The sequence below is a fragment of the Pseudodonghicola sp. genome (assembly GCF_048268305.1).
In the GTDB taxonomy this organism is placed as follows: Bacteria; Pseudomonadota; Alphaproteobacteria; order Rhodobacterales; family Rhodobacteraceae; genus Pseudodonghicola.
Genome location: NZ_JBLWVT010000001.1, coordinates 275155 through 331328 on the forward strand (window position 1 = coordinate 275155; position 56174 = coordinate 331328).

Below are 56174 nucleotides of genomic sequence, written 5' to 3' on the forward strand. Positions count from 1 at the left end.
GGCTTGGCCAGCGCCAGTTTCTCGGCGTCGAGCCCGTAGCGGTGGTAATATTCGCGCTCCGAGGGGATGAAGCCGCCGTCCATCCGCTCCTTCTGCAGCCGCAGCATCATCACCACGTCGACATCCTGCAGCCCTTCGCGCATGTCGTCATAGACCTCGACCCCGAAGGCGTCGATGCCCGAGGGCATCAGGGTGGGCGGGCCGATCAGGCGAATGCGGTTTTCCATCTTGCCCAACAAGAGCAGGTTCGACCGCGCCACGCGGGAATGGGAGATATCGCCGCAGATGGCGATGTTCAGCCGGTGCAGCCGCCCCTTGGCGCGGCGGATCGTCAGCGCATCGAGCAGCGCCTGAGTCGGGTGTTCGTGCTTGCCGTCGCCGGCGTTCAGCACCGCGCAGTTGACCTTCTGCGCCAGCAGATCGACGGCGCCCGAATGCGGGTGGCGCACTACCAGCAGATCGGGGTGCATGGCGTTCAGCGTCATCGCGGTGTCGATCAGCGTCTCGCCCTTCTTGATCGAACTGGCCTGCATGGCCATGTTCATCACATCCGCCCCCAGCCGTTTGCCGGCCAGCTCGAAGCTCGCCTGGGTGCGGGTGGAGTTTTCGAAGAACATGTTGATCTGGGTGAGACCGGCCAGGACATCGGCATGTTTGGCCGGCTGGCGGTTCAGGTCCACATAGGTTTCGGCGAGATCGAGGATCGTCACGATGTCCTGCGGGCTCAGCGGTTCGATTCCCAGAAGGTGACGGTGGGCAAAGGACATGCGCGGACTCCGGCTGTGCTGCTGGGGCTGCTTATAGAAAGCCCGCGCGCGCGGGGCAACATCGTGTGGCGCTGTGTAACCCCGCATTGCGGTTTTAGAGGGCGGGTTTCCGCGATAGGGTCCGGGCATGGAATCGGGACTTGATCATCATACCGCACGGGCGCTGCTGGAATGGCAGGTGGAGCTGGGGGCGACGGATGCCATCGGTGATCAGCCGGTGAACCGATACGACTTGCCCGATCATGCCCGCCCGGCGGCGAAATCGGCCGCCGCGCCGGGGCAGGCGGCGCCTGTCGCAGCCAAACCCAAGGGCCCCGATCCGGTCGAGATCGCCCGCGCCGCCGCCGCCAGGGCCGGCGATCTGGACGCGCTGAAGGCGGCGATGGCGGAGTTCGATCTTTGCGAACTGAAGAAGGGCGCGCGTAATCTGGTCTTCGCCGATGGGGTGCGGGGCGCTCCGGTGATGATCATCGGCGAGGCGCCGGGCCGCGACGAGGATCGTGAGGGGCGCCCCTTTGTCGGCCGGGCCGGGCAGTTGCTGGACCGGATGCTTGCCGCCATCGGCCTGTCGCGGACGGAAAACGTCTATATCACCAATGTGCTGCCCTGGCGGCCGCCGCAGAACCGCGATCCCCGGCCTGACGAGATCGCGATGATGAAGCCCTTCCTCGAACGCCATGTGGCGCTGAGCGATCCCAGGCTGATCGTGCTGATGGGCAATATCTCCTGCCAGGCGGTGCTGGGCAAACGCGGCATCACCCGGCTGCACGGTCACTGGGATCAGGCGATGGGCAAGCCCGTCCTGCCGATGTTCCACCCGGCCTATCTGTTGCGCCAGCCCTCGGCCAAGCGGCTCGCCTGGGCCGATCTGCTGGAACTGCGCGCGCGTTTGAATGAAAGCTGAACGAGAGTTGAAAGACATGAAGATCCTTGCCTTTTCCGACCTGCACCTTGCCCGCCGCGCCGCCGCCGACCTGGTCGCGGCCAGCGCCGGCGCCGATCTGGTGATCGGCGCGGGGGATTTCTGCAACATGCGCGAAGGGTTGGATCAGGCGATGGAGCTGCTGTCGGGGATCGCCGCGCCGATGGTGCTGGTCCCCGGCAACAACGAAAGCGCCGAGGAGCTGCGCGCCGCCGTGCCGGCGGAGGTTCGCGTTCTGCATGGCGAGGGGCTTGAGATCGGCGGGCTGCGGCTGTTCGGTCTGGGCGGTGCGGTGCCGCCGGCGCCCTTTGGTGATTGGTCCTGGGACGTGACCGAGGAGGCCGCCGAGGCGCTGCTCGCCTCTTGTGATGCCGTTGACGTGCTGGTGGTCCATTCGCCGCCCAAGGGGGTGGCGGATCGCACCGCTTCGGGCCTTTCCGTCGGCTCCACCGCCGTGCGCGCGGCGATCGAACGGCTGCAGCCGCACCTGGCGCTCTGCGGGCATATCCACGATTGCTGGGGCGAACGCGGCCTGATCGGCCGGACCGAGGTGGTCAACCTCGGCCCCACCGGCACTTGGTTCGAGGTCGGGGAATGATCGACGCCGTCACCCTGCTGGCCTTCGTGCCGGCCGCCTTGGCGCTGAACGTCACCCCAGGTGCCGACATGATGTTCTGTCTGGGGCAGGGGCTGCGCTCGGGTCGTGGCGCGGCGGTGGCGGCGAGCGCGGGGATTTCCGTCGGCGGCATGGTGCATGTGGCGCTGGCGGGGCTGGGGCTCGGCGCGGTGGTGGCGGCGGTGCCGGCGCTGTTCGATGTGATCCGCTGGGTCGGGGTGGGCTATCTGCTCTATCTCGCCTGGGGGGCATTTCGTGGCGGTCATGCCGCCCGGTCGGACCGGCCGGCCTTTTCGCCGTTCAGGGCATTCCGCGCCGGGCTGCTGGTCAATCTCACCAATCCCAAGGTGATCCTCTTCGTGCTGGCCTTCGTGCCGCAATTCGTCCGCCCCGAGGCCGGATCGGTGCTGGGTCAGTTCCTGGCCTTCGGCGCGGTGCTGGGGCTGGGGGGCTTCATCGTCAATTCCGCCGTGGGTATCTTTGCCGGTGGCGCCGGCCGCTGGCTGGCCGGGTCCGCGGCCGCCGGCCGCTGGCTGGGCCGGATCAGCGGAACCATCTTCGCCGCGCTGGCGCTGCGGCTTGCCATTCTGGAAAGGGCCTGAGCCATGGTGGATCGCATCGACGAGAGCAAGGATTTCATTCCGGTCCGCATCGCGGTGCTGACCGTTTCCGATACCCGGACCTTTGCCGATGACAAATCGGGGCAGGTGCTGGTCGAGCGAATCGAACAGGCTGGCCACAAGCTGGCCGCGCGGCAGATCCTGCCGGACGAACGCGACCGGATCACCGATCAGCTTAGGGTCTGGATCGCCGATCCCGAGATCGACGTGGTGATCTCGACCGGCGGCACCGGGTTGACCGGGCGCGACGTGACGGTCGAGGCGCATCGCGATGTCTATGAGAAAGAGATCGACGCCTTCGGCACGGTTTTCACCATCGTCTCGATGCAGAAGATCGGCACCTCTGCCGTGCAGTCGCGGGCCACGGGGGGCGTCGCGGGGGGAACCTATCTTTTCGCGCTGCCGGGGAGCCCGGGCGCCTGCAAAGATGCCTGGGACGAGATTCTCTCCTATCAGCTCGATTATCGTCACCGCCCCTGTAACTTCGTCGAGATTTTTCCGCGCCTGACCGAAAATCAGCGAAGGAAATGATCATCCCGCGCGTATAACCCCGCAAGTTCCCCCTGCCGCTTGGCATTTGGCAGGGCGGGATTAGTTTGTGCGTCAGCCATGCTGCGCGGAAAGGGATAAGAATGCGGTTCTTGCGGCAAAGCCTTCTGGGATTGTTCCTGGCTTCGGTCGTCGTCGCCTTGCTGATCTATGCCGGACAACTGGTCATGGGCGCGATCGAGGCGCGGATGACCGACACGCCGCGCCCGCCGCAGCCGCGCGAAAGGGTCTTTGCCGTCAACCTTCGCCCGGCGCGGATGGAAACCGTCGCTCCGGTGCTGGAGGCCTATGGCCAGGTCGAAAGCCGCCGCACGCTGGAGCTGCGCGCGGCCGTTGGTGGCCGGGTGATCTGGCTGGCGGAGAATTTCGTCGAAGGCGGTGTGGTCTCCGAGGGGGACGATCTGATCTGGATCGACCCGGCCGATGCCGAATCCGCCCGTGACCGGGTGAAAAGCGACCTGCTGGACGCCGAGGCCGAACAACGCGATGCCGCGCGCGCTCTGGCGCTGGCAAAGGATGAACTTGAGGCGGCCCGGGCGCAGGAGGATCTGCGCCAGCGCGCCTTCGAACGCCAGAAGGGCCTGAAGGAACGCGGCGTCGGCTCTGCCGCGGCCGAGGAGGAGGCCGAGCTGGCGCTCGCCGCCGCGCGGCAGTCGGTGCTGTCGCTGCGTCTCGCCGTTGCTCAGGCCGAGGCGCGGGGGGATCAGGCGGTGACGCTGATCGCACGGTCCCGGCTGGCGCTGGAGGAGGCAGAGCGTGATCTGGCCGATACCACGCTGCGCGCCAGGTTTTCCGGCACGCTGTCCGGCGTCACCCTGGTCGAAGGGCGGCTGGTCGCGGCCAACGAGAAACTGGCCGAGCTGATCGACCCCAGATCGCTTGAGGTCGCCTTTCGCATCTCGACCGCGCAATATGCGCGACTGCTGAGCGATCAGGGTTCGCTGATCTCGGCGCCGGTGACGGTGACGCTGGATGTCAGCGGTGCCGCGCTCAGCGCCAAGGGGACGATCAGCCGCGACAGCGCCGCCTCGGGCGTGGGGGTCAGCGGCCGCCTGCTCTATGCCCGGCTTGACGCCGCGCCGGGGTTCAAGCCCGGTGATTTCGTCACCGTCGGAGTGCAGGAGCCGGCGATCGACAATGTCGCGCGGCTGCCGGCCTCGGCGCTTGATGCCGGCGGCACCGTGTTGGTGCTGGGCGAGGGCAACCGGCTCGAGGCGCTGCCGGTCGAACTGGTCCGCCGTCAGGGCGACGATGTGCTGCTGCGTGGCGAGGGGCTTGCTGGCCGCGAGGTGGTGATCGGCCGCACGCCGCTGTTGGGGCCGGGCATCCTGGTCCGGCCGCTGCGCGAGGATGCGAGCGCCGACGCCCGGCCAGAAGACGCGGCGCTGCTGGAACTGAGCGACGAGCGGCGGGCGAAGCTGCGCGCCTTCGTCGAGGCCAATACCGCCATGCCCGATCAGGTCCGCGAGCGGGTGCTGGCGCAACTTGGCGAGCCCAAGGTGCCGGCCCAACTGGTCGAGCGCATTGAATCCCGCATCGGAGGCTAAGCCATGATCCGCGATCTTTCCGACCGCGCCGGTGGCATCCTCAGCTATTTCACTCGTCACCGAACGGCGGCGAACCTGCTGCTGATGATCCTCCTGGTGCTGGGCGCGGCCGCGATCCCCAACATGCGGGCGCAGTTCTTTCCCGATGTGGTGGTCAATACCGTCACCGTGAAGGTGGTCTGGGACGGCGCCGGGCCGGAGGATGTGGACAGCGCCATCGTGCAGGTGCTGGAGCCCGCCGTGATGGTGGTCGACGGGGTGGAAAGCACCGCCTCTGTCTCCAGCGAGGGGAAGGCGACCATCACGCTTGAATTCGAGCCGGGCTGGGATATGGCCCGGGCCGAGGATGACGTGCAGGCGGCGGTCGATGCCGTCACCACCCTGCCCGAAGAGGCCGAGGACCCGCTGGTGCGCCGTGGCGTCTGGCGTGACCGGGTGACCGATGTGGTGATCGCCGGTCCGGTGGCGCCGGAGCAGCTTGGCCAATTCGCCGACGAACTGGTGACGCGGCTGTTCGAGGTCGGGGTGACCCGCACCACCATCCGCGGGGTGGCCGCTCCCGAGACGATCGTCGAGGTGCCATCGCGATCGCTGATCGAACATGACGTGACGATGGCGGAAATCGCCGCCGTGATCGCGGCCGAGGTCTCGACCAACCCGGCCGGCGATGTCACCGGCGCCAATGCCCGCGTGCGCACCGGCACCGAGAAGCGCAGCGCCGAGCAGTTGGCCAGTGTCGTGCTCAGGTCGAACGACGATGGCTCGAAGTTGACGATTGGCGATGTTGCCCAAATCCGGGTCCAGGGCACCGACCGCGCCCGCGCCTATTTCGTGGGGGATCATTCGGCGATGTCGATCCGGGTTGATCGCTCGGACGCCGGTGATGCCATCAAGATCCAGCATCAGGTCGAGGATGTGGTCGCCAAGATGCAGCTCAGCCTGCCCAAGGGGGTGAGCGCGCAGCTCATCCGCACCCGGGCCGAGGCGATCACCGACCGGCTGGATATCCTGGTCGACAACGGGCTGATGGGGCTGGTGCTGGTGGTGGTGCTGCTGTTCCTGTTCCTGAACGCGCGCACCGCCTTCTGGGTGGCCGCCGGCATCCCGGCGTCGATGTTCGCGGCGATCGCGCTGATGTACACCTTCGGCATCACCATCAACATGATCAGCCTGTTCGGCCTGATCATCACGCTCGGCATCGTGGTGGATGATGCCATCGTGGTGGGGGAACACGCCGATTTCCGCGCCCGCCATCTGAAGGAACATCCGGTGCAGGCGGCCGAGAATGCCGCGCGTCACATGGCGATGCCGGTCTTCGCCTCGACCGCGACGACGGTGATCGCCTTCTTCGGGTTGGAGGCGATCGGCGGCCGCTTCGGCGACATGATCAAGGACATCCCCTTTACCGTGATCGTGGTGCTGCTGGCCTCGCTGGTCGAATGCTTCCTGATCCTGCCCAATCACATGAGCCACGCGCTGGCGCATTCCGAGAAAGAACATTGGTATGACATCCCCAGTCGCGTGGTGAACCGCGGCTTTCGCTGGCTGCGCGATCACCTGTTCCGCCAGTTCATCGCGCTGGTGGTGCGCGGCCGCTATGTCGTGCTTGCCGGCGCCGTGCTGCTGCTGGCGAGCCAGGCGGCGCTGTTCCTGCGTGGCGAGGTCAAGTGGCGGTTTTTCAACGCGCCGGAACAGGGATCGGTCACCGGCAACTTCATCATGTCCGAAGGCGCCAGCCGGGCCGATACGCTGGCGATGATGCAGGAGCTGCAGCGCGCCACCGAAGCGGTCAGCAAGGACTATGAAGCGCGCTATGGTGTCAATCCGCTGAAGTTCGTCATGGCCGAGATCGGCGGCAGCGCCGGCCGGGCGCCCGAGGGGGCCGATACCAAGGACACCGATCTGCTGGGCGGCATCAGCATCGAACTGATCGACGCCGATCTGCGCCCCTATTCCAGCTTCGCCTTCGTCGCAGATCTGCAGGACGCGGTGCGCCGCCATCCGATGACCGAACTGCTCAGCTTCCGCGGCTGGCGGTCGGGGCCGGGGGGCGATGCGCTCGACGTGCAGTTCTATGGTGCCGATGTCGATACGCTGAAGGCGGCGAGCCAGGATCTGCAGGCCGCCGTGCTGCGCTATCCCGAGGTGTCGGCGGTCGAGGACAACCTTGCCTATGACAAGGAGGAGCTGGTTCTCGATCTCACCGCGCAGGGGCAGGCGCTGGGCTTCACCATGGAGGGGCTGAGCAGCGTCCTGCGCCACCGGCTGAACGGGATCGAGGCCGCGACCTATCCCGACGGGCCACGCAGTGCCACCATCCAGGTCGAACTGCCCGATGCCGAGCTGAGCGCCGATTTCCTGGACCGCATGCAGATGCGCACGCCGACGGGCGCCTATGTGCCGCTTTCCGACATCGTGACGGTCAAGCAGCGCACCGGCTTTTCCACCGTGCGGCGCGAGAACGGGCTCAGGGTGATCAGCGTGACCGGCGACATCTCGGAAGACGATCCGGCGCGGGCGGCCGAGATCCAGCGCGCCTTGCGCGACGAGATCCTGCCGAAGATCGCCGAAGAGCGGCAGGTGGAATGGCGGCTGTCCGGGCTGAGCGAGCAGGAGAACGAGTTTCTCAGCGATGCCGGCTCGGGGCTGATCCTCTGCCTGACGGGGATCTATCTGGTGCTGGCCTGGATCTTCGCAAGCTGGACGCGGCCGCTGGTGGTGATGGCGGTGATCCCCTTCGGCATGGTGGGGGCGATCTGGGGCCATTACCTTTGGGGTGTGCCGATGGCGATGTTCACGGTGGTCGGGCTGCTGGGCATGACCGGGATCATCATCAACGATTCCATCGTCCTGGTGTCGACCATCGACGAATATGCCCGTGACCGCGGGCTGATTCCCTCGATCATCGACGGCACTGCCGACCGGCTGCGGCCGGTACTGCTGACCACGCTGACCACGGTGCTGGGCATGGCGCCGCTGCTTTACGAATCCTCGCAGCAGGCGCAGTTTCTCAAGCCGACGGTGATCACCCTGGTCTACGGGCTGGGCTTCGGCATGGTGCTGGTGCTGCTGGTGGTGCCAGCGCTGATGGCGATCCAGCAGGATATCTCCCGTCCGCTGACGGCGCTGCGCCGTTCGGTCTTCAGCCCGAACCGGGCGGTGAAGGGGGCGGTGGCCGGCACCGCGGCGGCGATGGCGCTCTGGTTGGCGGCGACCATGGGCTGGGTGCTGGTCGAGGGGGCGCTGCCCGGGCCGCTGGCGCGCGCCCTGCCGCGGCTCGGGGCCGCGGATCCGATGCTGGGGGCGTTGCTGGTCTTCGTGGTTGGGGCGCTGGTGATTCTGGGGCTGGCCAATCTGGTGGCGGGGCTCGCCTATGGGCGCGCTGCGCGCCGGGCTCAGCCCTGACGGAGGATCGCCAGCTCCATCACCTCGGCGACCTGGGCGGACATCTCCAGTTCGCCGGCGCGCACCTGATCGCAGGGGAACCAGGCGGCTTCCGACACGTCGTCGGCAGCCTCTAGCTTGCCATCGGCCTCGACACAGAGGACGGCGGCCAGGAGGAAATGCACCAGCACGCGGCCCTCGGCATCCTTGCGGATCACGTCGATGCAGGTCAGATAATCGACCGCCCGCGCTGACAGGCCGGTTTCTTCCAGAAGCTCACGCCGTGCGGCCTCCAGCGCCGTTTCGCCCGCTTCGACATGGCCGCCGGGAAAGCCCCAGAGCCCGGCGTCGGGGGTTTTCTTGCGTCGGGCGAGCAGCACCTGGCCGTCGCGCACAACCACGGCGATGGCGCCAAGCTTGGGGGTTGCCTGCATCGCCTCAGCCCGCGTCACAGCCGCGGATGTCGACCGAATGCTTGGCCCCGAGCACGGTGATCCGCAGCGTCGAGCGGTTCAGCGCGAAGGCGCCGCCGCTGTCGCTCATCAATTCACTCGAGGCGATCAGCGTATCGCCCTGGCGGTGGGTCTCGGTCTCGGTCGCCCAGATGCCGGGGGCGCCGGATTCGATCACCGCGATCTCGGTTCCGCCGGCCGAGGGCATGGTGATCCGCGCCTCGACCTTCAGCCCGTCGCTGCCGGGCGACAACCGGCAGGTGGCGGCCTGAACCCCCGCCTCCCGGGCGGAATAGGGCCGTGCGGCCAGCGCCGCGGCGATCGCCGGGTTGCGGCCCGCCTTGGCGTCGATCTGATGGTCGAAGTCCAGCGCCCCGGGGATGCAGACATCGCTGCACAGGCCGAATTCCATGGTGCCTTTCAACCGCACCGGCTGGTCGGGTTTCGCCGGGGTCACCTCGACCGGCAAGACGAGCTGATGCGTGTAGCCAATGGTTCTGAGCCCGTTGGCCTCGAAGACCTCCGGTGCCGGCCAGGTGATCTCGACATCGCCCAGGTTGCGCGACCCCTTCCAGTCGAAGCTGGGCGGAATGCCTGCCTCGCCGGGGGCGCGCCAATAGGTCTTCCAGCCATCCGACAGCGTTAGCCGCAGCGCCGCCAGATAGGTGCCGCGTTTGGTCGGCCCGCCGTCAAGAACCTCGATCCGGACCAGATCGTTCAACGAGGCGGCCTCGGCCGCCGCCGCCGGAGGGGTGACGCTGGCGAGCAGAGCGACAAGACAGGCGGTACAGGCCGCCGGCAGAAGGAGTGCACGTTGGAACATACCTGCTAAATGGCCTGCGCCGCCGCGAATTCCAAGCCGGGCCGGCTCACTATCTTGCGATTCCCGCGGCGTTTTCGCCCTGGTCACGAAGCTGTGACGCAGTGGACTTGCGCCGGCCCGGTCGGCGCGCCATGTTATTGTGGCAAGGATTTGATCATCTATGGATCGCACCGCGATGAACCTGACCGGTAAACTTCTGATCGCCATGCCCGGAATGGGCGACCCGCGATTTGATCGGTCCGTGGTCTTTATGTGCAGCCACGGCGAAGAGGGGGCGATGGGGCTGATCATCAACAAGCTCGCTCCCGACCTCATGCTGGCCGACCTGCTGGAGCAGCTCAAGATCACCGCCGAGACGCCGGGGTGTGGCCGGATGCCGGTGCATTTCGGCGGCCCGGTGGAAACCGCGCGTGGCTTTGTGCTGCATTCGTCCGATTATCAATCCAACCTGCATTCGATGAAGATCTCGGATGATTTCCGGATGACCGCGACGATGGACGTGCTTGAGGATATCGCGGGTGGAGAGGGACCGCGCCGGGCGCTTTTGATGTTGGGCTATGCCGGCTGGGGGGCCGGTCAGTTGGAAAATGAGATCGCGCTGAACGCCTGGTTGACGACCGAGGCCGATCCGGCGCTGGTTTTCGATCTGGCCGATGCTGCCAAATGGGGCGGTGCTCTGCGCACGCTGGGGGTCGATCCACTGACGCTGTCGGCCAGTGCCGGTCGGGCCTGATCCCGCGGCGGCCTGCCTCAGTTGATTCGTTCTGGCCAGGGCAGATGCGCCAGGGCCAGGGCGCCATCGCGTGCCGTCTGCAGGATCGCGTTCGAGGTGGCCGGATCGGGTTCGGTCCGGGACAGTTGCATGCTGCCCATCATCATCGCGAAGATCGCCCGGCCGCGCGCCAGCCGGTCGCACTCGCCTCCGCCGGGGGGCAGGTGGTCCGAGATCAGACGCGCCGTGGCGCTGACGGCTGCAGCAAAGCGGCTCTGGGTCGTCGGGGCTTCGCGGGCGATCTCGGGGGCGAGGCTCGCCGCGGCACAGCCAAGCCCCGGATGATCGCGCAGATGCGGATCGAGATAGGCGCGGATCAGCCCGGTCAGCCCGCCCTCCGTGGCGGCGCGGCTGAGCAGGCCGGATATTTCATCCAGCGCGGTGTCCAGGGCCTCGATGACCAGCGCGTCGCGGGCGGGGAAATGGGCGTAAAAGCCGCCGTGAGTCAGCCCGGCATCGGTCATCAGCGATCGCAACCCGACAGCGGCCAGCCCGTCTTGTCGAAATCGCCGCGCCGCATGGATCAGGATGTTCCGTTTGGTTTCCTCTTTGTGGCTCTTGCTGTAGCGCGCCATCGCGCTCGCCCCCCTCTCGTTCCAGCTGTTGTCACGGTGCCGCCGTCTCTTCCGTTCGGGACCGGGGCGCTGCGCCCGGCGCGCCTGGAAACCGACTCTGTGTGACATGAAGGCTCAGGTCCAGCCCGTGATCCGGCTCGAGGTCTGGAAATATGCGATTTTCTTGATCTGACCCCGGGGCAGCGTCCATCTCGCGGCAGCTTGCCCCGGAACGGGTCACTCAGGACTCGCGCGGCGCGGCGGCGCGACGCAGCCGGTCATTGATTGCGGCGCCGAGTCCCCGGTCCGGCACCGGCGCCACCGCGATCGGGGCGCCACGGGCATCGAGCGCGTGCAAATAGCCGAAGAGATTAGCGGCCGCTTCGGCCAGATCGCCGGAGGGCGACAGGTTCAGCTCACCGTCGCGGGGGCCGAAGCCGAGGAACAGCTCGCCGGGTTCCGGCGTCTCGGCGTTCAGCCGCACGCTGGCCCTCGGCGCGTAATGCGACCGGAGCTGTCCTGGGGCGTTGATCGCCGCCTCGCCTGACCGGCGGGGCAGCGGGGCGCCCAGCAGCGCCTCGATCGCCTCGGCCGCGACGCCGCCGGGGCGCAGCAGCACCGGCGCGCCGACCAGCCCGAGGATGGTGGATTCCACCCCCACCGGGCAAGGGCCGTCATCGACCACCGCGGCGATCCTGCCCGCAAGGCCGGCCAGCACGTGATCGGCCGTCGTCGGGCTGATCCGCCCCGAGGGGTTGGCCGAGGGCGCAGCCACCGGCCCGCCGAAGGCGCGCAGCAACCGCTGGGCGGTCGGATGCGCCGGCACCCTTACTCCGAGCGTATCGAGACCGGCGGTGGTCAGTTCGGAAATTCCGTGGCCGGGCTTTAACGGCAGCACCAGCGTCAGCGGCCCGGGCCAGAAGGCCGTCGCCAGCCGCTCGGCCAGATCGGACCATTCGACATAGGCCTGTGCGGTCTCGGCATCGGGAAAATGCGCGATCAGCGGGTTGAAGCTGGGCCGGCCCTTGGCGGCATAGATGCCCGCCACCGCCTGGCCGTTGCAGGCATCCGCGCCCAGCCCATAGACGGTCTCGGTCGGGAAGGCGACCAGTTCGCCGGCGCGCAGCAGCGCCGCCGCGCGCTCCAGATCGTCGGCACTCGGGGTCAGGCGCAGGGTTTCTTTTTCAGGCATGGCTATGACGCCGCGTTTCGGTTGCTTGCAAGTGGGGGGTGGTTAGGTATCTTCGCAGGTTGAGCCATAGCGGTGCCGCCGGTGGAAGCCAAGCCCGCCAAGCCAAGGCCCCGCGCAGACAAGAGGACGCAAATGCCTTACCGTGCGCCTGTTTCAGACTATGAATTTCTTCTTCGCAATGTGATTGGATACGACCAGATCGCCGCGACCGATCTGTTCTCGGAAGCCGATAACGATGTGGTGACCGCGATCCTGTCGGAAGCCGGCAAGATGTGCGAGGAGGTGATGGCGCCGGTCAATCGCAATGGCGATCTCTATCCGGCCAAGCTGGAAAACGGCGTGGTGCGCACCAGCCCCGGCTTTTCCGACGGCTTCAAGGCGATCGCCGAGGGCGGCTGGATCGGCATGAGCGCGCCGCAGGAGTTCGGCGGCATGGGGCTGCCGATGACCCTGACCACCAGCGTCAACGAGATGATGAGCGCCGCCTGCCTGGCGTTGCAACTCGCCCCGCTGATGAGCCAGGGCCAGATCGAGGCGCTGGCGCATCACGGCTCCGACGCGATCAAGGAGCTGTATCTGCCGAAGCTGATCAGCGGCGAATGGTCGGGCACCATGAACCTGACCGAACCGCAGGCTGGCTCGGATGTCGGTGCGTTGACCTCCAAGGCGGTGCCGAACGGTGATGGCTCCTTCGCGATCTCGGGGCAGAAGATCTTCATCTCCTGGGGTGACAACGACATCACCGAGAACATCTGCCACCTGGTGCTGGCGCGGCTGCCTGACGGGGTGCCGGGCACCAAGGGGATTTCGCTGTTCCTGGTGCCGAAGTTCCTGCCGGACGAAAACGGAAATCCCGGCAAGGCCAACAGCCTGAAGGTGGTCAGCCTGGAACACAAGATGGGCCTGCACGGCTCGCCCACCTGCGTGATGCATTACGATGGTGCCACCGGCTGGCTGGTCGGCCCCGAGCATGGCGGCATGGCGGCGATGTTCACCATGATGAACAACGCTCGTCTCGGCGTCGGCGGTCAGGGCGTTGGCGCGGCGGAAGGCGCCTATCAGCATGCGGTGGCCTATGCGCTGGCGCGCAAGCAGGGCAAGACCCCGGTCGAAGGCTCGGGCATGATCGTTGATCACGCCGATGTTCGCCGGATGCTTCTCGAGATGAAGGCCGAGGTCTTCGCCGCCCGCGCCATCCTGCTGTCCTGTGCGGTGGCCATCGACATGCAAACCGCCACGGCCGAGCCCGAGTGGGCCGCCCGCGCCGCGCTGTTGACGCCGATCGCCAAGGCCTTTGGCACCGATACCGGCATCTCCGTCTCCCAGACCGGGGTGCAGGTGCACGGCGGCATGGGCTTCATCGAGGAAACCGGCGCCGCGCAATATTACCGCGACGTCCGCGTCACCGCGATCTACGAGGGCACCAACGGCATTCAGGCGATGGACCTTGTCGCCCGCAAGATGATGGACGGGGGCGAGGCCGCCTTCCGCCTGCTGGACGAAATCCAGGATCAGGCCGAACGGGCACGCGGCACCAAGCCGGCGCTGGCCGAGGCCGTCTGGCAATCGGCCGAGACACTGCGCGAAACCACTGAATGGCTGGTGGCGCAGAAGGACATGAACACCCGCTTCGCCGGTGCCGTGCCCTATCTCAAGGGCTTTGCCCGGGTGCTGGGCGGCCATTACCACCTGGTCGCCGCCCTGGCCGAACCGGAGGGTCCGCGCGCCAAGCTGGCCGAGTTCTATATCCAGCGCATGCTGCCGGAACACGCCGCCCTGCTGACCCATGCCCAGGCGGGGGCGGAAGGTCTCTATGCGCTGAGCGTCGAAGACTTCGAGCGGGGCTGAGGCGATGGACGCGCAGCCGCCGCGCACCTTGAGCTTCCCCTGGGACAACCCGCCCGAGACGGGCGAGGCGATCGAGGTCGCCGAAGGGGTGCTCTGGCTGCGGCTGCCGCTGCCGATGAAGCTCGATCACGTCAATGTCTATGCGCTGGATGACGGCGACGGCTGGACGCTGGTCGACACCGGGTTCGACACCCGCAAGACTCGCGACATCTGGGCCGGCCTTCTGGCCGGTCCGCTCAAGGGCAAGCCGGTGCGGCGGGTGGTGGCGACCCATCACCACCCTGATCACATCGGCCTTGCCGGCTGGTTCCAGACCGACTTCGGCGCCGAACTGGTGACCTCGCGCACCTCCTGGCTGTTCGCGCGCATGCTGACGCTCGACGTGCAGGAGGTCATGCCGCCGGAGACCGAGGCCTATTATCGCAGCGCCGGCATGGATCCCGAGCTGCTGGCGCAGCGCAAGGCGGAACGGCCCTTCAACTTCGCCAATGTGGTGGCGCCGCTGCCGCTGGGCTATACCCGGGTAAAGGAAGGTGACACCATTCGCATGGGCGGGCGGCGCTGGGCGGTCCATATGGGCGATGGCCACGCGCCGGAACATGCGACCTTCTGGAGCCTCGACGACGATCTGGTGCTGACCGGCGATCAGATCCTGTCGTCAATCAGCCCCAATATCGGGGTTCACGCGACGGAACCCCTGGCCGATCCGCTGGCCGAATGGCTGGCCGCCTGCGAACACCTGTCGGTGCTGGCCCGACCCGGGCAACTGGCGCTTGGCGGCCACAAGATGCCCTTCGTCGGATTGCCGCTCAGGATGGCGCAACTGATTCAGAATCACCACAGCGCGCTGAAGCGGCTGCTGAAGCATCTGGAGCAACCGCATAGCGCCGCCGAGTGTTTCCCGCCGCTGTTCAAACGCACCATCGGCCCTGGCGAATACGGGCTGGCGCTGGTCGAGGCGGTCTCGCACGTCAATCATCTCTACCTTTCCGGCCAGGTGAGCCGCAGCCGGCGAGACGATGGCGCCTGGGTCTATCAAGCGCTTGTCTGAGGTCGGAAACGGGTGACAGATGGAGCCGAATTCGGTATTCATGTGGCAACCGATGACTTTCTGATAGGATGGATTTTCCCATGGCTGACTTCAAGCATGGCGCGATGAACATCACCGAACAGACCAAAACCTACGAGGGTTTCATCAAGTTCGTGACTTGGGCCGTCGTCTTCCTGGCGGTTCTGGCGGTTTTCATGGCGGTGTTCCTGACCTGATCCGCCGCACCTGACTGATCCGATGTCCCGATCCGTCATCGGATCGGGATGATTTTTGTTTTCGCAATTTCAGGAGCCCGGATTTCCCGTGTTTCGTGCTGCCCTTCTCTCCGTCACGCTGCTGGCGGTTGCCGGCTGTGTTGCCCATAAGCGCCCCTATGCCGATGATGCCACCGTTGCCGCTGTCTCTTATCGGGACGAGGGGCCGAAGACGCTGACGCTCTACACGATGGTGAACAATCGCACCGGCGCGGGTGGCCACAGTTCGTTGATGATCAACGCCTCGGAGCGGGTGATCTTCGATCCGGCGGGATCCTTCTATGCCGATGTGGTGCCCGAGCGGAACGATGTGCTGTTCGGCATCACCCCAGCGGTGGAACGCGCCTATCGCTCCTCGCATGCGCGCAGCACTCACCATGTGGTGGTCCAGACCATCGAGGTCAGCCCGATGCAGGCCGAAATCGCCTTTCGTCTGGCGCTGAAGGCCGGGCCGGTGTCGCAGGCCTTCTGCGCCAACGCGACCTCGAGCCTGCTGCAGCAGATCCCGGGGTTCGAGGGGATTCGGACCACCTTCTATCCGACCAAGCTGGAGCAGCAGTTCGGCCAGCTTCCAGGGGTGAAGACGGAAGAGCTTTATGAGAACGACAGTGGCGATCTGCAGGCGGGGCTGGCGAAGAACAACGCCCTGCTGACCGCAGAGGCCAAGGCCGGGACGCTGGTGCCGGCGGCGGAATAGGCCTCAGCCCAGCAGATAGAGCAGCGCATAGAGCGTTGCTGCCCCCACGAAGATCGCGATCAGCACGTTGCGGGTGGACCAGCCGACCACGATGGTGATCGCTGCCGCCGCCAGCCGCGCCAGATCCGGTTGCCCGCCGGTTGCCGGCGGCCAGACCACCAGCGGCGCGACCAGCGCCGGCAGCACTGCCACGGCGGTATAGCGCAGGTGGCGCAGCAGCCATTCCGGCAGCGGCCGGTCGCCGATGAACCCGATGAAGACGAACCGCAGCAGGAAGCTGCCGATCGCCAGGGCGATGGTCACCGACCAGATGGTGAGCGGCGCGATCCCGGTGGTCGCAGTCTCGGCCGCGATCTGGGCGGTCTGATCCAGGCTCATGCCCACAGCCCCCGGCGGCGCAGCATCAGCTCGGTCCGGGCGCCAGCCACCATCGCGGTGACACCGGCGACGATCAGCCCCAGGTTATAGGGCAGGCCCGCGGCCAAGAGCGCGATGGCGATCGACACGCCGGCGGCCACCAGATGCGCCGGGGTGCGCAGCATCGGCGTGACCATGGCGAGAAAGGCGATCGGCATCGCAAAATCCAGTGCGAAGCTGTCCGGAATGCGCCCACCCACCTGCGCGCCGAGCAGCGTCATCAGGTTCCAGGCCACCGCCACCGGGGCGACCGAACCGAAGAAATAGCCCATCCGCTGCGGCACCGTCAGCTTCGGTTCGGTCTCGAACTTGACGATGGAGAGCGCATAGGACTGATCCACCATCAGATAGGCGGCGAGCGCCCGCTGCCACAGCGGGGCCGCCCCCATGAACGGGGTGAGCGAGGCCGAATACATCGCCATCCTGAGGTTCACCGCCAGCGCCGAGGCGATGACGATCAGCGTGGGGGTGTCGACCTTCATCAGTTGCAGCGCGGTGAATTGCGCCGCCCCGGCAAAGACCGTCGCGGTCAGCGTCATGGTCTCGACCAGCTTCAGCCCGGCCTCGGCGGCGAGCACGCCGAACAGCAGGCCGAAGGGGCCCGAGACGAAGATGAAGGGCGTGCCATCACGAAAACCCTTCCAGAAATATGCGGTTGCGGCGGGGGATGACATGAGCGGTCCTTGCGTTATGGTTCCGGCCTACAGACGATTGGCGAGCGATGCAATTGCTTCGGGGTCCGGGGCCCGAAACAGGCGGCGCCGCAATTTTCTGACCCAGAAAATTGTCCGGAAATTCGAATTTCCGGGTGCCCATGGCGATGGAGGTGCGGATGCAACAGCCCTTTGGGGTGATCCTGGCAGGGGGGCTCTCCGGTCGGATGGGGGGCGGCGACAAGACCCTGCTGCCGCTCGGGGGCCGGCCGCTTTTGTCGCATGTGATTGCGCGCATCGACCCGCAGGTGGCGGCGCTGGCGCTCAATGCCAACGGCGATCCGGCGCGCTTCGCGGGGTTTGGCCTGCCCGTGCTTGCCGATCCGGTGGCGGGTCATCCAGGGCCCCTGGCGGGGGTGTTGGCCGGGCTCGACTGGGCGGCGGCGCAGGGGGGCGACAGTATCGTCACCGTGGCGGCCGACACGCCGTTCTTTCCGGGCGATCTGGTGCCGCGGCTTCTGTGGGCGGCGGAAGGGATGGCGGTGCCGCTGGCGCTGGCCGCCTCGCGCGGGCCCGAGGGGCTTCATCTGCAGCCCACCTTCGGCCTTTGGCCGGTTGCCCTGCGTGACGGGTTGCGCCAGGCGCTGGCGGCCGGAACCCGCAAGGTTCGCGTCTGGGCAGAGGAGCAGGGCGCGCAGGTGGCGGAGTTTCCGGCCCCGGGACTCGACCCCTTCTTCAACATCAACACGCCTGACGATCTGGCCCGGGCCGAGACGATGTTGGCGGGGTGAGCGGTTTCGACAGCTTCGCCATGGTCGATTGGTCGGGTGGCAACGATCGCGGCCCGACCCCTTGCAAGGATGCGATCTGGATTGCCGTGGCCCGTCGGAGAGAGGTGGCGGCGGAGCCGCGCTATTTCCGCAACCGGCAATTGGCCGAAGCGTGGTTGAGCGCTTTCATCGAAGGCGAGCTGACGGCGGGCCGCCGGGCGATGATCGGCTTCGACTTTCCCTTCGGCTATCCGCGGGGCTTTGCCGCGGCGCTGACCGGGCGGGCCGATCCGCTGATGCTTTGGGACTGGTTCGCGGACCGGGTGGAGGATGCGCCCAAGGCCAACAATCGCTTTGATCTGGCCGGAGAGATCAACCGGCGCTTCGGGGGGCGCGGGCCGTTCTGGGCCAATGGGCTGAAGCGCGATATCGCCGGCCTGCCGCGTACCAAGCGCGACTATGCCAACCCCTTTGCCGACCGGCGCCGGGCCGAAATGCTGGCGAGGGGCAGCTTCCCCTGCTGGCAGATGGCCGGTGCCGGGGCGGTGGGTGGTCAGGTGATGATGGGCCTGCCGGTGCTGGCGCGACTGCGCCGCCGCTTTGCCGGCCTAATCTCCGCCTGGCCGTTCGAAGCGCTGGACAGGCCGATCGCGCTGGTGGAAATCTGGCCGTCGCTGACGCTCGGGGCCGCGCCGGCGGGGATCATCAAGGACGCCTGGCAGGTGCGCGAGGTGGCCAACGACCTGTCCGCCCGGCCGGAGGCCGAGCTTGATCGCCTGCTCAGCGTCGCGGCGCCGGAAGAAGGGTGGATCCTCGGGCTCGACCCTGACGCGCGACCTTAGGCCGACTCTGCAAGCGACAGCGCCGCCTGCAGCGGCGCCATCTCGCCCGCGCGCATCCGCCCGTCGCGCTGGACGAACATGCCGCGCAGCTCGGTGCCGCGCACGACGGTCCGGTCGCCGATCCGGCCGTGATAGTCGAGGGTAAAGGATCTCTCGCCCCATTCGACAAAGCGCAGCTCCAGCGTCATCACGTCGCCGTCGGTCGCCGGCGACAGGAACTTCGCTTTTGCGTCCATCAGCCCCAGCCCCTGCGCGTCAAGGCGTTTGCACAGATCGGCATGGCTGCCGGCGCGCTGGCGCAGGAAGTTGTGAAAGCACTGGTCGAACCAGCGGAAGAAATTCGGATAGAACACGATCCCCGCCGGGTCGCAGTGGCCGAAGCTGATCTGGATATCCATCGCGTAATCGGGGCTGGACATGGCGTCATTCCTTCGTGGTCGGTCTGGCCCGCGGTCTGGGGGCGGGCGCACTGTCTTCCGTCCCGGCCCGCTCGATCTGGCCGAGTGCGGCAGGCTCTAACGCGCAATATCGGGGGCGTCCACCGGGGCGGTGGAAAATCTTTGCGGCACCGGAGCTTGCGCACCGGTGCCCGGACCGGGTGGGGTCAGCGCCCGGTGAACTGCGGCTTGCGCTTGGCCAGGAAGGCCGCGACCCCTTCGGCGAAATCCTGGCTCAGCGCCAGGGCGCTTTGTTCGATCGCCTCGGCGCTGAAGGTCTCGCCATAGGACAGGCTGTCGGTGCGGCGCATCACCCGCTTGGCGGCGGCGGCGGCCAGCGGTGCCCCTTCGGCGATGCGCAGGGCGAGCGCGCGGGTTTCCGCCGCCAGCGTCTCGGGGGTGTGGAGCGCATTGACCAGCCCCAGGTCCAGCGCTTCGGCGGCCGGGATGCGACGGCCCTCAAGGATTGCCTGCAAGGCCCGGCGCGGCCCCATGGCGCGCTCGAGGAACCAGAAGGTGCCGCCGTCCGGGATCAGGCCGATGGCGGCGAAGGCCATGTAGATCGAGGCGTCCTCGGCCATGGTCACCAGATCGCAGTTCATCGCCAGCGCGCCACCGATCCCGGCGGCAACGCCATGCACCTCGGCGATCCACATCTTCGACGAGGCGGCGATGCCGGTGAAGATCGGGCGATAGTTGCTTTCCAGCCGCTGATGCACCGGCGGTTGCAACCCTTCGGTCAGATCGGCGCCGGCGCAAAAGCCGCGCCCTTCGCCGCGCAGGATGACGACGCGCAGCGCCGGGTCGTTTTCGACATCGTCGACGGCCTGGCGGAGCGCCGCCAACAGCGCAGTGCTGAGCGCATTGACCGCCTCGGGGCGGGTCAGGGTGAGGGTGGCGACGGCGCCGTCGCGGGTCAGGGTCAACAGGTTGTCGGTCATGGGGATGTCTTTCAGGTGAGCGCTCCGGCGGTGCGCAGGCGGTCGATCGCGTCCTCCGCAAGCCCAGCCTCTGCCAGCAGGGTTTCGGTCTCGGCCCCGGCGGCGGGGGGCAAGCCAGGGGTTGCGGTCGGGGTGCGGTCAAAACGCGGGGCAGGGGCCGCCTGGGTGACGTTATCGCGGGTGAAGAAAGTGCCGCGGGCGGCGAGATGCGGGTGCTCGGCGGCTTCCGACCAGCTGAGGATCGGGGCGACGCAGGCGTCGGTTCCGTCGAAGATTGCCATCCAGTCGTCGCGGGTCTTCTGCGCGAAGACATCCGCATAGGCGTCCCGGCGCGTCGGCCATTGGCGGGCGTCCATCTGGGTCGCCTTGTGATCCTCGGGCAGTCCGGCCAGCCGCACCAGTTCGGCGAAGAACTGCGGCTCCAGCGGGCCGACCGACAGGAACTTGCCGTCGGCGCAGGCATAGGCGCGATAGAAGGGCGCGCCACCATCGAGCAGATTGGCCTCGCGCGCCTCGCTCCACTGGCCGCGGGCGATCCAGGTATGGATCAGCGCCATCAGGGCAGAGGCGCCGTCGACCATCGCCGCATCGACCACCTGCCCCTTGCCGGAGGATTGCCGTTCGAACAGCGCGGCCATGATGCCGAACAGCAGGAACATGGTGCCGCCGGCATAGTCGGCGCCGATGTTCAGCGGCGGTGTCGGCACGTCATTGGCGCGGCCGGTGGCGTTCAGAAAGCCGGTGAGGCCGAGGTAGTTGATATCATGCCCCGCCATCTGGGCCATCGGCCCATCCTGCCCCCAGCCGGTCATGCGGGCGAAGACCAGCCCCGGGTTGCGGCTCTGGCAGACGTCCGGGCACAGCCCCATCCGCTCCATCACGCCGGGGCGGAACCCCTCGATCAGCACGTCGGCACGGGCGATCAGCGCCAGCGCCGCCTCGACCCCTTCGGGCGTCTTCAGGTTCAGCGCGGCGGATCGCTTGCCGCGGTTGTTGATGTCGGCCGGATCGGCGGGGCGGGATTTGCGGGTGATCAGGATCACCTCCGCCCCGAGATCGGCGAGGAACTGGCCGGCCAGAGGGGCCGGTCCCAGCCCCTCCATCTCGATGACCCTGAGGCCCTTGAGTGGCCCGCTCATGCGGCCTTGGCCTCGGGGCTGCGCAGCCGGTCGAGCGCGCCTTCGGGGATCGCGAAGCGGTCGCCATAGCGTTCGGACAGTTCCGCCGCGCGGGCGGCGAAGGCGTCGATGCCGATGCCACGGATGAACTGGATCGCGCCGCCGGTATGGGGCGGGAAGCCGATGGCGAAGATGCCGCCCAGGTTCGCCTCGACCTCGGTGTTCAGCACGCCCTCGTCCAGGCAACGCAGGGTCTCGATCGCCTGGCGATAGAGCAGCCGCTCCCGCGCCTCATCGACCGAGATGCCGCCATTGCCCTTGGCGAATTGCGACAGTCCGGACCAGAGCGATTTGCTGCCGTCGGGGGCATAGTCATAGAAGCCACCGCCATAGTGGCGCCCGCCACGGCCCTGATCCAGCATGGCGTCGACCACGGCATTGCTGGCCTCCATGTCGATCGGCATGCCCTTTTCGACGCCAAGCCGCTTGTCCAGCGCCTCATGCGTCTTGCGGATCTTCTGGGACAGCACCAGCGAGGTTTCGTCATGCACCGCCAGCGGCCCGACCGGCATGCCGGCCAGCCAGGCGGCGCGTTCGATCGCCACCGGCGACATGCCGTCGCGCATCAGCGCCATGCCCTCGTCGAGATAGGTGGAGAACACGCGCGAGGTGAAGAAGCCCCGGCTGTCGTTCACCACGATGGGCATGTAACCGATCTGGCGGACATAGTCATAGGCCTTGCGCAGCGTCTCTTCGCTGGTCTTCTCGCCCAGGATGATCTCGACCACCCTCATCTTGTCGACCGGGCTGAAGAAATGCAGGCCGATGAAGCGGGTCGGATCGGGGCAGAATTCGGCCAGCACCGAAATCGGCAGGGTCGAGGTATTGGAGGCATAGATGCCGTCCTTCGACAGTTGCCCGAAGGTGGCGCCGATGACCTTTTCCTTCAGGTCGATATCCTCGAACACCGCCTCGATGATCAGGTCGACGCCGGCGAAATCGGCATCCTCGGCGCTGGGGGTGATGCGGGACAGCAGCGCGTCGCGGGTTGCCTCGCTCATCCGTCCGCGGGCGACCAGCTTGTCGGCCAGCCCCTGGGAATAGGCCTTGCCCTTTTCGGCCTTGGCCAATTCTGTGTCCTTCAGCACGGTCGGAAGCCCGGCCATCGCCTGGGCCCAGGCGATGCCGCCGCCCATCATCCCGGCGCCGAGCACGGCGGCACGCTCTACCCTCCAGGCCGGGCCTTCGGGACGGATCTTGCCCGATTTGATCGCCTGATTGCCGAAGAAGAAGGTGGTGATCGCGGCCTTCGCCTCGGGTGTGGTGATCAGCGCGCAAAGGCCACGGCTTTCCACCCTCAGCGCGGCGTCGAAACTCATCCGCATGGAGTTGGCGGCGATGTCCAGGATCTTCGCCGGGGCGGGCAGCAGGCCTCGGGTTTTCTTGTAAAGCATGGCGGGGGCGGCCATGATGGTCTGCCGCACCCGGGGGCTGAGCGCGTCGCCGCCCGGATAGCGGAAGCCCTTCTTATCCCAGGGCTGTTGCCAGGCTTCGGGGTTGGCCTTGATCCAGGCCTTGGCGGCGGGGATCAGATCGTCGCGGCTGGCGACGATCTCGTCGACCATGCCTTCTTGCAGCGCCGCCTGCGGTTTCGACGGTTTGCCCTCGAGCAGATAGGGCAGCGCCTTTTCCAGCCCCAGGAGCGCGGTCAGCCGCACCACGCCGCCGGCGCCCGGCAGGATGCCCAGCGTCACCTCGGGCAGGCCGACCACGGCGGCAGGATCGTCGACCACGATCCGATGGTTGCAGGCCAGGCAGATTTCATAGCCGCCGCCCAGTGCCGCGCCGTTGATTGCGGCGACGAAGGGAACCTGCAGCTTCTCCATCACCCGGAAGGGGGCCTTGTTGGCCTCGAACTTGGCAAAGCTGTCCGCTCCGGCGCTTTCGATCGAGAGCAGCCCGTTCAGGTCGCCGCCGGCGAAGAAGGTCTTCTTGCCCGAGGCGATGACGACGCCGGCCAACCCCTCTTCCGACTGCAGCCGGCCGAGGATTTCGTTCATCATCGGGATATAGCGGTCGTTCATCGTGTTGGCGGATTGACCCGCCATGTCCAGCGTCACCGTGACGATGCCGTCGGCGTCGCGGTCATAGTGGTAATCGTTGCCATAGGTGTATTCGGTCATCTGTTTCCCCTCCCTCAGACGCGCTCGATGATGCTGGCGATGCCCATGCCGCCGCCGACGCACATGCAGATCAGCGCGCGTTTCAACTTCCGACGCTCCAGTTCGTCCAACATGGTCGAGACCAGGCAGCCGCCGGTGGCGCCCAGCGGGTGGCCCATGGCGATGGCGCCGCCGACCACGTTCAACTTTTCGTCCGGCACATTCAGATCGCGTTGCAGCCTGAGCGCGACCGAGGCGAAGGCCTCGTTGATCTCGACGAGATCGATGTCGTCGATGGTCAGCCCCGCCTTGGCCAGCGCCTTTTGCGAGGCGGGCCCCGGCCCGGTCAGCATGATGGTGGGGTCGGTGGCGGTCAGCGCGATCGACACGACCCGGCCGCGCGGGGTCAGCCCCAGATCCTTGCCGGCGCGCTCGTTGCCCAGCAGCACCAGCGAGGCGCCGTCGACGATGCCGGAGGAGTTGCCGGGGGTGTGGACGTGGTTGATCCGCTCGACCTCGGGGTATTTCGCCAGCGCAACCGCATCAAAGCCGATGGCGCCCGGCCCCGCGAAGGAGGGTTTCAGCGCGCCGAGCTTCTGCATGTCGGTGTCGGGTTTGATGAAATCGTCGCGCTCAAGGATGGCGATGCCGTTTCCGTCCCGCACGGTCACGACCGACCGGTCGAACCAGCCGGCATCCCGGGCGTGGGCGGCGCGCTTCTGGCTTTCCAGCGCGAAGGCGTCGACATCGTCGCGGCTCCAGCCTTCGATGGTGGCGATCAGGTCGGCGCCGATCCCCTGCGGCACGAAACCGGTCTGGATCGAGGTGCCGGGATCCTCGGCGAAGGGGCCGCCGTCGGCGCCCATCGGCACCCGCGACATGCTTTCATAGCCGCCGGCGCAGACCATGTCCTCCCAGCCGCTGGCGATCTTGGCGGCGGCGGTGTTGAAGGTGTCGAGACCCGAGGCACAGAAGCGGTTCAGTTGCGCGCCGGGCACGGATTCGTCCCAGCCGGCCTTCTGCAGCGCGATCTTCGGCAGCACCGCGCCCTGTTCCATCACCGGGGTGACGCAGCCCAGCATCACGTCGTCGACCCGCGCGGTGTCGAGATCATGGCGGCGCTGCATCTCGCCGAGCAGCGTGGTGACGAGGTCGATAGGCTTGACCTCGTGCAGGGAGCCGTCCTGCTTGCCCTTCGATCGGGGCGTGCGGATGGCATCATAGATATAGGCGGCTTCGGTCATTGTCGGGTCTCCTCCGGAACGGGCGCTGGGCCCCGGCCCATACGGGCACATCATGTCGATCTGAATTTCAGTCTAATTTCAGTCTGATTTCAGGCTGATAGCGGTCTGAAGACGGGCCAGGGCCCAGGCTGCGGACGCCTCCCCGCATCCGCCGATCTCGGCGGCCTCCCTCTCCGCCGGGGGCTGCGCGCCCCGTCTTTTCGCGGCAAAGTTGATCAGCGGCGGGAAGGGCTGTCAACGGCGCGCGCCGCTGGTGACGCAACGGCGCGCGAGAGAGGGGGCGGCGGCGATCAGATGTCGATCGACCGGGCGATCAGTTCCTTCATGATCTCGTTGGTGCCGCCATAGATCATCTGCACCCGGCTGTCGCCGTAGAGCCGCGCGATGGGATATTCCATCATGAAGCCATAGCCGCCGAACAGCTGCAGGCATTCATGCACCACTTCGTTCTGGGTCTGGCTGCCCCAGTATTTCGCCATCGAGGCGGTGGCGGCGTCCAGCTCTCCGGCCTCGAGCCGGGTGATGCAATCGTTGACGAAGCTGCGCAGCAGTTCCGCCTTGGTCTTGGCCTCGGCCAGCTTGAAGCGGGTGTTCTGGAAATCCATCACCCGGCTGCCGAAGGCCTTGCGCTCCTGCACGTATTTCACCGTCTCGGCGATGGCGAAATCGATCACCCCCAGCGCGGTCAGTGCGATCAGCAGCCGCTCCCAGGGCAATTGCCGCATCAGCTGATAAAACCCCTGGCCCTCTTCGCCGCCCAGCAGGTTGGTCATCGGCACCTTGACGTCCTCGAAGAACAGCTCGGCGGTGTCATTGGCCTTCATGCCCAGCTTCTTGAGGTTGCGGCCACGGCGGAAGCCCTCGGCGCCCTCGGTCTCCAGCGCGATCAGCGACACGCCGCGGGCCCCGGCGGTCTTGTCGGTCTTGGCCACAACGATGATCAGATCGGCGGTATGGCCATTGGTGATGAAGGTCTTAGACCCGTTCAGCCGATAGGAATTGCCATCCTTCTCGGCGGTGGTGCGCACCGCCTGCAGATCCGATCCGGTGCCGGGTTCGGTCATCGCGATGGCGCCGACCATCTCGCCGGTGACCAGCTTGGGCAGCCAGCGCTGCTTCTGCTCCTCGGTGGCGAAGGCCACCAGATAATGCATCACGATCGACTGGATGGAAAAGCCCCAGCCGACATCGCCACGCGCACCCTGCTCATAGACGGTGACGGCATCGAAGCCGATGCCGCCCCCGGCGCCGCCGTATTCCTCGGCGATGGCGCCGGACATGATCCCGGCCGCACCGGCCTTGGACCAGAAATCACGATCGACCACGCCCTGATCGACCCAGCGGTCCAGGTTCGGCACCAGTTCCGCGTCATAGAATTTGCCCACCGCATCGGCGAACATCTGGTGTTCTTCCTGCGCCCAGGCGGACGTCTTGGTGATAAGACTCATGATTGCCTCCTCCCTCTCTCAACCTCTTCGGCGCTGAGACTACGGCGGACGCGGGCAAAGGCAATCGGCCACAGGGTCGGTCACGCCACGTCAGGGCAATGCCGTCGCGTCACCGGCGGTGATGCTTCTGTCACTCGGATCGGCTAGGCTCGGCGGAGCAGAGCGGCAAGGGGGATCATGGCGGGCGGGCTTGAGAAATTGCCGGCGCTGCTGGCGGCAGGCGACTGGGCGGCGGCAGAGGCGGTGCTGAAACGCGCCGCCCGGGCCAGAGGCGCGGGAGCCGCGATCTTCTACAACCTCGGCAAGGTCTATCTGGAACAGGGCCGCGCGGCGCCGGCGATGACCTGGCTGACCCGCGCCACCACCGCCGATCCGCGCCATGCGCGGGCCTGGTTCGAACTGGGCCGCGCCGCCCTCTTGGCCGAGGATTTCGCCAGCGCCGAACGCGGTTTCGAGCGGGCGCTGACGCTGGTGCCATCGGACGCCGACGCGCGCCGCAATCTCGGCCGGGTGCTGCTGCGGCGGGGCGGTTTCACCCGCGCCCGGGCGATCTGGACCCCCCTGGCCGGAGAGGCGGAGGCAGACGCCGCGATCTATCGCGCCGCCGCCGAGGCGGGGGATGCCGATGCCGGCGATCTGCGCGCGGTGCTTCTCGCACGCCCCGAGGCTCGGGCATTGGCGCTGAAGACGCTGGTGCAGACCGCCAAAGGCTCGTTGCCTCTGCAGCTGCCCTGAGCGCTCAGTGCCGGAACCGTCGGCGATAGACGCCGCGCGCCTCCTGCAACTCGGTCTGCACCGCGCGATTGGCCGCGATCTTTGCGGGCTCCATCACCCCGGTCTCCACCCCCTGCGCCCCGCGCGGCAGGGCGATCACCTGCGCCACCGGGGTGCCGGCGGGCAGGGTTCCGGTGAACCCCGCCTCCTGCCAGAGCGCCGGAAAATGCACATATCCATCGTGGAAGAGATCGCAATCAACCAGACCCGACAGCGTGCGGAACGGCAGATCCTCGCGGTTCAGCGGATGGGTGAACAGCAGCGACCAGCCCGCTGGCGCCTCCAGCGTCCAGAAGTTCATGAACTTCAGGATCAGCCCCGGCGCCATGCGAAAGGGGGCGCCACTGGCCTGCTCCGGCACATGCATCCCGATCGGCGCCCGGCTGATCCGCGCGTCCTCCAGCACCGGCGGTGCCCAGTCCCAGGAGACCTCGCCATCGGCAAAGGTCAGATCGGTGGCCAGCGGGATCAGCACGCCCAGCGACAGGGCGTCGATCAGCGGCGGGCAATGCTTCAAGGTGCGCACGCTCTCGCCGCCGAGACTGGGCGCGGCCACCTCTGACGGCATGTCGCGCAGCCAGTCGGGCAGGGCGCGGCCGGCCTCCACCGGTTTCGGCAGGATCGGCTCCAGCGCGGGATGGCAGCGGGCCTTGATCATCGGCAATATCCTCCAGGGGCGGGCGCTGCGATGTGACGCCCCGAAGCGCAGGAAGACAAGGGCGCCTGCGGCTTCTTCTCGTTGCAAATACGGCGGCCGGAGGCAGGAGGCGCAAGCCTCCTCCTAGGCCGCCTTCCGCTCCTCGCGCCGGCTCAGAAAGGTATGCGCCAGCGCCGCCGCCACCGTCAGCAGGATGATCACCGTGCCCACCGCGTTGATCACCGGCGGGTGGCCATTGGGGTTGCGCGCCATGGCGCCGATCTCGGTCGAGAAGGTGCAGGCGCCGCCCTTGGCGAACATGGTGGTGTTGTAATTCTCCATCGAGGCCATGAAGGCGATGACGCCGGCCGAGATCAGCGCCGGCGCCAGATAGGGCAGGGTCAGCCGGCGGAACACCCGCAGCGGCGTCGCGCCGAGGTCGAGCGCCGCCTCCTCCAGCTCGATCGGCTGGCGTTGCAGCCGTGCCATCAGGATCAGCATCGGATAGCCGGCGACGAAGGTGACCTGCGCCATCATGATGGTGAAGAGCCCGGCATTGACCCCAAGCCGCCCCCAGAACACCAGCGCAGAGAGGCCCAGAACGATGCCCGGCGCCAGCATCGGCGACAGCAGCACCCACCACAGCAGCCCATTCGCCCGCGACCGCCAGCGGGTCAGCAGCACCGCCCCGGCCAGCCCCAGGATCAGCGCCAGCGGCACCACCACCCCCGCCACCGTCAGCGAATTGCCGAAACAGCCGATGAACCGGTCGCGGTCCAACGCGCGCAGCACCGGATCGGCCCTGAGCGCCTCTTCCGGCATCCAGAAGAAGGCATACCACTTGCCGGTCAGCCCGTGCCATTCGGTGACCGAGGGCGGCGAGACGTCGTTGAACGAGCTGATCACCATCAGGATCAGCGGCCCGAACATGAAGATCAGGAAGGCCCAGGTATAGGCGGAGAGCAGGCGGTTGGCGGTCATTGCACCCTCGCGAAGTCCTTCAGCCGGGTGCGCATGATCCACATGAACAGCGCCACCAGCGCAAAGCAGACCAGCGTATAGGCAAAGCTATAGGCCGCCCCGACGTTGGAATTCTCGGATTCGAAGAACTTGTTATAGATGGTCTGGCTGAACCACTCCGCCTGCAACCCGCGGCTGATGATCCGGGGCACCGAAAAGGCGCCGGCGGCCAGCATGAAGGTGGCGATGCAGCCCACCGCTATGCCCGGCTTGGCATGCGGGATGATGATCCGACGATGTACCCTGAAGGGCCCGGCGCCCAGATCGCGCGCCGCCTCGATCTGGTTGCGGTCGAGCGTCGACATCACGTTGAAGATCGGGAAGACCATGAACAGAACATAGGTATAGACGATCACCAGAAAGATGGTGCCGGCCATCCGCTTGAACTGGATCGGTTCGGCGATCAGCCCGGCCTGCAGCAGCAGCCCGTTGATCAGCCCCTGATTGTCGATGATCGTGGTCCAGGCATAGATCCGCATCAGCTCGACGATGGCATAGGGGATCACCAGCCCGAGGAACAGCCAAACGGCACGCTCCGGCGGGGTGGCAAGCGCGACCTTATAGGCGATGGGATAGCACATCGCCAGCGCCAGCGCGGTCGCCATCACCGCAAAGGTCAGCGTGCGCACCAGCGTGGTCAGGCCGAGCCGTTCATAGGTCTCGCCGCCCTGATCAAAGCGCAGCCCCAGCAGGCGATAGAGGCGGTTCGACAGCGTCGCCTCTATCGCCGCGCGCTGATCGGGCGGCAGCGGGATCAGCCGGGGCGCCAGCAGCGTGGCGAAATTGCCGGCGGAATAGGGGAAGGCGGTGGCCTCCTGCTGCTTCAGCCGGTCGAACAGGCCCTGCGCCAGCGTGGCGATCTGCTGCGCGGTTTCGATCTGCTGCGGGATCGTGTCGCTTTCCCGCACCGAGAGCACCGGCAGGCCCTGCGTCTCGTCGATCCAGGTGCCGTCCGGCAATTGCCGGTGGGTGGTGGCGCGATCGCATTGCAGGATATAGGGCCGCGCGCCGGCTGGGCTGCCGCCCGAGATCGAAGGCGTCGCCATGCCCGAGGGGCTGGGCACCGCCATCATCGAGGGCGAGGGGATCGCCAGGCCGCCGGAGCTGGCGGGCGCCGGCGCCTTGTAGCGGTCGAGGACCGAGGCGCAGGTCTGCGCATCGCGTCGCAGCTCCAGCGCCACCGAACTGCCCAGGGCCTGGCGCGGCGGCGTCAGCGCGCTTTCCAGCATGGTGAGCTGCGGCAGGATGATCAGCATCAGCCCCCAGATCAGCACCAGCGCGAAGAAGGCCAGAACCAGCCCGCGCCCGTATCCCCGCAGCAGCGACGTCATTGCGCGGCAAGCTCCTGCCCGGTGCGCGCCAGCGGCCCCTCGGGCAGCACCACGGCGGCGGCGGCGGCAAAGCCCAGCCGATGGTCCGCGCCCGGTGCCATATCGGGCCGGCTGCCGTCATTGGTGACATGCACCGCCAGTTCGTGCCCGGCGGCGTGGAAGAAGAGGTTCAGGAAGGCGCCCTCGAGATCGCGCCGCAAGAGCTGCGCCGCCACCGCGTTCTCGCTATGCCCGATCCGCATCGCCTCGGGGCGGACGAAAAGCATGGCCGCCGCCCCGGCGCCCAATCCGGCGGGGTTGCGCCCGACCAGCTGGCCAAGCGCGGTTTCGATCACGGCCTGTTCGCCACGCGCCTCCAGCACCCGGCCGGCGATCATGTTGCTTTCACCGACAAAGGAGGCGGCGAAGGCGGTGGCCGGCGCGCCATAGATCTCGTCGGCGGTGCCCACCTGCTCGACCACCCCGGCGTTCATCACTGCGATGCGGTCGGACATGGTCAGCGCCTCGCCCTGATCGTGGGTGATATAGATGAAGGTGACGCCAGTTTTCTTCTGAATGTCGCGCAGCTCGGCCCGCATGTGCTGGCGCAGCTTGAGATCGAGCGCCGAGAGCGGTTCGTCCAGCAGCAGAACCGCCGGCTCCACCGCCAGGGCGCGGGCGATGGCGACGCGCTGGCGTTGGCCGCCCGACAGCTCGCCCGGCATCTTGTCGCCCTGATCGCCAAGCGCGACCAGCTCCAGCAGCTCTTGCGCCCGGGCCCGTCGGGCGCGTTTGCCGATGCCGCGCGCCTCCAGCCCGAAGGCGACGTTTTCCCAGACCCGCATCAGCGGGAACAGCGCCAGGTTCTGAAAGATCAGCGCGGTCGGCCGCGCGTTGGGGCCGATCCCGGCCTGATCCGCACCGCCGATCAGGATGCGGCCCCGGGTCGGGTCGACAAAGCCCGAGACCGCGCGCAGGATCGTCGTCTTGCCGCAGCCCGACGGTCCGAGGATCGAAAAGAACTCGCCCGCCTCGATCCGCAGATCGGTGGGCTGCACTGCGGTGAACCCGTTGGGATAGGTGATCCCGACGCCTTCAAGAACCACATCCTTGCCGCGCATGTCGTTCCCTTTTCTCTTCGCAGGACCTGTCAGGGGGGGCGTCTAAATGATCCGGACGGGAGCAAAGGCCCCCGCCCGGCTGTCATGGTCACTCTGATCGGACGCCTCAGGCGTTGGTCAGGATCTCGACGTATTTGTTGACGGTCGGCGCATAGAACGGCGTATCCGCCTGCCACCACCACATGTTGCCCAGAACCGCCGGGGTATAGACCTCGTTGAACTGCTTGCGGTATTCGTTGGTGGTGAATTCGGCGGCGCCGGCCACCGCCGAGTTGTAGCCGGTGTTGTTGGCGAACATGCCACCCACTTCGGGTTTCAGCATGAAGTTCATGAAGGCCACCGCCTGATCCTTGTTCGGCGCGCCCTTCAGCATGCCGAAGCTGTCGAGCCAGGTGATGATGCCCTCTTTCGGCGCGCGATAGACGAAATCCGCGTTGTCGCGGTTCAGCAGCAGCCCGGTGGTGTCCCAGGTCTGGCCGATGACGCAGCCGGCTTCCTTGAAGGCGGCGGTGGCTTCGGTGGCGTTGTTCCAGAAGGCGCCGAAGTTTTCCTTATGCGCCAGCATCCATTTCACGATGCCGTCGAACACGCGCTCGGCATCGGCTTCGGATTTGTAGACGTCGAGCATCCGGTTCGAGGGCAGGTCACCGATCGCGTCCAGATAGAGGCCGGCACCGATCAGCGAGGATTTCTGCCGGAACGAGGCCTTGCCCTTGGCCTGCGGCTGCAGGAACAAGTCGCCGAAGGAGATATCGGCATCGGCGATGTTCAGCTTGGCGCGGTTCAGGGTAACCCCCTCGGTGCCCCAGTCGAAGGGCAGCAGGATCTGTTCGCCCGCGTGCACACCGCCGAGCGTGGCGCTGTCGCGCAGGAAGGAGGGGATGATGGCGCTGCTGTTCACCGCGGCCGGGACCGCTGCGAAGAGGCTGTCGCCATGAGCGTCGAGATAGCCGGCCGCGTTGGTGATCGAGGGGAACACCACGTCGAAGCCCTTGCCGCCGCTGGCCTGCACGGTCGAGATCGCCTCGTCGTTCGAGCCGAAGGTGGTCAGCTCCAGCTTGATGCCGGTGTCGGCTTCGAATTTCTCGGCGATATTGGGCTGGATGTAATCCTGCCAGGCGAGAACCTTGACGCTGCCCGAAGAGGCCAGCGCATCCGTCGCGCGCAGGACCGCGGGGGCGGCGACGGCGGCGGCGGTCAGTTTCAGGGCATTACGGCGCGAGAAGCTCATCGTCATTCCTCCATGAGCGGTTCATGATCGCGGGCGGCCCATGTGGGGCGCGCGGATCAGGCTGTTTCCGCCACTAGCGCCACGGGAAGACGCTTTGGTGTCAGTTTCGATTCAGCTTTGTGAAACTCCGGCGGTCGCGGGCTTTGCTCCGCGTCGCCGATGCCGCTAGGGTCCGGTCATGACATCAGCACGCCTTTGCGAAAAGCAGGCGGACCGAAAGACCGAAAGACCGAAAGGAAGACGAGATGGCGAAGGTTGCGTTTCTGGGGCTGGGGGTGATGGGCTATCCGATGGCCGGCCACCTGGCGAAGGCAGGGCATGAGGTGACGGTCTATAACCGTACCGCCGCCAAGGCCGAGGCCTGGGTGAAGGACTATGGTGGCGCTGCGGCGCCGACACCGGCCGCGGCCGCGGCAGGCGCCGATTTCGTGATCGCCTGCGTCGGCAACGACGATGATCTGCGGCAGGTCTGCCTGGGCGAGGGCGGCGCCTTCGCCGGCATGACGCCGGGCGCGCGTTTCGTCGATCACACCACGGTCTCGGCCAAGGTCACCGCCGAGATGTACGCGGCGGCCAAGGCGGCGGGGCTGGGCTTTGTCGACGCGCCGGTCTCGGGCGGTCAGGCGGGCGCTCAGAACGGTGTGCTGTCGATCATGTGCGGCGGGGACGCAGATGACTATGCCGCCGCCGAGCCGGTGATGCAGGCCTATGGCAAGTCGATCAAGCGGTTGGGCGACAGTGGCGCCGGGCAGTTGACCAAGATGGTCAACCAGATCTGCATCGCGGGTCTTGTGCAGGCGCTGAGCGAGGGGCTGGCCTTTGCCGAGAAGGCCGGCCTTGATGGCCGCGCGGTGGTCGAGGTGATCGCGGGCGGGGCGGCAGGCTCCTGGCAGATGGTCAACCGCCATGGCACCATGATCGACGACAAGTTCGACCATGGCTTTGCCATCGACTGGATGCGCAAGGATCTGGGGATTTGCCTGGCCACGGGCAACGAGATCGGCGCCAGCCTGCCGGTGACCGCGCTGGTCGATCAGTTCTACAAAGACGTGCAGAACATGGGCGGGGCGCGCTGGGATACCTCGGCCCTGATCAAGCGGCTGCGCTGAGGGGCGGACGGCGTGTTTTGACTGCGCCTTCGGCGCAGGCCTCCGGCGGGGATATTTCTGGCTAGAAAAAAGCTGGGGTGCGGTTCTGCCCGCTTCCGGCGGAGCCCAAGTGGCCGGGGCCACGAAACGCCGCAGCACAAATGAAAACGCCCGGGGGAGGTCCCCCGGGCGTTTCGCGTTTTCTGCGGTCGCAGCCTCAGGTCTTGAACACGCGGTAGATCGCCGGGATCACCAGCACCGTCAGCAGGGTAGAGGTCAAAAGCCCGAACAGCAGCGAGATCGCCAGGCCCTGGAAGATCGGGTCGGCGAGGATCACCACCGCGCCGATCATCGCCGCCACCGCCGTCAGCAGGATCGGCTTGAAGCGGATCGAGCCGGCCAGGATCAGCGTTTCGACCAGCGGCGTGTCGGGTGTGCCCTCGTGGCGGATGAAGTCCACCAGCAGGATGGAGTTCCGCACGATGATCCCCGCCAAGGCGATGAAGCCGATCATCGAGGGCGCCGAGAAGGGGGCGTTGAACAGCCAGTGGCCGAAGATGATGCCGAGGAAGGTCAAGGGGATCGGCGTCAGGATCACCAGCGGCAGCCGGAACGATCCGAACTGCGCCACCACCAGGATATAGATCCCCACCAGCGCGATGCCGAAGGCTGCCCCCATGTCGCGGAAGGTGACCCAGGTGACCTCCCATTCGCCATCCCAGAGCAGGGTGACGTGGCTTTCGTCCTCGGGCTGGCCGTGCAGCGAGATGGTGGGTTTGGTGCCTTCGGGCCAGTCCATCTTGTCGATCTGGTCGGCCACCGCGAGCATGCCATAGAGTGGCGCCTCGAACTGGCCGGCCAGTTCGCCCTGGACCATCTCGGCAGTACGCCCGTTGTGGCGGAAGATCGGGTAGGAGACCTTTTCATCCTTCAGGTCGATCACGTCGCCCAGTTCCACCACGCCGCGGGCGCCGGGCAGGACATTGGCCGGGATCGGCGTGGTCAGGAAGGTCTCGTCGACCACCTTGTGGGCCTTGTCACGTTCCACCGTGATCGGGATCGGACGCCGGCCGTCGCCGCGATGGGAATAGCCCACCGTGGTGCCGCCGTTGAGGATCTGGATGGTCGAGAAGACATCGCTTGCGTCCACCCCGAAGAACTCGGTCTGATCGCTGGAGATGGTGGCGCGCAGCCGCCGGCTCTGGGTGCCGAAGCTGTCGTCGACATCGACGACATAGGGCACCGCCTCGAAGGCCTGGCGGATCAGCCGCGCCGCCTCGCGCCGGGTCTCGGCGTCGGGGCCATAGACCTCGGCCAGCAGAGTGGCGATCACCGGCGGCCCGGGGGGCGGCTCGACCGTCTTCAGCACCGTGCCGTCCGGCACCGCCACCTTGGAAATCCGGTCGCGGATTTCCAGGGCGATTTCATGGCTGCTGCGGTCGCGGTCGCCCTTGGGCGTCAGGTTGACCTGCAGATCGCCCTGTTCCGGCTTGGCGCGCTGATAATAATGGCGCACCAGCCCGTTGAAGTTGAAGGGCGAGGCCGCCGCCGCATGGGTCTGGATCGAGACCACCTCGGGCAGATCCATGATCACCCGGGCCACATCCTGCGCCACCGCATCGGTGGCCTCGACCGAGGACCCCTCGGGCAGGTCGATCATCACCGCCAGTTCCGACTTGTTGTCGAAGGGCAGCAGCTTGACCGTCACGTGTTTGGTATAGAAGGCCGCCATCGAGCCGAAGCTGAGCCCGGCGGCGACCAGCAGGAACAGGCCGGCGCGCCCCTTGGTCTTGAGGATCGGCCGCGCGACGGCGGCATAGAGCCGGCCCAGCCGCCCGCCATGGCCGCCATCCTCATGCGCGTGCAAAGGCGCCCGGCCGGCGATCTTCAGCATCAGCCAGGGGGTGATGATCACCGCCACGAAGAAGGAGAAGATCATCGCCGCCGAGGCATTCGCCGGGATCGGCGACATGTAAGGGCCCATCATGCCGGAGACGAAGAGCATCGGCAGCAGCGCGGCCACCACGGTCAGGGTGGCGACGATGGTGGGGTTGCCCACCTCGGCCACGGCGCGGACGGCCTTTTCGGCGCGGTCGCCCTTGTCCGGCAGGCCCCAGTGGCGGGCGATGTTCTCGATCACCACGATGGCATCGTCGACCAGGATGCCGATCGAGAAGATCAGCGCGAAGAGCGACACCCGGTTCAGCGTGTAGCCCATGATCCAGGCGGCGAAGAGCGTCAGCAGGATGGTGACCGGGATGACGATGGCCACCACGATGCTTTCGCGCCAGCCGATGGCAAAGAATACCAGCGCCACGATCGACACGGTGGCGAGCCCGAGGTGGAACAGCAGTTCATTCGCCTTCTCGTTGGCGGTCTCGCCGTAATCCCGGGTCACTGTCACCGTGACGTTGTCGGGGATCAGCGATTCCTTCAACAGCTCGACCCGGTGCAGCACCTGCTCGGCCACCACCACGGCATTGGCGCCGGCACGCTTGGCCACCGCCAGGGTGACGGCCGGGGTGCGGCGCAGCCCGCCGTCGCCGTCATGCGAGATATTGCTGACGATCTTGTCCGAGGTATCGGGCACGAAGCTGATGTCGGCCACGTCGCGGACATAGACCGGGCGGTTGTCGCGGGTGGTCAGCAGCAGATTGCCGATCTCGGCCGGGGCCTGCAGGGTTTCGCCGGCGACCAGCGGGATCTGCTGGCCCTTGTCGCGGACCCAGCCGGTGGAAAAGGCCTCGTTCGCGGCCTGCACCTTGGCGGCCAGCCCCTGCAGCGTCACCCCGAACAGCGCCAGCTTGTCGGGGTCGGGGGTGATGCGGATCGCATCGGGGCTTTCGCCGACGATATAGGTCAGCCCCACGTCCTGAACCTTGGCCATCTCGACCTGCAGCTCACGCGCGACCCGGGTCAGATCGTTGGCGGTCATCGCCTCGGCGCCCGGTTTCGGGGTCAGGGTCAGGGTGACGATGGCCACATCGTCGATGCCGCGGCCGACGATCAGCGGCTCGGCGATGCCAACCGGGATCTGATCGAGATTGGCGCGCACCTTGTCATGCACGCGCAGGATGGCGGAATCGGCGTTGGTGCCGACCAGGAAACGCGCGGTGACCATGGCGTAATCATCGGTCGAGGTGGAATAGACATGCTCCACCCCGTCGATGCCGCGCACGATGGTCTCCATCGGTTCGGTCACCAGCTTGGCCGCATCCTCGGCCCTGAGGCCCGGCGCCTGGATGTGGATATCCACCATCGGCACCGAGATCTGCGGCTCTTCCTCGCGCGGCAGGCTGATCAGCGAGACCAGCCCGACCATCAGCGCCGCCAGGATCATCAGCGGTGTCAGCGGCGAATGGATAAAGGTGTGGGTCAGGCCGCCGGCGATGCCGAGGCCCTTTTTCTTCCCGTCCGGGGTGTCAGTCATGGTCGGTCACCACCCTGTCCTGATCGGTCAGCCCCGACAGGATCTCGACCATCCTGGTGCCGTCGATCTCGACCTGGCTGCCGGGCACCACGGTGCGATGCACGACCGTGCCGTCGGCGCGGGCCACCGGCACGAAATCCAGCCCCATGCGGGTGATCAGGCTGGCGGCGGGCACCAAGAGCGCCTCGTGTTCGCCGACCGGCAGGCTGACCAGCACCCGGGCATTGACGAATTCGCTGCTCAGCCCCTCGACCTCGACATCGGCGATCACCCGGCCATTGTCGATCTCGGGATAGACCTTGGCCAGTCGGCCGGGGCGGCCATCACCGTGCGAACCGATGCGGATGCTCATGCCCTCGTGCAGAAAGGGGGCGTGGCGTTCCGGCACCGCAAGCCGCAGGAAGAAGCCGCCACCGCCGATCGAGGCCACGGTTTCGCCGGGCAACAGGACGGTGCCACGGGTGACCGGGACATTCAGCACCTTGCCGGCGATCGGCGCCAGCACCGCGCCCTCGGCCGATTGTTCCTCGATCACGCGCTTGTCGCCGACGGCGGCGGCGATCTGGTTTTCCAGCACGCTGACATTGGTGCGCAGCGAGTCGAGCTGCTGATTGGTGATCACGCCGCGATCCTGCAGGCTTTCTCCGCGCTTGAGTTCGGTCCGGGCGTTGTCGAGCTGCGATTGCAGCGCGTCGATATTGCCCTGCGCGGCCTGGAGCTGCAGCGCCAGCTTCGGGTCGTGGACCATCGCGATGACCTGACCTTCGGTGACATCGCTGCCCTCGGTCACCTCGATCGACACCAGCGTGCCGCCGATGCGGGTGCGGGCGTCGATCAGATCACGCGTCTCGATCCGGCCGAACACGGCTTTCCACTCGGTGATCACGCGCCGCTCGACCGGCTGTTCCGCCGCCGTCGCCATGGACGCGGCTCCCAGAACCGCCAGCGCGGTTCCCAAAATGAACTTCCGCATCGCCACTCCTCACTGCCGTCATTCGCCTGACACAGATGCACAATGTGGAATGTTTTTCAATCCCGCGCGGGGAAAGTGATCGGGGGGATGCAAATTCGCCGCGCCCTCGGAGAGGGGCGGCGAAGCGCTCGGTCACTTGGTCAGAATCAGCTTGCCGGCGCGGGTGATGCGCAGGGTGTAGATCTGGTCACCCAGGGTGATATGCGCCAGGTTGCCGCCGCCGGTCAGGGTTTCGGCCTGATGCGCCGGGACGGATTGCGCGGTAATGCTGCGGATGGTGTCGGTGGTCTGAATGGTCATCGCCTGATCCTCGTTTCGGCCTCGATACGGTCGATCACGGCGTCCATGGAAAACCCGGGCCAAAGTGCGGCCTCGCTGAGGATGCCGACGACGTCGGCTGCCACCTGGGCGGATGTGCCGGCCAGCCTGTCGCTGAGGGGCCGGGGGGCGTTCGGGCTGTGCATGGGCGCGTTCCCTTCTCCTGCGGCTGGCTGATCCGTGGCTCCGGATTGGCTGGATGAATTCAATAACTGACTAATTCAGTCACCTTTGTCAATCCGAGTTTTTTTGTCAGATTGCGGGGCGGCGGAAGCGCGCCACCGGGGATGTGGCGAGGCGCCGGATGCGCCCGATCAGGCCGAAATCCCCCGGTGCCGCTGCTAATCCGCTTTTACGGCGCCCGAATTCCCTATAGGTCAGGAACCGCGAGTTTCAGCCATCCCGAGGACGGAGGACCAGACCTTGACCACCACCCCCAGCCTTATCGCTCCCGCAGGCAGCATTCCCGAGGCGCTGGTCGCCCCGATGCAGGCGCTGGCGCGTGTCTCTGCCGATCTGGCCCTGACCATCGCCCGCGGGCCGCTGGGCGGCGGGTCGCTGGCGGCGGAGGTCGGCAACAACTCGGACGGCGACCACCAGAAGGCGCTGGACGTGATGGCGGACGAGGCCTTTGCCGCTGCTCTGCCGGGCACCGGAGTGCGCTGGTACGCGTCCGAGGAGCAGGAAGAGGTGGTCGAGATCGACGCCGATGGCACGCTGGGCCTGGCGATCGACCCGCTGGATGGCTCGTCCAACATTGACGTCAACGTGTCTATCGGCACCATCTTCTCGATCCGCCCGGCGCAGGCCGGCGGCGCGGAGACCTTCCTGCGGTCCGGGCGCGAGCAACTGGCCGGCGGCTATGTCGTCTATGGGCCGATGACGGCGCTGGTGGTGACCTTCGGCGCCGGCGTGCTGACCTTCGTGCTGGACCCCGAGGACCGGGTGTTCAAACCGGTCGTCAGCCCGAAACCGATCCCGGCCGCGACCAAGGAATTTGCCATCAACGCCTCGAACGCGCTGCGCTGGGAAGCGCCGGTGCAGGCCTATGTCACCGATTGCCAGAAGGGCGAGGCGGGGCCCTTGGGCAAGAATTTCAACATGCGCTGGGTCGCCTCGCTGGTGGCCGAGACGCATCGCATCCTGTCGCGCGGCGGCGTGTTCCTTTATCCGTCCGACAGCCGCAAGGGGTACGAGGCCGGCCGGCTGCGGATGGTCTATGAATGCGCCCCCATCGCCTTCCTGATCGAACAGGGCGGCGGGCGCGCCACCACCGGGCGGCTGCCGCTGCTGGATCAGGTGCCCGACAAGCTGCATGCGCGCACGCCGCTGGTCTTCGGCTCGACCGAGGAGGTCGACCGGATCACCGCCTATCACCAGGCGGGCTGAGGCCGGCCGATTGGAGCGGGGGGCGCTGCCCCCCACGGCCTGCGGCCTCCCCCCGGGATATTTCCGGCTAGAAAAAGCCGGAACGGGGCGGCGGCTGGCGGCAGAGGAGAGAGGCCCATGGCGGCGATTGTTTTCGATCTGGACGGCACGCTGGTGGACAGCGCGCCGGATATTCAGGCGGCGCTGAACGCTGTCATGGCCGAGGCGGGGGCGGCGCCCTTCGATCTGGCCAGCGTGATCAGCTTCATCGGTGGCGGCATCCCGCCGCTGATGGAACAGGCGATGCGGGCGCGCGATCTGCCGATGGCGCAGCATGCGGCGCTGGTGGCGCGGATGTCGGCGGTCTATGGCGCCGAGAATACCGCGCGGACGCAGGTGTTTCCCGGGGTGATCGGCGCGCTGGAGCAGTTGCGCGATCGCGGCCATGCGCTGGGCGTGTGCACCAACAAGCCGGAAGCTCCGGCGCGCGACATCCTGCAGGCCCTGGGGCTGGCGCCCTATTTCGAGGTCTTGATCGGCGGCGACACATTGGCGGTGAAGAAACCCGATCCGGCGCCGTTGCATGCAGCCTTTGCCGGGCTGGCGGCGGGGACTGCGCTCTATGTCGGGGACAGCGAGTTCGATGCGGAGGCGGCGCGCCGCGCCGGCGTCGATTTTCTGCTGTTCACCGAAGGTTATCGCAGATCGCCGGCGGAGGCCCTGCCGCAGCGGGCGCGGTTCGATGCCTATGCGGCCTTTCCCGATCTGGTCGAGACCCTGCTGGCGGTCGGGTGAGCGGGCGGATTGCGGTTTTCGTTCCCGGCGCCGCGGTCTAGTCTGGCGGCGCAGAGAGATCACAGGACAGCGCGATGCATAGCCGGACCATTCACATCCTCAACGGGCCCAACCTGAACCTTCTGGGCAAGCGCGAGCCGGAGATCTATGGCCGCGACACGCTGGAGGATGTGGCGCGCACCTGCGCCGCCCTGGCGGTGGAGCTGGGGCTGGAGACCGCGCTTTATCAGTCGAACCACGAGGGCGAGATCGTCGAGATGATCCATCGCGCCCGCGAGGCGGCGGCGGGGATCATCATCAACCCGGCCGCCTATACCCATACTTCGGTGGCGATTCTCGATGCGTTGAACGCCTTCGAGGGGCCGGTGCTGGAGGTGCATATCTCCAACGTCCACAAGCGCGAGAGTTTCCGGCATCATTCCTATGTCTCGCTGCGCGCCGAGGGGGTGATCGCGGGCTTCGGCGTTCAGGGCTATGAGTTGGCGCTGAGGCGGATGGCGGTGCTGCTGGGCTGAGGTCTGCCCGTCGGCGGGCGGAGGTGCCCAAGCTGTCATCACGGGGCGCGGCGCGGCCGGTGCCACGGTGGGATTTCGGGCGTGCGGCGCTTCTCGATCGCGGGCTTTGCGGATATGCGGCATCAGGTGGTGCTGCGGCCGGGGGTGTCCGGACCCGCCGGCACCAGAGAGAACCGGGAATTCAGGAGGAATGCGTCCCATGACCCAATATCTGTTCGAGCCGCCAAAGGTTCTGTCCATCCCTGTTCAGGGCGAGGTGGGCCAATACCCGGTGGGGCGGATCTTCTGCGTCGGGCGCAACTATGCCGCCCATGCCGCCGAGATGGGGGGCGAGGTGGACCGCGAGGCGCCCTGGTATTTCATGAAATCGGCGAGCGCCTATGTGGCCAGCGGTTCGACCATCCCCTATCCGCCGGGAACCGCGAATTTCCATTACGAGATGGAACTGGCGCTGGTGCTGGGCGCGCCGGTGTTCCAGGCCGATGAGAGCGCGGCGCGGGCGGCGATCTATGCCTATGGCTGCGGCCTCGACATGACCCGGCGCGACCGTCAGCAGGACGGCAAGGATCATCGCCGGCCCTGGGATCTGGGCAAGGATATCGAAAATGGCGCGGTGATGGCGCCGCTGACCCGGGCCACCGACTGGCAGCCGGCAGGCCAGCGGATCCATCTGGAGGTCAATGGCGAGGTCAAGCAGGATGCCACGCTGGAGGATATGGTCTGGAACGTGGCTGAAATCGTCGCGCATCTGTCGAAATACTATCACCTGCGGCCGGGTGATCTGATCATGACCGGCACGCCGGCGGGCGTCGGCCCGGTGGTGGCGGGCGATGTCATCACCGGCGGGATCGACGGGCTCGACCCGATCGAGCTGAAGATCGCTCCGGCGGAATAGGTTGGCGGTCCCGCGGCTTCCGGTGCGGCAGGCCGCGCCGGCGATCGGGCGATTGACACATCGGGCGGCGGGGGAAACCCCGCCGCTTTGTCATTGGCGACGGCGGAGAGGGATTGCGAATCCGCGCAAAATTAGTTATCAATCATAACAGTTATTAGATACAGCCGCTTTAGGGTGGAGGAGACCGGAGAGCGTCATGACCAAACCAATGCTCAAGATCGAGATTGAGGGCGATATCGCCGTTCTCACCATGGACCGTCCGGAGAAGCGCAACGCCATGTGCGATCAGCTTCTTGAGGAGATCGACGCCTTTTTCTCGAAACCGCCCGCGGGGGTGAAGGTCGCGGTGCTGACCGGCACGGCGGGGCATTACTGTTCCGGTCTCGATCTGAGCGAACATGTGGCGCGCGACGCCGAGGGCACCATGCGCCATTCGCGCAATTGGCATGGCGTCATGGACAAGATCCAATATGGCGGGCTGCCGGTGGTCTCGGCGATGATGGGGGCGGTGATCGGCGGCGGGCTGGAACTGGCGACCTCGACCCATGTGCGGATCGCCGAACCCTCGACGATCTTCCAGCTGCCCGAGGGGCGGCGCGGCATCTATGTCGGTGGTGGGGCGAGCGTGCGGGTGGGCCGCATCCTCGGTGCCGACCGGATGGTCGAGATGATGCTGACGGGCCGCAAGTACAATGCCGAGGACGGCACCGCACTGGGGCTCGCGCATTATTCGGTGGGCGAGGGCGAGGCGCTGCCGATGGCGTTGGATCTGGCGCGCAAGATCGCCAGCAACGCGCCCCTGTCGAATTACGTGATGATCCATGCGCTGAGCCGGATCGAGGATATGGACAAGGCCGGCGGGCTGTTCACCGAAAGCCTTTGCGCCGCGCTGACCCAGACCAGCCCGGATGCGGTCGAGGGGCTGGCGGCCTTCCTGGAGAAGCGCACGCCCAGCTTTGGACAGGGCCGGTGAAGCGGCCCGCCATCACCCCGGTGACGCCCGCCCCCGAGGAGGGGGTGACGCAGGTGTCGGATGCGACGCTGCGCGAATTCATCGGCTATCACATGAAGCGCGCCTTCAACGTGGTGCAGGCCGATCTGAACCAGACGCTGAAGCCGCTGGAGCTGCGCATGGTGACCTATTCGGCGCTGGTGCTGATCGTCGACAATCCGGGGCTGCGCCAATCGCAACTGGCCGAGGCGCTGGATGTCGAGCGCGCCAATCTGGTGGTGATCGTGGACGAGCTGGAGGGCCGCGACCTGATCACCCGCGACCGGGTGCCGACCGACCGGCGCGCCTATGCGCTGAACCCGACCTTGGCGGGACGGCGGCTTTGCAGCAAGGCGGTGGAGGCCGTCCGCGGCCACGAGCGGCGTATGCTGGGCGGCATGGAGGAGGAGACCAAGCAGGCGGTGATCCGGGCGATGTCCCTGATCAGCCGCGGCTCGGAGGGAGGTTCAAAGGGAGGATGAACCATGAATTGCATATCGCGGTATCGTCCGCATAGCGTCCTGCGCGAGGATCGGGCCGACGGCACCGTGCTGCTGCGGTCTGGCTATGATCTGGGGCCGGTGGTGACGCGCACCGGCGACTGGCTGCACCATTGGGCCGAAGAGGCGCCCGACCGGGTCTTTCTGGCCGAACGCCATGGCGCCGGCTGGCGCGAGGAAAGCTATCGCGCCGTGCTGGGGCAGGTGCGGGCGGTGGCCGCCGCCCTGCTTGGCCGCGGGCTGGGGCCGGATGCGCCGATCATGGTGCTGTCGGGCAATGGTGTCGATCACGGCATTCTGGCGCTGGCCTGCCAATATGCCGGCATTCCGCTGGTTCCGGTGGCCGAGCAATATTCGCTGATCCACGGCGCCCATGGCCGGCTGCGGCACGCGATGGAGCTGATCGAGCCCAAGCTGGTCTATACTGTCGATGCCGATCATTATGCCGAGGCGCTGGCGCTCGACATCTTCGAGGCGGTCGAGGTGGTGGCGAGTCGCCCAGGCCGGTCCGGTGCCACCGCCTTTGCCGATCTGCTCAAGGGCGATCCGGGCGTCGATGTGGATGCGGCCTTTGCCGCCGTCACCCCCGACACCGTGGTCAAGATCCTGATGACCTCGGGCTCGACCTCGAGCCCCAAGGGGGTGCTGACGACGCATCGGATGATGTGCGCCAATCAGGTGATGCTGGCCGAGTCGCTGCCGTTCCTGCGTGACCGGGCGCCCCGCATCATCGACTGGCTGCCGTGGAACCATGTGTTTGGCGGTTCGCATAACTTCAACATGATGCTGGCCAATGGCGGTTCGCTCTATATCGACGACGGCAAGCCGGTGAAGGGGCTGTTCGAGCGGTCGGTCGAGAACATGCGGATGATCTCGGGCACCATGCTGTTCAACGTGCCGGTGGGCTTTTCGATGATGCTCGACGCGCTGCGCAAGGACGACCACCTGCGCCGCATGGTGTTCTCGGATCTCGACATGCTGTTCTATGCCGGCGCTTCGCTGCCGCAGGAGGTCTGGGACGGGTTCGAGCGCATGGCGATCGAGGCGCGGGGTGCGGTGCCCTTGATGACCTCCTCCTGGGGGCTGACCGAGACGGCGCCGGCCACCATGATCCAGCAGGAGCCGACGGACCGCTCCGGTGTCATCGGCGTGCCGATGACCGGGGTGCGCGTCAAGCTGATCCCCGAGGAGGACGGCCGGTTCGAGGTGCGGGTGAAGGGGCCGAACATCACGCCCGGATATTTTCGGGCGCCGGAGAAGACGGCGGAGGCCTTTGATGAGGAGGGCTTCTTCATCACCGGTGACGCGATGAGCTTTGTCGACCCGACCGATCCGAACCGGGGCATGAAGTTCGAGGGGCGGATTTCCGAGGATTTCAAGCTGACCTCGGGCACCTGGGTGCGCGCCGGTCAGCTGCGGATGGAGGTTCTGGCCTGTCTGATGCCCTTGGCGCAGGACGTGGTGATCACCGGCGCCGACCGCGACGAGATCGGGGTGATGATCTTTCCCAACCGCGAGGTTCTGGCGAACGAGGGCTTCGACGAAGCCGATCAGGGCGGCGCCCTCTCTGACCCGCGGCTGTTGTCGGACATCCACCGCTGTCTCGCCGAGCGGGCGCTGTCGATCTCGGGCAGTTCCTCGCGCATCGCCCGGGCCATGGTGCTGGCCGAGCCGCCCTCGATGGCCGAGGGCGAGATGACCGCCAAGGGCAACCTCAATTTCCGCAAGGTGCTGGGCCGCCGGGCCGATCTGCTGGAACGGCTCTATGCGCCCGATGATCCCTGCGTGACGCGGATATGAGGCCGGGCGTGCCGAGTGATGTGTTTCCGCCGGGGCCAAAGACCCCGGATCGCGGCCCCCCTCGGGCCGGGCGCGATCCGATGTTATTCCTGACCCGCGCCAAGCGATATTTTCCCCTGTTTCGAGGACTCAAATGATCGACCTGTCCAAAATCCGCGCCATCGACATCCACACCCATGCCGAGGAACCCTGTGGCTGCCATGCCGATGACGGTTATGACGACCTGCAATCCACCATGGCGAAATACTTCGGTGCGCCTTGGAGCCATCCGCCCACTATCCAGCAGACCGCCGCGCATTTCCGCGAACAGAACATCGCCGCGGTGATCTTCCCGGTCGATGCCGAACGCGAGACCGGCTATCGCCGCTATTCCAACGACGAGGTGGCCGAGATCGTGGCGGAGAATTCCGACGTGCTGATCCAATTCGCCTCGATCGACCCCTGGAAGGGCAAGATCGGGGTGCGCGAGGCCAGGCGGCTGATGCGCGAATATGGCATCAAGGGCTTCAAGTTCCACCCGACCATGCAGGGCTTTTACCCCAACGACCGCATCGCCTATCCGCTTTACGAGGCGATCGAGGAGGAGGGGGGCATCGCGCTGTTCCACACCGGCCAGACCGGTGTCGGCTCGGGCATGCCGGGCGGCAATGGCATGCGGCTGAAATATTCCAACCCGATGTACATGGATGACGTGGCGGTCGATTTCCCCGATCTCAAGATCATCCTCGCCCACCCCTCCTTCCCCTGGCAGGAAGAGGCGCTGTCGGTGGCCCAGCACAAGCCCAACGTCTATATCGACCTCTCCGGCTGGTCGCCGAAGTATTTCCCGCCGCTTCTGGTGAAATACTGCAACTCGATCCTGCGCAAGAAGGTGCTGTTCGGCTCCGACTGGCCGATGATCACGCCGGAGCGCTGGCTCGCTGATTTCGAGAAGATCGAGATCAAGGACGAGCTGCGCGAGGACATCACCAAGAACAACGCCGCCCGGCTGCTGGGGCTGCTGTAACCACGACCGCGCCGGCCCACCCCGTGCCCCTAGGGGCGCGGGGTGTGGCCTTGCGCCCGCCTGTCCTCCGGGGAAGATGACGCATGAAACCCTTTTCCGCACCGCTCGACGATATCCTTTTCACCCTGACCCATGTGGCGGGGGCAGGGACGACGCCCGGTTGGGACGCCGAGATGGCCGCAGGGATCGCCGGCCATTTCGCCGCCTTCGCCGAGGGCGAGATCGCGCCGCTGGATGAACCTGGCGATCAGCAAGGGTGCCGGCTGGAGGGCGGGCGGGTGCGGATGCCCGACGGCTTTGCCGCGCTCTATCAGTCCTATGCCGATCAGGGCTGGCCGGGGCTGACCGCGCCCGAAGACTGGGGCGGGCAGGGGATGGGGGCGCTGATGCTGGCCATCACCTCGGAAATCTTCTCGGGCGCCAATCATGCGCTGCAGATGGTCACCGGGCTGGTGCCCGGCGCGATCCGCACCCTCCTGCGGTTTGGAACCGAGGATCAGAAGGCGCGCCATCTGCCCGGCCTCGCGTCGGGCGAGACGCTGGCGACCATGTGTCTGACCGAACCCGGCGCCGGGTCGGATCTGGCCCGGGTGCGCTGCCGGGCGGAGCGGGACGGCGGATTGTGGCGGATCACCGGCGAGAAGATCTTCATCTCCGGCGGCGATCAGGACATCAGTCCGCGCATCCTGCATCTGGTCCTGGCCCGCACCTCGGACGAGGGCATCAGGGGGCTGTCGCTGTTCCTTTGCCCCTCTGGGCGCGCCGACGGCAGCCGCAACGCCGTCGCCGTCACCCGGATCGAGGAAAAGATGGGGCTGCATGCCTCGCCCACCTGCCAGCTTGCCTTCGACGGCGCCGAGGCCGAGCTGATCGGGGAGGAGGGGCAGGGGCTGCGCGCCATGTTCACGATGATGAACCACGCCCGCGCCGATGTGGCCTTGCAAGGCGTCGCCCATGCGGCGCGCGCCCATGACATCGCGGCCGCCTATGCGGCGGAGCGTCTGCAGGGCCGCACGCCTGACGGGGCGCCGGCGCGGCTTGATCAGCATGCCGACGTGCGCCGCATGCTGGACGAGATCGACGCCTGTGCTCTGGGCGGCCGGGCGGTGGTGCATCTGGCCTATGCGGTGATGGAACGCGGCGACGATCCGGCGCTGGTGGAATTCCTGACGCCGGTGGCCAAGGTGCTCTGCACCGAAGGCGGCATGCGGGCGGCGGAACTGGGCACCCAGGTGCTGGGCGGCTATGGCTATCTGCGCGAATACCGGCTGGAGCAGACCTATCGCGATGCCCGCATCACCGCGATCTACGAGGGCGCCAATGGCATCCATGCGCGGATGCTGGTCACCCGGCTGCTCGGCGGGGCGGAGGCGGCGGCTTTCGACGCCTTCCTGACAGACGAGGGCGGGGCGGGCGATCTGGCCGATCTCTGGCGGCGGGCGCGGGGGCATCTGATGGCGCTTCCCGATCCGACGCCGCAGGCGCATGATTTCATGCAGCTCACCGCGCTGGTGCTGCTCGATTGCGTCTGGGCCCGCATCCTGGCCGCCGCCGATCACCATCCCGATCCGGCGCGGCTGCGGCGGGTGGCGACCGGGGCCGCCGCCCGCGGGCGTGCTTTTGCGCAGGCCCATGCGGATTGCGTCGGGGTTTGATCGGGGTCCATCAAACTGGCCTGCTCGACATTGAAAAAGTGGATATATGTCAGGGCATTGGTCGCTCCTAGGCTCCGCTGAAACAACAGCGAGGTTTCCCATGTGTTCCGAAGGCGGATCGGCCCTGGCCACGGCCATGATCGACAACGAACGTGTCCGCGTCACCGAATGGCGGTTCAAGGCGCCCGGCGACAGCACCGGCTGGCATCGGCATGAATACGACTATGTCGTGGTGCCGCTGTTCGACGGGTTTCTGGAAATCCATCTGCCGGGCGGCGAGGTGATCCAATGGCCGGTGCAGAACGGCGTGCCCTATTACAAGCCGCTCGGGGCCGAGCATGACGTGATCAACCCCAACGATTTCGAATGCGCCTTTGTCGAGATCGAGCTGCGGGAAGCCCCGCGCCCCGCAGCCTGACGCCTCCCCGCTGCGGGTTGTCCCTGTCGCGAAACGCGGCGGGGTCAGCCCGCGAAGGGGTCGGCGGGATAGCCCACCCGCGCCAGATAAAGCCCCTGCGGCGGACAGACCGGGCCGCAGGCGGCGCGGTCGCACGCTTTGAGCGCGCGGCTTACGTCCTCGGGCGCCCAGGCCCCGGCGCCGACCCGTTCCAGCGTGCCGACAAAGCTGCGCACCTGATTGTGCAGGAACGACCGGGCGCGAACGTGGAAATGGATCTCAGGGCCTGAGAAGCCGTTAACCGCCTCTACCCGCAGCTCGTCCAGCGTTTTCACCGGGCTCGCCGCCTGGCAGATCGAACTGCGGAAGGTGGTAAAGTCATGCTGCCCCAGCAGCAGATCGGCGCCGGCCTGCATTCGGTCCACATCGAGCGGATGGGTGACCTGCCAGACCTGGCCGGCGTCATGGGTCGCGGGCGCGCGGCGGACCAGGATGCGGAACAGATATTGCCGCTCCACCGCTGAAAACCGCGCGTGCCAGTCGTCGGCGACCCGGGCGGCAGCGACGATGGCGACCGGCTGCGGCTTCAGATGGTAATTCAACGCCTCCGACAGCCGGAAGGGATCCCAATCCTTGGTCAGGTCGCAATGGGCCACCTGGCCCAGCCCGTGGACGCCGGCATCCGTGCGGCCGGCGGCGGCGATGGTATGGGGGCCGGGTTCCAGCCGCGCCAGCGCCGCCTCGATCGCACCCTGGACCGAGGGCAGATCCTTCTGCCTCTGCCAGCCGGCAAAGGGGGCGCCCTGATATTCGACTTTCAACGCGTAACGTGGCATGGCCTTGGCAGTAGCGTGGCGGGTCGGCGTGGGCAAGTCCCGCTTGGCCCCGGCGCGTGGCATGCCTATCTTGGGCGGGCATTGAGGCGGGAGACGGATTTGATCATCACCGATCTGGCGGATGAGGTGGCGCGCGGGGTCGAAAGCCTCGGCGGGCGCATTTCCGAAACCTTCTTCGAACCGGTCATCCGGCTGGGGGTCACCGGGCTTGCCCGCTCGGGCAAGACGGTCTTCATCACTTCCTTGGTGGCGAACCTGCTGGACCGCGGCCGCATGCCCGGGCTGGTGGCGGCGCAGGAGGGGCGGATCGAGGCCGCCTTTCTGCAACCGCAGCCCGATGTCACCGTGCCCCGCTTCGAGTTCGAGGAGCATCTGGCGGCGCTGACCGGTCCGCACCCGCATTGGCCGGAAAGCACCCGGTCGATCTCGGAACTCAGGCTGTCGCTTCGGGTGCGGCCCTCGGGGCTGCTGGCGGGGCTGCAGGGGCCGCGCACCGTGCATCTCGATATCGTCGATTACCCGGGCGAATGGCTGCTCGACCTGGCGCTTCTGGACATGTCCTATCGCGACTGGGCGGAGGATGCGCTGAACCGCCTGGCCCACCGACCCGAGGCGCAGCCCTATCTGGACCAGGCCCGCGCCACCGATCCCGATGCCGCGCTGGACGAACCGGTGGCGCAGGCGCTGGCCCGCAGCTTTACCGCCTATCTCGACACCGCGCGGGGCAGCGGATCCTATGACTGCATCCCGCCGGGGCGGTTCCTGCTGCCGGGCGATCTGGCGGGCTCTCCCGTCTTGACCTTTGCGCCGATCCCCGAGGGTGCTGGCCGGCGTGGCAGCCTTCTGCGCGAGATGGAGCGGCGGTTCGAGGCCTATAAGGCCAAGGTGGTGAAACCCTTCTTCCACGATCACTTCGCCCGCATCGACCGGCAGGTGGTGCTGGTCGATGCGCTGGGGGCGATCCATGCCGGCCCGCAGGGGGTGGAGGATCTGCGCCGCGCGATGGAGGGGATCCTTGGCGCCTTCCGCCCCGGTCGCAACGCCTTTCTGACCCGGCTCTGGCGCGGCAGGCGGGTCGACCGCATCCTGTTTGCCGCCACCAAGGCGGATCACCTGCACCACAGCCAGCACGCCCGGCTGACCGCGATCATGGAGGCGCTGACCCGCAGCGCCCGGGATCGCGCGCAATTCGCCGGGGCGGAGACGGCGGCGATGGCCATCGCCTCGCTGCGCGCCACCACCGAGGAAATGCGCGAGCATGACGGGCAGCAACTGCCCTGCGTGCGTGGGCGGTTGCTGGAGGATGGCCGGCAGGCGGCGTTTTACCCGGGCGAGCTGCCCGAGGATCCGGCGCGGCTGCTCGCCCCCGCGCGGCAGGGCGCGCGCTCCTGGCTTGGCGCCGATTACGGGCTGATGCGCTTCGCCCCGGCGCCGCTGGCGCTGCATCCCGGTGACGGGCCGCCGCACATCCGGCTGGATCGCGCCGCGCAATTCCTGATCGGAGATCGGTTGTGAGCCTTTTCCTGCGCGCCGCCCGGCCGCTCGACGCTGGGGGGATGGGGGATATTCTCCATTGCTTCCAGCGTGATACCGATTGGATGCCCGATCATCATTCGGGGGCCGAGGCGATCGCCCATTGCGACGTGATGATCGCGCTGGGCTGGGTGACGGTGGCCGAATACGCCGGTGCCGTGGTGGGCTTTCTCGCCCGCCATGGTGAGGAGATCTGCGCGCTCTACCTCGCGCCGGGCGCACGCGGCACCGGGGTGGCCGATCTGCTGATGGCCGAGGCCAAGGCGCGGTCCCCCCGGCTGTGGCTCAGGGTGATCGAGGCCAATACCCGGGCACATCGCTTCTATCTGCGCGCGGGCTTTGCCGAGGTGGCGCGCGGCGATGGCGCCGAGAATGACGAGAAGCTGCCGGATATCACCATGGTCTGGCCAGGGGAGGCTGCACGATGACCAAGGGCCCGGTGTTGTTTGATCTGGAGCAGAGCGGCGAGGCCTTACCGGATGTGGTCGAGGCCGCGCCGGTGCCCGATCCCGATTGGCCCGATGCCGGAGCCACGGCGATGGGGCGCGCGGCGCGGATCGCCGGCGCCCGGCCCTCAAGGCTGGCGCGCTGGTTCTGGGGGCTGTTGAGCGGGGTTCTGGGCGCGATGATCTCGGTCGCCGCCTGGGATTTCGTCTATCGGCTGATCGACCGGCTGCCGATCCTGGGCTGGGCGGTGGCGGCGCTGATCGTGGCGCTGTTGATCGTCGTGGCCCTTCTGGTGCTGCGCGAACTGGCGGCGCTGGGTCGTCTCAAGCGGCTGGACGGGTTGCGGCGGCAGGCCGATGTCGCCCTGGCCGATGCCGATCTGGAGCAGGCCCAGGCGGTCGCCGCCCGGCTGATCGGGCTTTATGCGGGGCGGGAGGATACCAGTTGGGGCCGCGCCCGGATGGAGGAACAGCTCTCTGAACAATTCGATGCGGTCGCCGTGCTGGAGCTGGTCGAGGCCGAGGTTCTGGCGCCGCTCGACGCCCGCGCCTCGCGCGAGGTCGAGGCGGCGGCGCGGCAGGTGGCGACGGTGACGGCGCTGGTGCCGCTGGCCTTGGCCGATGTGGCGGTGGCGCTGACCGCCAACCTGCGCATGATCCGCCGGGTGGCCGAGGTCTATGGTGGCCGCGGCGGGCTGCTGGGAAGCTGGCGGCTGATGCGGGCGGTCTTCGCCCATCTGGTGGCGACCGGGGCCGTGGCGGTGGGGGATGACATGCTGGAGCCGCTGCTCGGCGGGTCCATCCTGAGCAAGCTGTCGCGGCGCTTCGGCGAGGGGCTGGTCAATGGCGCGCTCTCGGCCCGGGTCGGCGTCGCGGCGATGGAGGTCTGCCGGCCGCTGGCCTTCACCCCGCGCCACAGGCCCTCGGTCCGGGGCATGGTGAAGCGCGCGCTCACCGGGTTGATCGGGCGTTAGGACGGGGGTTGTCTGGCCGGCTCACGCGGGTAACGTGACGGCCAGAGGAGGACTCCAAATGATCTTTTACGACTGCTCCACCGCCCCCAATCCGCGCCGGGCGCGGATGTTCATCGCCGAGAAGGGGCTTGAGATCGAGACCCGCGATATCTCGATCGCCAAGGGCGAACAGCTCGGCCCCGACTTTCTGAAGGTGAACCCGCGTGGCACCCTGCCGGTGCTGGTGACGGATGATGGCACCGTGCTGGCCGAGAACCTGGGCATCGCCGCCTATCTCGAGGCGCGCTTTCCCGAGCCGCCGCTCTTGGGCGAGACGCCCGAGGAGAAGGGGCTGGTGATGATGTGGAACGCGTTGGTCGAACAGCACGGCGGCCTGCCGATCGCCGAAACCTTCCGCAATTCGAACCCCCACATGAAAGGGCGCGCGATTCCCGGGCCGCAGGATTACGACCAGATCCCGGAATTGGCCGAACGGGGCCGGGCGCGGGTGGCGGCCTTTTTCGACATGATCGAGGCGCGGCTGAGCGACAGCGCCTTTCTGGCCGGCGACCGGTTCACCCTGGCCGATATCACCGGCTTTGTCTTCATCGACTTCGCCCGGGTGATCAAGACCCGCATCCCCGAGGGCAACAGCGCCACCCTTGCCTGGTTCGACGGCATCAAGGCCCGCCCCAGCGCCGGGTTGTGACGCCGGGGACGGATGGGCGTCAGCCCAGACGGCTCAGCCCCTCATTGGCGGCGGCGCGGGCCTTCTCTGCGGCCGCCATCCGTACCGGACCATAGCCGCGGATCTCCTGCGGCGCGCGCAGCAGGGCGAGGCAATCGTCCTGTCGTGCTGGGCTATAGGCCTCTTCCACCCGGGTCATCACCCCATCGTACCAGGCCAGAAGATCGCGGTGCAACCGCGCCTCGGCATGATGGCCGAAGGGGTTCAGTACGCTGCCGCGCAGCCCCTTCATCCCGGCCAGAATCCGCAGCGCGGGGCGCAGCCAGGGGCCGAAGCGGCGTTTCAGCGGGCGTCCGCGCGCGTCGCGCCCCCGGCTGAACAGCGGCGGGGCGAGCTGGTATTCGACCCGGAAATCGCCGGCGAATTTCTCCTTCAGCTCAGCCTCGAAGCCCGGATCGGTCAGCAGCCGGGCGACCTCGAATTCGTCCTTATAGGCCATCAGCCGGAACAGCGATTGCGCCGCGGTCCGCAGCAGGGCCTCCGGCGCGCCGGAGCGGGCGGCGAATGTCTCAAGCCGGGCGCGATAGCGGGCGGCATAGGCGGGGTTCTGATAGGCCGCGAGGAAGGCGGCGCGCCGGTCGATCATCTGTGCCAGGGGGGCCTCTGTCGGGGTCTCCTCCCGCCAGAGTTCTGCCAGCCGCTCCGGCGCCGCGGCCAGAATGCGGCCGATGGCAAAGGCCATGCGGTTGTGCTCCACCGCCACCCCGTTCAGCACGATGGCCTGGTCGAGCGCGCCGGCGCTGACCGGCACCAGCCCCTGCTGCCAGGCGAAGCCCAGCATCATCACATTGGCGAAAACCGTATCGCCCAACAGCCGTTCCGCCGCATCGTTGGCATCAAAGGCCGCGAGGTTGTCCGCCCCCACGGCGGCAGCAATCGCCGCCTCGCGCTCGGCCGGTCGCAGCGTGGCGTCGCGGTGCAGCACCAGATCGCCGGTCGGCATCTCGGCCCGGTTCAGCACCACCTTGGTGCCGCGCCGGTAATGGGCGCTGGCCTTGGGGGCCGAGCTGACCACCAGATCGCAGCCGATCACCGCATCGGCCGCACCGGCACCGATCCGCACCTGATGGATGGCGTCCGGCCGCTCTGCCAGGCGGATATAGCTCAGCACGGTGCCGAATTTCTGCGCGAAGCCGGTGAAATCCAGCACCGAGGCGCCCTTGCCCTCGAGATGCGCGGCCATGGTGATCAGTGCGCCGACGGTGACGACGCCGGTGCCGCCCACCCCTGTGACCAAAAGGTCGCGTGGTTCCGTGAGTGGGGGTGAACCAGGGGTGGGCAGCGTGGCAGTAATTGCCGTGAAGTTGTACGCAGCCGGCGGGGTTTTCCGCCGCTCGCCCCCGTGAATTTTTACGAAACTCGGGCAAAACCCTGAAACGCAAGAGAAATCCTTGTTGCAGGACGACAGGTTGATCTGCCGTTTGCGCCCCAGCGGCGTCTCGCGCGGCTCAACGCTCAGGCAGTTCGAGGCCACCGAGCAATCGCCGCAGCCCTCGCAGACAAGATCGTTGATCCAGGTGAATTCTGCCGGATCCGCCATCGTGCCGCGTTTCCGCCGCCGGCGTTTCTCGGTGGCGCAGGTCTGTTCATAGATCAGCACGGTGACACCGGGGATGTCGCGCAGTTCGCGCTGCACCGCGTCCAGATCCGCCCGGTCGTGAAAGCTGGTGCCGGCGGGGAAATCGGCGTGGTCGAACTTGTCGATATGATCCGAGACCAGCGCGATCCGCTCCACCCCCTCGGCACGGCAGGTCTGGGCGATGCCCGACACGCTGACCGGCCCGTCGACCGGCTGGCCGCCGGTCATGGCGACGGCATCGTTATAGAGGATCTTATAGGTGATGTTGGTCCTGGCCGCGACCGCCTGCCGGATCGCCAGGCTGCCGGAGTGATACCAGGTGCCTTCGCCCAGGTTCTGGAAGATATGCTTGCCGCCGGTGAACTTGGAGGCAGCCACATGCGGCACCCCCTCGCCCCCCATCTGGGCATAGCCGCCGGTGGCGCGGTCCATCCAGCTGGCCATCACGTGGCAGCCGATGCCGCTGGCCGCGCGCGATCCCTCCGGCACCCGGGTCGAGGTATTGTGGGGGCAGCCGGAGCAGAAATAGGGCGTGCGGCTGGCACCGGGGACGGTCAGGACCGGCGGTGGCGTTTCGGTCAGCGCCCGCGCCTTGGCCGGCAGACCTTCCTCGGGGAAAAACCGGTCCAACCGCGCAGCCACCACCGGCACCAGCATCAGCGGGTCCAGCTCTCCCACCCAGGGGATCAGCGGGTTGCCCTGGCTGTCGTATTTGCCGACCATTTTCTCGGGCTTGTGGCCGGGCCAGTCATAGAAATACTCCTTGAACTGGCTCTCGATGATGCCGCGCTTTTCCTCGATCACCAGCACCTCGTGCTTTTCGCGCACGAATTCCAGCGCATCGCGCCGGGCCAGCGGCCAGACCATGCCGACCTTATAGATGTCGATGCCCAGCCGGCGGCAGGTGGTCTCATTCAGGCCCAAGAGCCGCAGCGCCTCCATCAGGTCCAGATGGCCCTTGCCGGTGGTGACGAAGCCAAAGCGGGCATCGGGGATGTCATAGATCGCGCAGTCGATCGGATTGGCTTCGGCAAAGGCGCGGACGGCACGCAGCTTGGCCTCGATCCGCATCTCGATCTCGGGCGAGGGCAGGTCGGCGGCGCGCACGTGCAGCCCGCCGGGATAGGGTGGCAAATCGGGCAGGGCAAAGCCGCGATCGGGGCGCAGATCGACCGAGCGGGCCGATTCCACGGTTTCCGAGATCGCCTTGAACCCGACCCAGCAGCCCGAGAATCGCGACAGCGCCAGCCCGTATTCGCCGAATTCCAGATATTCCGCGACCGAGGCAGGATTCAGCGTCGGCATGAACCAGGCCATGAACGCAACGTCGCTTTGATGCGGCATCGAAGAGCTGACACAGCCGTGATCGTCGCCCGCCACCACCAGCACGCCGCCCTTCGGCGACGATCCATAGGCGTTGCCATGCTTCAGCGCGTCGCCCGACCGATCGACGCCGGGGCCCTTGCCGTACCACATGGAAAACACCCCCTCGACCTCGCAGCCGGGATCGAGACTGGCCTGCTGCGCGCCAAGAACGGCGGTGGCGCCCAGATCCTCGTTCACCGCAGGCAGGAAGGTGATCCTGTCGGCCGCCAGCCGATCTCGCGCGCGCCATAGCTCCAGGTCGAGCCCGCCCAGCGGCGAGCCGCGATAGCCCGAGACGAAACCGGCGGTGTTGAGCCCGGCGGCACGGTCGCGGCGGGCCTGATCCATCATGATCCGGGCCAAGGCCTGGGTGCCGGTCAGAAACACCCGGCCGGTGGTGAAATCATAGCGGTCCTGCAGCCGATAGGTCGGAAACGCGGGGTCATGCTGGCTCATGGTGGGCCTGTCCTCTGGGTGTTTGCAGGGAATGATCCCCCGGGCGGGGTGGAAAATCTTGCCAGTTTTCATGGATTCCAACGAAAATTCGGTTTAGATTTCCGCATCGAGGGGAAAATCAGAAATGGAAAACCGATGGTGCCGCTTGACGCCCGCGACCTGCGGCTGCTGAAGCTCCTGCAGGAGGATTGCCGCCGCTCCAATGTCGAACTGGCCGAGGCGGTGGGGATGTCGGCCTCGGCGCTGTGGCGGCGGGTTCGCGCGCTGGAGGAGGCCGGCGTGATCGAACGCTATGGCGCGGTGGTCAACCCGGCGCAGATGGGGCTGGGGTTTCAGGCCATCGTCCACGTTCAT

Annotated in this window: 54 protein-coding genes (2 of these 54 only partly in view); 30 read left to right on the forward strand and 24 right to left on the reverse strand. The window is 67.1% G+C overall.

Going from position 1 to position 56174, the window contains the following annotated elements:
• Positions 1–767: the 5' portion of an aspartate carbamoyltransferase catalytic subunit gene (locus ACN0V4_RS01365; RefSeq protein WP_417672715.1), read on the reverse strand. It extends 175 nt beyond the left edge of the window; only the first 767 of its 942 coding nucleotides appear in the window; the start codon lies at positions 765–767; the stop codon falls past the left edge of the window.
• 127 nt (positions 768–894) lie between these two features.
• Between ACN0V4_RS01365 and ACN0V4_RS01370 the strand changes: the two genes are divergently transcribed.
• The 6 genes from ACN0V4_RS01370 (at position 895) to ACN0V4_RS01395 (ending at position 8426) form a co-directional block, all read left to right on the forward strand.
• On the forward strand, positions 895–1671 hold the full coding sequence (locus ACN0V4_RS01370) for a uracil-DNA glycosylase (protein ID WP_417672716.1): 777 nt from the start codon (positions 895–897) through the stop codon (positions 1669–1671).
• Positions 1672–1687: 16 nt separating this feature from the next.
• Positions 1688–2287, forward strand: a complete 600-nt coding sequence (locus ACN0V4_RS01375) for a metallophosphoesterase family protein (protein WP_417672717.1) — start codon at positions 1688–1690, stop codon at positions 2285–2287.
• Positions 2284–2907 (forward strand): LysE family translocator, encoded by a 624-nt coding sequence (locus ACN0V4_RS01380; protein WP_417672718.1) that lies wholly within the window; start codon positions 2284–2286, stop codon positions 2905–2907. Before ACN0V4_RS01375 ends, ACN0V4_RS01380 begins: the two co-directional genes overlap by 4 nt.
• 6 nt (positions 2908–2913) lie before the next feature.
• Positions 2914–3456 (forward strand): molybdenum cofactor biosynthesis protein B, encoded by a 543-nt coding sequence (gene moaB / locus ACN0V4_RS01385; RefSeq protein ID WP_417673060.1) that lies wholly within the window; start codon positions 2914–2916, stop codon positions 3454–3456.
• Between the two features lie 101 nt (positions 3457–3557).
• Positions 3558–5021, forward strand: a complete 1464-nt coding sequence (locus ACN0V4_RS01390) for an efflux RND transporter periplasmic adaptor subunit (protein ID WP_417672719.1) — start codon at positions 3558–3560, stop codon at positions 5019–5021.
• 3 nt (positions 5022–5024) lie between these two features.
• Entirely contained in the window at positions 5025–8426 is a 3402-nt protein-coding gene (locus tag ACN0V4_RS01395; RefSeq protein ID WP_417672720.1) for an efflux RND transporter permease subunit, read from the forward strand.
• Here the strand turns inward: ACN0V4_RS01395 and ACN0V4_RS01400 are convergent.
• On the reverse strand, positions 8417–8839 hold the full coding sequence (locus ACN0V4_RS01400) for an NUDIX hydrolase (RefSeq protein ID WP_417672721.1): 423 nt from the start codon (positions 8837–8839) through the stop codon (positions 8417–8419). The genes ACN0V4_RS01395 and ACN0V4_RS01400 overlap by 10 nt on opposite strands.
• A 4-nt stretch (positions 8840–8843) precedes the next feature.
• Entirely contained in the window at positions 8844–9680 is an 837-nt protein-coding gene (locus ACN0V4_RS01405; protein ID WP_417672722.1) for a protein-disulfide reductase DsbD domain-containing protein, read from the reverse strand.
• Positions 9681–9855: 175 nt separating this feature from the next.
• On the opposite strand from ACN0V4_RS01405, the gene ACN0V4_RS01410 reads away from it, so the two are divergent.
• Complete coding sequence (locus ACN0V4_RS01410) at positions 9856–10413, forward strand: YqgE/AlgH family protein (RefSeq protein ID WP_417673061.1); 558 nt, start codon at positions 9856–9858, stop codon at positions 10411–10413.
• A gap of 17 nt (positions 10414–10430) precedes the next feature.
• Here the strand turns inward: ACN0V4_RS01410 and ACN0V4_RS01415 are convergent, their stop codons facing one another.
• Together ACN0V4_RS01415 and ACN0V4_RS01420 are read right to left on the reverse strand one after the other, a co-directional pair.
• A complete protein-coding gene (locus ACN0V4_RS01415; RefSeq protein WP_417672723.1) occupies positions 10431–11027 on the reverse strand; it encodes a TetR/AcrR family transcriptional regulator in 597 nt (198 codons plus the stop codon).
• Between the two features lie 220 nt (positions 11028–11247).
• A complete protein-coding gene (locus tag ACN0V4_RS01420) occupies positions 11248–12198 on the reverse strand; it encodes an L-threonylcarbamoyladenylate synthase (protein WP_417672724.1) in 951 nt (316 codons plus the stop codon).
• Between the two features lie 132 nt (positions 12199–12330).
• Between ACN0V4_RS01420 and ACN0V4_RS01425 the strand changes: the two genes are divergently transcribed.
• The 4 genes from ACN0V4_RS01425 to ACN0V4_RS01440 all read left to right on the forward strand — a co-directional run bounded on the left by ACN0V4_RS01425 (position 12331) and on the right by ACN0V4_RS01440 (position 16048).
• Positions 12331–14046, forward strand: a complete 1716-nt coding sequence (locus ACN0V4_RS01425; protein ID WP_417672725.1) for an acyl-CoA dehydrogenase — start codon at positions 12331–12333, stop codon at positions 14044–14046.
• Between the two features lie 4 nt (positions 14047–14050).
• On the forward strand, positions 14051–15097 hold the full coding sequence (locus ACN0V4_RS01430) for an MBL fold metallo-hydrolase (protein ID WP_417672726.1): 1047 nt from the start codon (positions 14051–14053) through the stop codon (positions 15095–15097).
• An 80-nt stretch (positions 15098–15177) separates the two neighbouring features.
• Positions 15178–15312, forward strand: a complete 135-nt coding sequence (locus ACN0V4_RS01435; RefSeq protein ID WP_417672727.1) for an aa3-type cytochrome c oxidase subunit IV — start codon at positions 15178–15180, stop codon at positions 15310–15312.
• Positions 15313–15400: 88 nt separating this feature from the next.
• A complete protein-coding gene (locus tag ACN0V4_RS01440; protein WP_417672728.1) occupies positions 15401–16048 on the forward strand; it encodes a hypothetical protein in 648 nt (215 codons plus the stop codon).
• Positions 16049–16051: 3 nt separating this feature from the next.
• Here the strand turns inward: ACN0V4_RS01440 and ACN0V4_RS01445 are convergent, their stop codons facing one another.
• Positions 16052–16426, reverse strand: a complete 375-nt coding sequence (locus tag ACN0V4_RS01445; protein WP_417672729.1) for an AzlD domain-containing protein — start codon at positions 16424–16426, stop codon at positions 16052–16054.
• On the reverse strand, positions 16423–17139 hold the full coding sequence (locus ACN0V4_RS01450; protein ID WP_417672730.1) for an AzlC family ABC transporter permease: 717 nt from the start codon (positions 17137–17139) through the stop codon (positions 16423–16425). The genes ACN0V4_RS01445 and ACN0V4_RS01450 overlap by 4 nt, the downstream gene beginning before the upstream one ends.
• Positions 17140–17297: 158 nt before the next feature.
• On the opposite strand from ACN0V4_RS01450, the gene mobA reads away from it, so the two are divergent.
• The gene (mobA, locus tag ACN0V4_RS01455) at positions 17298–17909 is read left to right on the forward strand and encodes a molybdenum cofactor guanylyltransferase MobA (protein ID WP_417672731.1); all 612 of its coding nucleotides are present in this window, start codon (positions 17298–17300) and stop codon (positions 17907–17909) included.
• The gene (locus ACN0V4_RS01460) at positions 17906–18730 is read left to right on the forward strand and encodes a molybdopterin guanine dinucleotide synthesis (protein ID WP_417672732.1); all 825 of its coding nucleotides are present in this window, start codon (positions 17906–17908) and stop codon (positions 18728–18730) included. The genes mobA and ACN0V4_RS01460 overlap by 4 nt, the downstream gene beginning before the upstream one ends.
• Here ACN0V4_RS01460 and ACN0V4_RS01465 read toward each other — a convergent pair.
• The 6 genes from ACN0V4_RS01465 to ACN0V4_RS01490 all read right to left on the reverse strand — a co-directional run bounded on the left by ACN0V4_RS01465 (position 18727) and on the right by ACN0V4_RS01490 (position 26080).
• Positions 18727–19149: an acyl-CoA thioesterase gene (locus ACN0V4_RS01465; RefSeq protein ID WP_417672733.1), complete on the reverse strand. Its 423-nt coding sequence runs from the start codon at positions 19147–19149 to the stop codon at positions 18727–18729. The genes ACN0V4_RS01460 and ACN0V4_RS01465 overlap by 4 nt on opposite strands.
• A gap of 185 nt (positions 19150–19334) precedes the next feature.
• Positions 19335–20108, reverse strand: a complete 774-nt coding sequence (locus ACN0V4_RS01470) for an enoyl-CoA hydratase/isomerase family protein (protein WP_417672734.1) — start codon at positions 20106–20108, stop codon at positions 19335–19337.
• An 11-nt stretch (positions 20109–20119) separates the two neighbouring features.
• Positions 20120–21247, reverse strand: coding sequence for a CaiB/BaiF CoA transferase family protein (locus ACN0V4_RS01475; protein ID WP_417672735.1), 1128 nt, complete (start codon positions 21245–21247; stop codon positions 20120–20122).
• Entirely contained in the window at positions 21244–23409 is a 2166-nt protein-coding gene (locus ACN0V4_RS01480) for a 3-hydroxyacyl-CoA dehydrogenase NAD-binding domain-containing protein (protein WP_417672736.1), read from the reverse strand. Before ACN0V4_RS01480 ends, ACN0V4_RS01475 begins: the two co-directional genes overlap by 4 nt.
• Before the next feature lie 14 nt (positions 23410–23423).
• Positions 23424–24632 (reverse strand): acetyl-CoA C-acetyltransferase, encoded by a 1209-nt coding sequence (locus ACN0V4_RS01485; protein WP_417672737.1) that lies wholly within the window; start codon positions 24630–24632, stop codon positions 23424–23426.
• Between the two features lie 290 nt (positions 24633–24922).
• Positions 24923–26080 (reverse strand): acyl-CoA dehydrogenase family protein, encoded by a 1158-nt coding sequence (locus ACN0V4_RS01490; RefSeq protein ID WP_417672738.1) that lies wholly within the window; start codon positions 26078–26080, stop codon positions 24923–24925.
• Between the two features lie 177 nt (positions 26081–26257).
• Here ACN0V4_RS01490 and ACN0V4_RS01495 point away from each other — a divergent pair, with 177 nt between their 5' ends.
• Positions 26258–26815, forward strand: a complete 558-nt coding sequence (locus ACN0V4_RS01495; protein WP_417672739.1) for a tetratricopeptide repeat protein — start codon at positions 26258–26260, stop codon at positions 26813–26815.
• Between the two features lie 4 nt (positions 26816–26819).
• Here the strand turns inward: ACN0V4_RS01495 and ACN0V4_RS01500 are convergent, their stop codons facing one another.
• From ACN0V4_RS01500 to ACN0V4_RS01520, 5 genes are all read right to left on the reverse strand, one after another.
• A complete protein-coding gene (locus ACN0V4_RS01500; RefSeq protein ID WP_417672740.1) occupies positions 26820–27512 on the reverse strand; it encodes a hypothetical protein in 693 nt (230 codons plus the stop codon).
• 123 nt (positions 27513–27635) lie between these two features.
• A complete protein-coding gene (locus ACN0V4_RS01505; RefSeq protein WP_417672741.1) occupies positions 27636–28472 on the reverse strand; it encodes an ABC transporter permease in 837 nt (278 codons plus the stop codon).
• Entirely contained in the window at positions 28469–29842 is a 1374-nt protein-coding gene (locus tag ACN0V4_RS01510; protein ID WP_417672742.1) for an ABC transporter permease subunit, read from the reverse strand. Before ACN0V4_RS01510 ends, ACN0V4_RS01505 begins: the two co-directional genes overlap by 4 nt.
• Positions 29839–30942, reverse strand: coding sequence for an ABC transporter ATP-binding protein (locus ACN0V4_RS01515; RefSeq protein ID WP_417672743.1), 1104 nt, complete (start codon positions 30940–30942; stop codon positions 29839–29841). Before ACN0V4_RS01515 ends, ACN0V4_RS01510 begins: the two co-directional genes overlap by 4 nt.
• A gap of 106 nt (positions 30943–31048) precedes the next feature.
• The gene (locus ACN0V4_RS01520) at positions 31049–32173 is read right to left on the reverse strand and encodes an extracellular solute-binding protein (RefSeq protein ID WP_417672744.1); all 1125 of its coding nucleotides are present in this window, start codon (positions 32171–32173) and stop codon (positions 31049–31051) included.
• Between the two features lie 245 nt (positions 32174–32418).
• On the opposite strand from ACN0V4_RS01520, the gene ACN0V4_RS01525 reads away from it, so the two are divergent.
• A complete protein-coding gene (locus ACN0V4_RS01525) occupies positions 32419–33282 on the forward strand; it encodes an NAD(P)-dependent oxidoreductase (protein WP_417672745.1) in 864 nt (287 codons plus the stop codon).
• A gap of 196 nt (positions 33283–33478) precedes the next feature.
• Here the strand turns inward: ACN0V4_RS01525 and ACN0V4_RS01530 are convergent, their stop codons facing one another.
• The 4 genes from ACN0V4_RS01530 to ACN0V4_RS01545 all read right to left on the reverse strand — a co-directional run bounded on the left by ACN0V4_RS01530 (position 33479) and on the right by ACN0V4_RS01545 (position 38128).
• Positions 33479–36691 (reverse strand): efflux RND transporter permease subunit, encoded by a 3213-nt coding sequence (locus ACN0V4_RS01530; RefSeq protein WP_417672746.1) that lies wholly within the window; start codon positions 36689–36691, stop codon positions 33479–33481.
• The gene (locus ACN0V4_RS01535; protein WP_417672747.1) at positions 36684–37664 is read right to left on the reverse strand and encodes an efflux RND transporter periplasmic adaptor subunit; all 981 of its coding nucleotides are present in this window, start codon (positions 37662–37664) and stop codon (positions 36684–36686) included. Before ACN0V4_RS01535 ends, ACN0V4_RS01530 begins: the two co-directional genes overlap by 8 nt.
• Positions 37665–37796: 132 nt before the next feature.
• Positions 37797–37964 carry a hemin uptake protein HemP gene (hemP, locus tag ACN0V4_RS01540; RefSeq protein WP_417672748.1) on the reverse strand — a complete coding sequence of 56 codons (168 nt, stop codon included), beginning with the start codon at positions 37962–37964 and terminating at the stop codon, positions 37797–37799.
• Positions 37961–38128, reverse strand: coding sequence for a hypothetical protein (locus ACN0V4_RS01545; protein ID WP_417672749.1), 168 nt, complete (start codon positions 38126–38128; stop codon positions 37961–37963). The genes hemP and ACN0V4_RS01545 overlap by 4 nt, the downstream gene beginning before the upstream one ends.
• A gap of 277 nt (positions 38129–38405) precedes the next feature.
• Between ACN0V4_RS01545 and ACN0V4_RS01550 the strand changes: the two genes are divergently transcribed.
• The 10 genes from ACN0V4_RS01550 (at position 38406) to ACN0V4_RS01595 (ending at position 47925) form a co-directional block, all read left to right on the forward strand.
• A complete protein-coding gene (locus ACN0V4_RS01550) occupies positions 38406–39371 on the forward strand; it encodes a class 1 fructose-bisphosphatase (protein WP_417672750.1) in 966 nt (321 codons plus the stop codon).
• A 117-nt stretch (positions 39372–39488) separates the two neighbouring features.
• On the forward strand, positions 39489–40145 hold the full coding sequence (gph, locus tag ACN0V4_RS01555) for a phosphoglycolate phosphatase (protein WP_417672751.1): 657 nt from the start codon (positions 39489–39491) through the stop codon (positions 40143–40145).
• 74 nt (positions 40146–40219) lie between these two features.
• A complete protein-coding gene (aroQ, locus tag ACN0V4_RS01560) occupies positions 40220–40660 on the forward strand; it encodes a type II 3-dehydroquinate dehydratase (protein ID WP_417672752.1) in 441 nt (146 codons plus the stop codon).
• A 199-nt stretch (positions 40661–40859) separates the two neighbouring features.
• Positions 40860–41555 (forward strand): fumarylacetoacetate hydrolase family protein, encoded by a 696-nt coding sequence (locus tag ACN0V4_RS01565; protein ID WP_417672753.1) that lies wholly within the window; start codon positions 40860–40862, stop codon positions 41553–41555.
• 196 nt (positions 41556–41751) lie between these two features.
• Entirely contained in the window at positions 41752–42528 is a 777-nt protein-coding gene (locus ACN0V4_RS01570; protein WP_417672754.1) for a crotonase/enoyl-CoA hydratase family protein, read from the forward strand.
• A complete protein-coding gene (locus ACN0V4_RS01575) occupies positions 42525–43028 on the forward strand; it encodes a MarR family winged helix-turn-helix transcriptional regulator (protein WP_417672755.1) in 504 nt (167 codons plus the stop codon). Before ACN0V4_RS01570 ends, ACN0V4_RS01575 begins: the two co-directional genes overlap by 4 nt.
• A gap of 3 nt (positions 43029–43031) precedes the next feature.
• Positions 43032–44846 (forward strand): feruloyl-CoA synthase, encoded by a 1815-nt coding sequence (locus ACN0V4_RS01580; protein ID WP_417672756.1) that lies wholly within the window; start codon positions 43032–43034, stop codon positions 44844–44846.
• 133 nt (positions 44847–44979) lie between these two features.
• Positions 44980–45852, forward strand: a complete 873-nt coding sequence (locus ACN0V4_RS01585; protein ID WP_417672757.1) for an amidohydrolase family protein — start codon at positions 44980–44982, stop codon at positions 45850–45852.
• Between the two features lie 83 nt (positions 45853–45935).
• Positions 45936–47507: an acyl-CoA dehydrogenase family protein gene (locus ACN0V4_RS01590; RefSeq protein ID WP_417672758.1), complete on the forward strand. Its 1572-nt coding sequence runs from the start codon at positions 45936–45938 to the stop codon at positions 47505–47507.
• A 136-nt stretch (positions 47508–47643) separates the two neighbouring features.
• Positions 47644–47925 (forward strand): cupin domain-containing protein, encoded by a 282-nt coding sequence (locus tag ACN0V4_RS01595; protein WP_417672759.1) that lies wholly within the window; start codon positions 47644–47646, stop codon positions 47923–47925.
• 44 nt (positions 47926–47969) lie between these two features.
• Here the strand turns inward: ACN0V4_RS01595 and truA are convergent, their stop codons facing one another.
• Complete coding sequence (truA, locus tag ACN0V4_RS01600; RefSeq protein ID WP_417673062.1) at positions 47970–48740, reverse strand: tRNA pseudouridine(38-40) synthase TruA; 771 nt, start codon at positions 48738–48740, stop codon at positions 47970–47972.
• A 99-nt stretch (positions 48741–48839) separates the two neighbouring features.
• Here truA and ACN0V4_RS01605 point away from each other — a divergent pair, with 99 nt between their 5' ends.
• Genes ACN0V4_RS01605 through ACN0V4_RS01620 form a run of 4 tightly spaced genes read left to right on the forward strand, consistent with a single transcriptional unit; the run spans position 48840 to position 52381 of the window.
• Positions 48840–50255, forward strand: coding sequence for a YcjX family protein (locus ACN0V4_RS01605; RefSeq protein ID WP_417672760.1), 1416 nt, complete (start codon positions 48840–48842; stop codon positions 50253–50255).
• Positions 50252–50701: a GNAT family N-acetyltransferase gene (locus ACN0V4_RS01610; protein ID WP_417672761.1), complete on the forward strand. Its 450-nt coding sequence runs from the start codon at positions 50252–50254 to the stop codon at positions 50699–50701. The genes ACN0V4_RS01605 and ACN0V4_RS01610 overlap by 4 nt, the downstream gene beginning before the upstream one ends.
• Positions 50698–51693, forward strand: coding sequence for a YcjF family protein (locus ACN0V4_RS01615; RefSeq protein ID WP_417672762.1), 996 nt, complete (start codon positions 50698–50700; stop codon positions 51691–51693). The genes ACN0V4_RS01610 and ACN0V4_RS01615 overlap by 4 nt, the downstream gene beginning before the upstream one ends.
• A 58-nt stretch (positions 51694–51751) precedes the next feature.
• Positions 51752–52381, forward strand: a complete 630-nt coding sequence (locus ACN0V4_RS01620) for a glutathione S-transferase family protein (protein WP_417672763.1) — start codon at positions 51752–51754, stop codon at positions 52379–52381.
• A 19-nt stretch (positions 52382–52400) separates the two neighbouring features.
• On the opposite strand, the gene ACN0V4_RS01625 is transcribed toward ACN0V4_RS01620, so the two are convergent.
• Positions 52401–55820: an indolepyruvate ferredoxin oxidoreductase family protein gene (locus ACN0V4_RS01625; protein WP_417672764.1), complete on the reverse strand. Its 3420-nt coding sequence runs from the start codon at positions 55818–55820 to the stop codon at positions 52401–52403.
• A gap of 135 nt (positions 55821–55955) precedes the next feature.
• Here ACN0V4_RS01625 and ACN0V4_RS01630 point away from each other — a divergent pair, with 135 nt between their 5' ends.
• On the forward strand, positions 55956–56174 hold the 5' portion of the coding sequence (locus tag ACN0V4_RS01630; RefSeq protein ID WP_417672765.1) for an Lrp/AsnC family transcriptional regulator. It continues 243 nt past the right edge of the window; only the first 219 of its 462 coding nucleotides appear in the window; the start codon lies at positions 55956–55958; the stop codon falls past the right edge of the window.

Coding starts and splice junctions, on each gene's coding strand:
- ACN0V4_RS01370 (WP_417672716.1), top strand. CDS start 895: ATGGAATCGGGACTTGATCATCATACCGCACGGGCGCTGCTGGAATGG.
- ACN0V4_RS01375 (WP_417672717.1), top strand. CDS start 1,688: ATGAAGATCCTTGCCTTTTCCGACCTGCACCTTGCCCGCCGCGCCGCC.
- ACN0V4_RS01380 (WP_417672718.1), top strand. CDS start 2,284: ATGATCGACGCCGTCACCCTGCTGGCCTTCGTGCCGGCCGCCTTGGCG.
- ACN0V4_RS01390 (WP_417672719.1), top strand. CDS start 3,558: ATGCGGTTCTTGCGGCAAAGCCTTCTGGGATTGTTCCTGGCTTCGGTC.
- ACN0V4_RS01395 (WP_417672720.1), top strand. CDS start 5,025: ATGATCCGCGATCTTTCCGACCGCGCCGGTGGCATCCTCAGCTATTTC.
- ACN0V4_RS01400 (WP_417672721.1), bottom strand. CDS start 8,839: ATGCAGGCAACCCCCAAGCTTGGCGCCATCGCCGTGGTTGTGCGCGAC.
- ACN0V4_RS01405 (WP_417672722.1), bottom strand. CDS start 9,680: ATGTTCCAACGTGCACTCCTTCTGCCGGCGGCCTGTACCGCCTGTCTT.
- ACN0V4_RS01410 (WP_417673061.1), top strand. CDS start 9,856: ATGAACCTGACCGGTAAACTTCTGATCGCCATGCCCGGAATGGGCGAC.
- ACN0V4_RS01415 (WP_417672723.1), bottom strand. CDS start 11,027: ATGGCGCGCTACAGCAAGAGCCACAAAGAGGAAACCAAACGGAACATC.
- ACN0V4_RS01420 (WP_417672724.1), bottom strand. CDS start 12,198: ATGCCTGAAAAAGAAACCCTGCGCCTGACCCCGAGTGCCGACGATCTG.
- ACN0V4_RS01425 (WP_417672725.1), top strand. CDS start 12,331: ATGCCTTACCGTGCGCCTGTTTCAGACTATGAATTTCTTCTTCGCAAT.
- ACN0V4_RS01430 (WP_417672726.1), top strand. CDS start 14,051: ATGGACGCGCAGCCGCCGCGCACCTTGAGCTTCCCCTGGGACAACCCG.
- ACN0V4_RS01435 (WP_417672727.1), top strand. CDS start 15,178: ATGGCTGACTTCAAGCATGGCGCGATGAACATCACCGAACAGACCAAA.
- ACN0V4_RS01445 (WP_417672729.1), bottom strand. CDS start 16,426: ATGAGCCTGGATCAGACCGCCCAGATCGCGGCCGAGACTGCGACCACC.
- ACN0V4_RS01450 (WP_417672730.1), bottom strand. CDS start 17,139: ATGTCATCCCCCGCCGCAACCGCATATTTCTGGAAGGGTTTTCGTGAT.
- mobA (WP_417672731.1), top strand. CDS start 17,298: ATGCAACAGCCCTTTGGGGTGATCCTGGCAGGGGGGCTCTCCGGTCGG.
- ACN0V4_RS01465 (WP_417672733.1), bottom strand. CDS start 19,149: ATGTCCAGCCCCGATTACGCGATGGATATCCAGATCAGCTTCGGCCAC.
- ACN0V4_RS01470 (WP_417672734.1), bottom strand. CDS start 20,108: ATGACCGACAACCTGTTGACCCTGACCCGCGACGGCGCCGTCGCCACC.
- ACN0V4_RS01475 (WP_417672735.1), bottom strand. CDS start 21,247: ATGAGCGGGCCACTCAAGGGCCTCAGGGTCATCGAGATGGAGGGGCTG.
- ACN0V4_RS01480 (WP_417672736.1), bottom strand. CDS start 23,409: ATGACCGAATACACCTATGGCAACGATTACCACTATGACCGCGACGCC.
- ACN0V4_RS01485 (WP_417672737.1), bottom strand. CDS start 24,632: ATGACCGAAGCCGCCTATATCTATGATGCCATCCGCACGCCCCGATCG.
- ACN0V4_RS01490 (WP_417672738.1), bottom strand. CDS start 26,080: ATGAGTCTTATCACCAAGACGTCCGCCTGGGCGCAGGAAGAACACCAG.
- ACN0V4_RS01495 (WP_417672739.1), top strand. CDS start 26,258: ATGGCGGGCGGGCTTGAGAAATTGCCGGCGCTGCTGGCGGCAGGCGAC.
- ACN0V4_RS01500 (WP_417672740.1), bottom strand. CDS start 27,512: ATGATCAAGGCCCGCTGCCATCCCGCGCTGGAGCCGATCCTGCCGAAA.
- ACN0V4_RS01505 (WP_417672741.1), bottom strand. CDS start 28,472: ATGACCGCCAACCGCCTGCTCTCCGCCTATACCTGGGCCTTCCTGATC.
- ACN0V4_RS01510 (WP_417672742.1), bottom strand. CDS start 29,842: ATGACGTCGCTGCTGCGGGGATACGGGCGCGGGCTGGTTCTGGCCTTC.
- ACN0V4_RS01515 (WP_417672743.1), bottom strand. CDS start 30,942: ATGCGCGGCAAGGATGTGGTTCTTGAAGGCGTCGGGATCACCTATCCC.
- ACN0V4_RS01520 (WP_417672744.1), bottom strand. CDS start 32,173: ATGAGCTTCTCGCGCCGTAATGCCCTGAAACTGACCGCCGCCGCCGTC.
- ACN0V4_RS01525 (WP_417672745.1), top strand. CDS start 32,419: ATGGCGAAGGTTGCGTTTCTGGGGCTGGGGGTGATGGGCTATCCGATG.
- ACN0V4_RS01530 (WP_417672746.1), bottom strand. CDS start 36,691: ATGACTGACACCCCGGACGGGAAGAAAAAGGGCCTCGGCATCGCCGGC.
- ACN0V4_RS01535 (WP_417672747.1), bottom strand. CDS start 37,664: ATGCGGAAGTTCATTTTGGGAACCGCGCTGGCGGTTCTGGGAGCCGCG.
- hemP (WP_417672748.1), bottom strand. CDS start 37,964: ATGACCATTCAGACCACCGACACCATCCGCAGCATTACCGCGCAATCC.
- ACN0V4_RS01545 (WP_417672749.1), bottom strand. CDS start 38,128: ATGCACAGCCCGAACGCCCCCCGGCCCCTCAGCGACAGGCTGGCCGGC.
- gph (WP_417672751.1), top strand. CDS start 39,489: ATGGCGGCGATTGTTTTCGATCTGGACGGCACGCTGGTGGACAGCGCG.
- aroQ (WP_417672752.1), top strand. CDS start 40,220: ATGCATAGCCGGACCATTCACATCCTCAACGGGCCCAACCTGAACCTT.
- ACN0V4_RS01565 (WP_417672753.1), top strand. CDS start 40,860: ATGACCCAATATCTGTTCGAGCCGCCAAAGGTTCTGTCCATCCCTGTT.
- ACN0V4_RS01570 (WP_417672754.1), top strand. CDS start 41,752: ATGACCAAACCAATGCTCAAGATCGAGATTGAGGGCGATATCGCCGTT.
- ACN0V4_RS01580 (WP_417672756.1), top strand. CDS start 43,032: ATGAATTGCATATCGCGGTATCGTCCGCATAGCGTCCTGCGCGAGGAT.
- ACN0V4_RS01585 (WP_417672757.1), top strand. CDS start 44,980: ATGATCGACCTGTCCAAAATCCGCGCCATCGACATCCACACCCATGCC.
- ACN0V4_RS01590 (WP_417672758.1), top strand. CDS start 45,936: ATGAAACCCTTTTCCGCACCGCTCGACGATATCCTTTTCACCCTGACC.
- ACN0V4_RS01595 (WP_417672759.1), top strand. CDS start 47,644: ATGATCGACAACGAACGTGTCCGCGTCACCGAATGGCGGTTCAAGGCG.
- truA (WP_417673062.1), bottom strand. CDS start 48,740: ATGCCACGTTACGCGTTGAAAGTCGAATATCAGGGCGCCCCCTTTGCC.
- ACN0V4_RS01615 (WP_417672762.1), top strand. CDS start 50,698: ATGACCAAGGGCCCGGTGTTGTTTGATCTGGAGCAGAGCGGCGAGGCC.
- ACN0V4_RS01620 (WP_417672763.1), top strand. CDS start 51,752: ATGATCTTTTACGACTGCTCCACCGCCCCCAATCCGCGCCGGGCGCGG.
- ACN0V4_RS01625 (WP_417672764.1), bottom strand. CDS start 55,820: ATGAGCCAGCATGACCCCGCGTTTCCGACCTATCGGCTGCAGGACCGC.